Source organism: Mycobacterium sp. ACS1612 (genome assembly GCF_001667505.1).
Classification (GTDB): Bacteria; Actinomycetota; Actinomycetes; order Mycobacteriales; family Mycobacteriaceae; genus Mycobacterium.
Genome location: NZ_LZHZ01000055.1, coordinates 1 through 44039, shown reverse-complemented (window position 1 = coordinate 44039; position 44039 = coordinate 1). Strand labels below are relative to the sequence as shown.

Annotated in this window: 48 protein-coding genes; 32 read left to right on the top strand and 16 right to left on the bottom strand. The window is 65.2% G+C overall.

Annotated features, from left to right (window positions below; genetic code table 11):
- From A5724_RS22520 to A5724_RS22485, 8 genes are all read left to right on the top strand, one after another.
- On the top strand, positions 1-357 hold a 357-nt coding region (locus tag A5724_RS22520; RefSeq protein WP_156752411.1), incomplete at its 5' end, for an amidohydrolase family protein.
- A gap of 98 nt (positions 358-455) precedes the next feature.
- Positions 456-1634, top strand: a complete 1179-nt coding sequence (locus tag A5724_RS22515; RefSeq protein WP_067807416.1) for an acyl-CoA dehydrogenase family protein — start codon at positions 456-458, stop codon at positions 1632-1634.
- The gene (locus tag A5724_RS22510) at positions 1635-2393 is read left to right on the top strand and encodes an SDR family NAD(P)-dependent oxidoreductase (protein WP_067807413.1); all 759 of its coding nucleotides are present in this window, start codon (positions 1635-1637) and stop codon (positions 2391-2393) included.
- On the top strand, positions 2390-3613 hold the full coding sequence (locus A5724_RS22505) for a CaiB/BaiF CoA-transferase family protein (protein WP_255397290.1): 1224 nt from the start codon (positions 2390-2392) through the stop codon (positions 3611-3613). Before A5724_RS22510 ends, A5724_RS22505 begins: the two co-directional genes overlap by 4 nt.
- Positions 3614-3615: 2 nt before the next feature.
- Positions 3616-4392, top strand: a complete 777-nt coding sequence (locus tag A5724_RS22500) for an enoyl-CoA hydratase/isomerase family protein (protein ID WP_067807439.1) — start codon at positions 3616-3618, stop codon at positions 4390-4392.
- Between the two features lie 5 nt (positions 4393-4397).
- Positions 4398-5543 (top strand): thiolase family protein, encoded by a 1146-nt coding sequence (locus tag A5724_RS22495; protein ID WP_067807436.1) that lies wholly within the window; start codon positions 4398-4400, stop codon positions 5541-5543.
- 13 nt (positions 5544-5556) lie between these two features.
- Positions 5557-6705 carry an acyl-CoA dehydrogenase family protein gene (locus A5724_RS22490; RefSeq protein WP_067807408.1) on the top strand — a complete coding sequence of 383 codons (1149 nt, stop codon included), beginning with the start codon at positions 5557-5559 and terminating at the stop codon, positions 6703-6705.
- A 2-nt stretch (positions 6706-6707) separates the two neighbouring features.
- Positions 6708-7157 (top strand): nitroreductase/quinone reductase family protein, encoded by a 450-nt coding sequence (locus A5724_RS22485; RefSeq protein WP_067807405.1) that lies wholly within the window; start codon positions 6708-6710, stop codon positions 7155-7157.
- A 4-nt stretch (positions 7158-7161) separates the two neighbouring features.
- Here A5724_RS22485 and A5724_RS22480 read toward each other — a convergent pair whose 3' ends face one another.
- Positions 7162-8079 carry a LysR family transcriptional regulator gene (locus A5724_RS22480; RefSeq protein ID WP_067807402.1) on the bottom strand — a complete coding sequence of 306 codons (918 nt, stop codon included), beginning with the start codon at positions 8077-8079 and terminating at the stop codon, positions 7162-7164.
- Positions 8080-8155: 76 nt separating this feature from the next.
- On the opposite strand from A5724_RS22480, the gene A5724_RS22475 reads away from it, so the two are divergent.
- The 6 genes from A5724_RS22475 (at position 8156) to A5724_RS22450 (ending at position 12648) form a co-directional block, all read left to right on the top strand.
- Positions 8156-9424, top strand: a complete 1269-nt coding sequence (locus A5724_RS22475; RefSeq protein ID WP_067807399.1) for an aromatic ring-hydroxylating dioxygenase subunit alpha — start codon at positions 8156-8158, stop codon at positions 9422-9424.
- Positions 9421-9744 carry a hypothetical protein gene (locus A5724_RS22470; RefSeq protein WP_067807396.1) on the top strand — a complete coding sequence of 108 codons (324 nt, stop codon included), beginning with the start codon at positions 9421-9423 and terminating at the stop codon, positions 9742-9744. The genes A5724_RS22475 and A5724_RS22470 overlap by 4 nt, the downstream gene beginning before the upstream one ends.
- Positions 9745-9746: 2 nt before the next feature.
- Positions 9747-10577 (top strand): TauD/TfdA family dioxygenase, encoded by an 831-nt coding sequence (locus A5724_RS22465; protein WP_067807392.1) that lies wholly within the window; start codon positions 9747-9749, stop codon positions 10575-10577.
- On the top strand, positions 10574-11440 hold the full coding sequence (locus A5724_RS22460; RefSeq protein ID WP_067807388.1) for a TIGR03619 family F420-dependent LLM class oxidoreductase: 867 nt from the start codon (positions 10574-10576) through the stop codon (positions 11438-11440). Before A5724_RS22465 ends, A5724_RS22460 begins: the two co-directional genes overlap by 4 nt.
- Positions 11441-11545: 105 nt before the next feature.
- A complete protein-coding gene (locus A5724_RS22455; RefSeq protein ID WP_156752410.1) occupies positions 11546-12154 on the top strand; it encodes a TetR/AcrR family transcriptional regulator in 609 nt (202 codons plus the stop codon).
- A complete protein-coding gene (locus tag A5724_RS22450) occupies positions 12151-12648 on the top strand; it encodes a hypothetical protein (RefSeq protein WP_067807382.1) in 498 nt (165 codons plus the stop codon). Before A5724_RS22455 ends, A5724_RS22450 begins: the two co-directional genes overlap by 4 nt.
- Here A5724_RS22450 and A5724_RS22445 read toward each other — a convergent pair.
- The 6 genes from A5724_RS22445 to A5724_RS22420 are packed head-to-tail and all read right to left on the bottom strand — an operon-like array spanning position 12645 to position 17518.
- A complete protein-coding gene (locus tag A5724_RS22445) occupies positions 12645-13610 on the bottom strand; it encodes an NADPH:quinone oxidoreductase family protein (protein ID WP_067807379.1) in 966 nt (321 codons plus the stop codon). The two genes, A5724_RS22450 and A5724_RS22445, sit on opposite strands and share 4 nt — an antisense overlap.
- A complete protein-coding gene (locus A5724_RS22440) occupies positions 13607-14626 on the bottom strand; it encodes a phosphotransferase family protein (protein ID WP_067807376.1) in 1020 nt (339 codons plus the stop codon). The genes A5724_RS22445 and A5724_RS22440 overlap by 4 nt, the downstream gene beginning before the upstream one ends.
- Positions 14623-15924 carry an acyl-CoA dehydrogenase family protein gene (locus tag A5724_RS22435; RefSeq protein WP_067807372.1) on the bottom strand — a complete coding sequence of 434 codons (1302 nt, stop codon included), beginning with the start codon at positions 15922-15924 and terminating at the stop codon, positions 14623-14625. Before A5724_RS22435 ends, A5724_RS22440 begins: the two co-directional genes overlap by 4 nt.
- 18 nt (positions 15925-15942) lie before the next feature.
- Positions 15943-16596, bottom strand: a complete 654-nt coding sequence (locus tag A5724_RS22430; protein ID WP_197518756.1) for a TetR/AcrR family transcriptional regulator — start codon at positions 16594-16596, stop codon at positions 15943-15945.
- Positions 16597-16655: 59 nt separating this feature from the next.
- Positions 16656-17039, bottom strand: a complete 384-nt coding sequence (locus A5724_RS22425; protein ID WP_067807365.1) for a DUF4267 domain-containing protein — start codon at positions 17037-17039, stop codon at positions 16656-16658.
- Positions 17036-17518, bottom strand: coding sequence for a DUF1772 domain-containing protein (locus A5724_RS22420; RefSeq protein ID WP_067807362.1), 483 nt, complete (start codon positions 17516-17518; stop codon positions 17036-17038). The genes A5724_RS22425 and A5724_RS22420 overlap by 4 nt, the downstream gene beginning before the upstream one ends.
- Before the next feature lie 100 nt (positions 17519-17618).
- Between A5724_RS22420 and A5724_RS22415 the strand changes: the two genes are divergently transcribed.
- The 3 genes from A5724_RS22415 to A5724_RS22405 all read left to right on the top strand — a co-directional run bounded on the left by A5724_RS22415 (position 17619) and on the right by A5724_RS22405 (position 20334).
- Positions 17619-18191 carry a TetR/AcrR family transcriptional regulator gene (locus A5724_RS22415; protein ID WP_067807361.1) on the top strand — a complete coding sequence of 191 codons (573 nt, stop codon included), beginning with the start codon at positions 17619-17621 and terminating at the stop codon, positions 18189-18191.
- 82 nt (positions 18192-18273) lie between these two features.
- Entirely contained in the window at positions 18274-19110 is an 837-nt protein-coding gene (locus A5724_RS22410) for a mycofactocin-coupled SDR family oxidoreductase (RefSeq protein ID WP_067807358.1), read from the top strand.
- A gap of 21 nt (positions 19111-19131) precedes the next feature.
- A complete protein-coding gene (locus A5724_RS22405) occupies positions 19132-20334 on the top strand; it encodes a cytochrome P450 (protein ID WP_067807354.1) in 1203 nt (400 codons plus the stop codon).
- 60 nt (positions 20335-20394) lie between these two features.
- Here A5724_RS22405 and A5724_RS22400 read toward each other — a convergent pair whose 3' ends face one another.
- Complete coding sequence (locus A5724_RS22400) at positions 20395-21342, bottom strand: nuclear transport factor 2 family protein (RefSeq protein WP_067807351.1); 948 nt, start codon at positions 21340-21342, stop codon at positions 20395-20397.
- A gap of 138 nt (positions 21343-21480) precedes the next feature.
- Between A5724_RS22400 and A5724_RS22395 the strand changes: the two genes are divergently transcribed.
- Entirely contained in the window at positions 21481-22347 is an 867-nt protein-coding gene (locus A5724_RS22395; protein WP_082965203.1) for a helix-turn-helix domain-containing protein, read from the top strand.
- Between the two features lie 117 nt (positions 22348-22464).
- Complete coding sequence (locus tag A5724_RS22390) at positions 22465-23499, top strand: NAD-dependent epimerase/dehydratase family protein (protein ID WP_067807348.1); 1035 nt, start codon at positions 22465-22467, stop codon at positions 23497-23499.
- Here A5724_RS22390 and A5724_RS22385 read toward each other — a convergent pair.
- Positions 23477-23857 carry a helix-turn-helix domain-containing protein gene (locus A5724_RS22385; RefSeq protein ID WP_067807347.1) on the bottom strand — a complete coding sequence of 127 codons (381 nt, stop codon included), beginning with the start codon at positions 23855-23857 and terminating at the stop codon, positions 23477-23479. The two genes, A5724_RS22390 and A5724_RS22385, sit on opposite strands and share 23 nt — an antisense overlap.
- The gene (locus A5724_RS22380; RefSeq protein WP_082965202.1) at positions 23854-24441 is read right to left on the bottom strand and encodes a TetR/AcrR family transcriptional regulator; all 588 of its coding nucleotides are present in this window, start codon (positions 24439-24441) and stop codon (positions 23854-23856) included. Before A5724_RS22380 ends, A5724_RS22385 begins: the two co-directional genes overlap by 4 nt.
- A 160-nt stretch (positions 24442-24601) precedes the next feature.
- Between A5724_RS22380 and A5724_RS22375 the strand changes: the two genes are divergently transcribed.
- The 11 genes from A5724_RS22375 (at position 24602) to A5724_RS33880 (ending at position 34901) form a co-directional block, all read left to right on the top strand.
- Positions 24602-25261 carry a helix-turn-helix domain-containing protein gene (locus A5724_RS22375; RefSeq protein ID WP_067807344.1) on the top strand — a complete coding sequence of 220 codons (660 nt, stop codon included), beginning with the start codon at positions 24602-24604 and terminating at the stop codon, positions 25259-25261.
- A gap of 200 nt (positions 25262-25461) precedes the next feature.
- Positions 25462-25965 (top strand): nuclear transport factor 2 family protein, encoded by a 504-nt coding sequence (locus A5724_RS22370; RefSeq protein ID WP_156752409.1) that lies wholly within the window; start codon positions 25462-25464, stop codon positions 25963-25965.
- A gap of 2 nt (positions 25966-25967) precedes the next feature.
- Positions 25968-27068 carry an enolase C-terminal domain-like protein gene (locus A5724_RS22365; RefSeq protein WP_197518755.1) on the top strand — a complete coding sequence of 367 codons (1101 nt, stop codon included), beginning with the start codon at positions 25968-25970 and terminating at the stop codon, positions 27066-27068.
- Positions 27069-27101: 33 nt separating this feature from the next.
- Positions 27102-28697 carry a benzoylformate decarboxylase gene (gene mdlC, locus A5724_RS22360; protein ID WP_067807430.1) on the top strand — a complete coding sequence of 532 codons (1596 nt, stop codon included), beginning with the start codon at positions 27102-27104 and terminating at the stop codon, positions 28695-28697.
- Between the two features lie 22 nt (positions 28698-28719).
- Positions 28720-29733: a zinc-dependent alcohol dehydrogenase family protein gene (locus tag A5724_RS22355; RefSeq protein ID WP_067807427.1), complete on the top strand. Its 1014-nt coding sequence runs from the start codon at positions 28720-28722 to the stop codon at positions 29731-29733.
- Positions 29730-30794 (top strand): SMP-30/gluconolactonase/LRE family protein, encoded by a 1065-nt coding sequence (locus A5724_RS22350; protein ID WP_067807337.1) that lies wholly within the window; start codon positions 29730-29732, stop codon positions 30792-30794. The genes A5724_RS22355 and A5724_RS22350 overlap by 4 nt, the downstream gene beginning before the upstream one ends.
- Complete coding sequence (locus A5724_RS22345) at positions 30791-32023, top strand: LVIVD repeat-containing protein (protein WP_067807333.1); 1233 nt, start codon at positions 30791-30793, stop codon at positions 32021-32023. The genes A5724_RS22350 and A5724_RS22345 overlap by 4 nt, the downstream gene beginning before the upstream one ends.
- 19 nt (positions 32024-32042) lie before the next feature.
- Entirely contained in the window at positions 32043-33065 is a 1023-nt protein-coding gene (locus tag A5724_RS22340; RefSeq protein ID WP_067807330.1) for an NADPH:quinone reductase, read from the top strand.
- Complete coding sequence (locus A5724_RS22335) at positions 33062-33781, top strand: glycine betaine ABC transporter substrate-binding protein (protein ID WP_067807326.1); 720 nt, start codon at positions 33062-33064, stop codon at positions 33779-33781. Before A5724_RS22340 ends, A5724_RS22335 begins: the two co-directional genes overlap by 4 nt.
- 92 nt (positions 33782-33873) lie before the next feature.
- Positions 33874-34752, top strand: a complete 879-nt coding sequence (locus A5724_RS22330; protein WP_067807323.1) for an alpha/beta hydrolase — start codon at positions 33874-33876, stop codon at positions 34750-34752.
- 11 nt (positions 34753-34763) lie between these two features.
- A complete protein-coding gene (locus A5724_RS33880; protein ID WP_156752408.1) occupies positions 34764-34901 on the top strand; it encodes a hypothetical protein in 138 nt (45 codons plus the stop codon).
- Positions 34902-34956: 55 nt separating this feature from the next.
- On the opposite strand, the gene A5724_RS22325 is transcribed toward A5724_RS33880, so the two are convergent.
- The 3 genes from A5724_RS22325 to A5724_RS22315 form a co-directional block, all read right to left on the bottom strand.
- On the bottom strand, positions 34957-36468 hold the full coding sequence (locus A5724_RS22325; protein WP_067807320.1) for a carboxyl transferase domain-containing protein: 1512 nt from the start codon (positions 36466-36468) through the stop codon (positions 34957-34959).
- Positions 36465-37670, bottom strand: a complete 1206-nt coding sequence (locus tag A5724_RS22320; protein ID WP_067807317.1) for a CaiB/BaiF CoA-transferase family protein — start codon at positions 37668-37670, stop codon at positions 36465-36467. Before A5724_RS22320 ends, A5724_RS22325 begins: the two co-directional genes overlap by 4 nt.
- 181 nt (positions 37671-37851) lie before the next feature.
- Positions 37852-39213: an SLC13 family permease gene (locus tag A5724_RS22315; protein WP_067807315.1), complete on the bottom strand. Its 1362-nt coding sequence runs from the start codon at positions 39211-39213 to the stop codon at positions 37852-37854.
- 157 nt (positions 39214-39370) lie between these two features.
- Between A5724_RS22315 and A5724_RS22310 the strand changes: the two genes are divergently transcribed.
- On the top strand, positions 39371-40066 hold the full coding sequence (locus A5724_RS22310; protein WP_067807312.1) for a FadR/GntR family transcriptional regulator: 696 nt from the start codon (positions 39371-39373) through the stop codon (positions 40064-40066).
- A gap of 33 nt (positions 40067-40099) precedes the next feature.
- On the opposite strand, the gene A5724_RS22305 is transcribed toward A5724_RS22310, so the two are convergent.
- The 3 genes from A5724_RS22305 to A5724_RS22295 are packed head-to-tail and all read right to left on the bottom strand — an operon-like array spanning position 40100 to position 42725.
- Complete coding sequence (locus tag A5724_RS22305; protein WP_067807307.1) at positions 40100-41053, bottom strand: TIGR03564 family F420-dependent LLM class oxidoreductase; 954 nt, start codon at positions 41051-41053, stop codon at positions 40100-40102.
- 9 nt (positions 41054-41062) lie between these two features.
- Positions 41063-41806, bottom strand: a complete 744-nt coding sequence (locus A5724_RS22300) for a hypothetical protein (protein WP_067807302.1) — start codon at positions 41804-41806, stop codon at positions 41063-41065.
- A 1-nt stretch (position 41807) separates the two neighbouring features.
- Entirely contained in the window at positions 41808-42725 is a 918-nt protein-coding gene (locus tag A5724_RS22295) for an NAD(P)-dependent oxidoreductase (RefSeq protein ID WP_067807299.1), read from the bottom strand.
- Positions 42726-42769: 44 nt separating this feature from the next.
- Here A5724_RS22295 and A5724_RS22290 point away from each other — a divergent pair, with 44 nt between their 5' ends.
- Positions 42770-43945, top strand: coding sequence for an acyl-CoA dehydrogenase family protein (locus A5724_RS22290; RefSeq protein WP_067807424.1), 1176 nt, complete (start codon positions 42770-42772; stop codon positions 43943-43945).
- Positions 43946-44039: the final 94 nt, after the last annotated feature.

Sequence of the window (44039 nt, the reverse complement as noted above, 5' to 3'; positions counted from 1 at the left end):
CCGGTGGGCGTCAAGCTGCGCAACGAGATCGGCATCGACAACATCTGCTGGGAAGCCGACTACCCACACAGCGACTCGATGTGGCCGGGCGCGCCGGAACAGCTCCACGAGGTGCTGACTGACAACAACGTGCCCGACGACGAAGTCAACAAGATGACCTTCGAAAACGCCATGCGCTGGTATCACTGGGACCCGTTCACCCACATCAGCCGCGAACAAGCCACCGTCGGCGCACTCCGCAAAGCCGCCGAAGGCCACGACGTCTCCATCCGCGCCCTCTCCCACAAGGAGAAAACCGGCGCGTCGTTCGCCGATTTCGCGGCGAGCGCCAAAGAGTTGACCGGCAACAAGGACTGAGTCGTAGTTTCTAGTGTGAAGTGCGCCGGTGCGGTGGGACCGTTTCTCGCACCGGCGTACTGCCATGTGACCTGAGGAGAGCCACCGTGCCGGGCGGAATGAGTTTCGAGCTGACCGAGGATCAGGAACTGATCCGCAAGTCCGTCGCCGAATTGGCGGGCAAGTTCGACGATCACTACTGGATGGCCAAGGACCAGGCCCACGAATTCCCTCAGGAGTTCTACGACGCCATCGCCAAAGGCGGCTGGCTCGGCATGACCATCCCCGAGGAATACGGCGGCCACGGCCTCGGCATCACCGAGGCCACGCTGCTGCTCGAGGAGGTATCGCGGTCCGGGGCGGCGATGAACGGCGCGAGCGCCATCCATCTGTCGATTTTCGGAATGCAGCCGGTGGTCAAACACGGCTCCGAGGAACTGAAGAAGGCGACGCTGCCGCGGATCGTTAACGGCGATCTGCACGTGTGCTTCGGCGTCACCGAACCCGGTGCCGGCCTTGATACATCACGTATCACCACGTTCGCCAAGCGCGAAGGCGACCACTACCGGGTCAATGGCAGGAAGGTCTGGATCTCCAAGGCGCTGGAGTCGGAGAAGATCCTGCTGCTGACCCGCACCGAGTCGCTGAGCGACGTGGAAAAACGAGGCACCAAGAAGACCGACGGCATGACGTTGTTCCTGACCGACCTCGACCGCGACCATGTCGACATCCGCCCGATCAACAAGATGGGCCGCAACGCGGTGAGTTCCAACGAAGTGTTCATCGACGACCTGATGGTGCCGGTCGCGGACCGCGTCGGCGAGGAAGGCAAGGGCTTCAAGTACATCCTCGACGGGCTCAACCCCGAGCGGATGCTGATCGCCGCCGAAGCACTGGGCATCGGCAGGGTCGCGCTGGAGAAGGCCGTCAAGTACGGCAACGAACGCGTCGTATTCAACCGTCCCATCGGGATGAATCAGGGCCTGCAGTTCCCGCTCGCCGATTCGCTGGCCCGGCTGGACGCCGCCGAGTTGGTGTTGCGCAAGGCGACCTGGCTCTACGACAACGGCAAACCCTGTGGGCGCGAAGCGAACACGGCCAAGTACCTGTGCGCCGACGCCGGATTCGCCGCCGCCGACCGCGCCCTGCAGTTGCACGGCGGGATGGGCTATTCCGAGGAGTACAACGTGTCGCGATACTTCCGCGAATCGCGGCTGATGAAGATCGCGCCGGTCAGTCAGGAGATGATCCTGAACTTCCTCGGCGAACACGTACTTGGCATGCCCAGGAGCTACTGAATGACGAATTACTTCGACCTGACCGGCCGCTCGGCCCTGGTGACCGGGGCCGCGGGCGGCATCGGCTCAGCGGTGGCAACCGCGCTGGCCGACGCGGGCGCCGCCGTGCTCGTCACCGACCTCGACAAGGACGCGGCCGCCGCAGTGGCCGAACGCATTTCAGAAGCCGGCGGCAGGGCCGACTCTGCCGCGCTCGATGTGTCCGACCGCGACTCCGCCGACGCGGCGGCGGCGCAGGCGGCGGCACTGGCCGACGGTGCGCTGCACATCGTGATCAACAACGCAGGCGTCACCAAACCTGCGATGTTCGAGAAGACCACCGAAGAATCGTTCCGACTGCTGTTCGACATCCATGTGATGGGCGCCTTCAACGTCACGCAGGCGGCGCTGCCCTACATTCCGACCGACGGCACCGGCCGGATCGTCAACGTGACGTCGGCGGCCGGACTCACCGGCACACTCGGGCAGGTCAACTACTCAGCGGCCAAGGCCTCCATCATCGGCTTCACAAAATCGCTGGCCCGCGAACTGGCCACCAAGAGCATCAACGTCAATGCGCTCGCCCCGTTGGCCGCCACACCGATGACCGAAACCATCCGCACCAACGAGAAATTCGCGGCCAACATGATGAACCGCATTCCGATGAAGCGGTGGGCCGAGCCGTCGGAGATCGCGGGCGCATTCGTGTTCATGGCCTCCGATGCCGCGTCGTACATCACCGGGCAGGTGCTGCCCGTCGACGGCGGCATGGTGATGTGACGACGTCACCTGCACCGCTTGCCGGCGTCACCGTCGTGGCCATGGAACAGGCCGTTGCCGCGCCGATGTGCACCCGCGTCCTCGCCGACTTCGGGGCGCGCGTCATCAAAGTGGAGAACCCCGACGGCGGCGACTTCGCGCGCCACTACGACGACGTGGTCAACGGGCCGGGTGGTCTCGCCGCGCACTTCGTATGGTGCAACCGCGGTAAGGAATCGATCACGTTGAACACCAAATCGGCTGCAGGGCTTGACCTGTTGCACCGGTTGCTGGACCGCGCTGACGCCTTCGTGTCGAATCTTGCCCCCGGCGCCACCGCGAAGATGGGTATCTCCGCGGCCCACCTCGCCGAACGTCACCCCGACGTCATCCCCGTCGAGATCGACGGGTACGGGCCCGGCGGTCCCATCTCACACAAGCGCGCATACGACCTTCTCGTGCAGGCGGAATCGGGATCCTGCGCCATCACCGGGTATCCGGGTATGCCTGCCAAACCCGGGCCCGCGATGGCGGACTTCAGCACCGGCCTGTACGCCGCGATCTCCATCCTGGCGCTGCTGTTCGGCCGCACCAACCGGCCGCAAGGTGCGCCCGCGCCCGCCGTCGAACTCAGCCTGTTCGACGTGATGACCGACGTCATGGGCTACGCGCTGACCTACACCCAGCATTCCGGCATCGACCAGGAGCCACTGGGCGTCGGCTCACCCGCGGTGGCCCCCTATGGCGCGTTCGCCACCCGCGACGGCCACATCGTCGTGCTCGGCACCACCAACGACCGAGAATGGCAACGGGTGGCCAGGGAGATCATCGAGCGTCCCGACCTGGCCGACGATCCGCGGTTCGCCACCAACCCGGGCCGCTGCGCGCACCGCGAGATCCTCGACGAGGCCATCGGATCCTGGTGCAAACAGCACAATTTCGCGCAAATCCAGAAAATCGCCGACGCCGCAGGAATCGGCAACTCCCGCTACAACCTGCCGAGCGAGGTCGTGGCGCACCCACACCTGACCGCTCGGGACCGCTGGCGGACCGTTGCCACACCCAAGGGCGACATCCAGGCGTTGCGCCCACCGCCGGTGATCCGCGGCTTCGAACAACCCATGGGCGCAGTGCCGGGCCTCGGTGAGCACACCGATACCGTGCTGCACGAACTGGGGCTGACCGCCGACGACATCGACCGGCTGCGCGCCGATAAAGTGATCGGACCTGCGTATTCGTGAGCGTGCTGCTGATTTCCGATTCCGACGGCGTGCGGACGCTGACGCTGAACAGGCCCGAGCGCAAGAATGCGATCAATCCGCAGCTCTGGCACGAGCTCGCCGATGCGCTACGGGCCACCGCCCGTGACGATGTGCGCGCGCTGGTGATCACCGGCGCAGGCGGCGCGTTCTGCTCTGGCGCCGACATTTCCACGCCCGAAGACATCCACCCCAGACACAAACTGCGCAGACTCACCGACGTCGCGCTGGCACTGCACGAGCTGGCCATCCCGACCATCGCGAAGGTCGACGGGGTGGCGGTCGGTGCGGGCTGGAACCTCGCCCTCGGCTGTGATCTCGTGGTGGCGACGCCCGAATCGCGCTTCTGCCAAGTGTTCTCGAAACGCGGGCTGTCCGTCGACCTCGGCGGCTCCTGGTTGTTGCCGAAGCTGGTAGGCCTGCAGCAGGCCAAGCGTCTGGTCCTGCTGGCCGAGACCATCGACGCCGACGAGGCGCACTGGTTGGGGTTGGTCACCTGGGTGCGGGCCGCCGACGTGATAGACGGTTTCGTCGAGGACTTGGCGGGCCGACTTGCGGCGGGGCCACCGGTCGCGCTCGCACACAGCAAGGCGCTGCTCAACGACGGAGCGAACGCGACCTTGCGTGAGGCGGTGGCCAACGAGGCCCGGGCGCAACCGGGCAACTTCGCCACCGCAGACTCAGTCGAGGCCTACGCGGCGTTCGCCCAGAAGCGCGACGCGGTGTTCACTGGTCGGTGGGCCGTACCGAGATCGGAGTAGACAAGATGCGTGAAACGGTGATCGTGGAGGCGGTGCGCACGCCCGTCGGCAAACGCAATGGCGGGCTGTCGGATATGCACGCCGCCGACCTGTCGGCGATCGTGCTCAATGCGCTGGCCGAACGCGCGGGCATCGACCCGGAGATCGTCGACGACGTGGTGTGGGGTTGCGTCTCGCAGGTCGGCGACCAGTCGAGCAACATCGGCCGCTACTCGGTGCTGGCCGCCGGATGGCCGGAGAGCATTCCCGGCACCACCATCAACCGCGCATGCGGATCGAGCCAGCAGGCACTGGACTTCGCGGTGCACGCGGTGATGTCCGGCCAGCAGGACGTCGTGGTGGCAGGCGGAGTCGAGGTGATGAGCCGGGTGCCGCTGGGGGCGGCGCGCGCCACCGGCATGCCGTACGGGCCCAAAGTGCTTGCCCGCTACGGAGATTTCTCGTTCAACCAGGGCATCTCGGCGGAACTGATCGCGCAGAAGTGGGGCTTCTCCCGCACCCGTCTCGACGAGTACTCGGCGCGGTCCCACGAACTTGCGGCCAAGGCGCAGGACGAAGGCGCGTTCGAAACCCAAATGATGCCGGTGTTCACCGGCGGTGAACCCGTGGTGGCCGACGAGGGCATCCGCCGCGGCACCACCGTCGAAAAACTCGCCGGCCTCAAGCCGGCGTTCAAGGAGGACGGCGTCATCCACGCGGGCAACTCGTCGCAGATCTCGGACGGCGCGGCGGCGCTGCTGGTGATGACGGCCGAGAACGCCGTCACCATGGGTCTGACGCCGATCGTGCGCTACCGGGCGGGCGCCGTGACCGGGGCCGACCCGGTGCTGATGCTGACCGGGCCGATCCCGGCCACCGAGAAGGTGCTGCACAAGGCGGGCGTGAAGATCGACGAGGTCGGGGTGTTCGAGGTCAATGAGGCGTTCGCGCCAGTACCGTTGGCATGGCTGGCCGAGACCGGTGCCGACGAGGACAAGCTCAACCCCCTCGGCGGTGCCATTGCACTGGGCCATCCGCTGGGCGCATCGGGTGCGGTGCTGATGACCCGCATGATCAACCACATGCGCGACAACGGGATTCGCTTCGGGTTGCAGACCATGTGCGAGGGCGGTGGCACGGCCAATGCCACTTTGGTAGAACTCGTCGCTTAGAAAAGGAACCTGGATGCAACGCGATCTGTTCACCTCCGACCACGAGGCGTTTCGTGAACTCGCTCGCGACTTCGTCGAGAAGGAGGTGGTTCCGCACTACCCGGAGTGGGAGAAGGGCGGACGGATGCCACGCGACGTTTTCAAGCAGATGGGCTCGCTGGGCATGCTCGGGATGGCCATCGGAGAGGAATACGGCGGCGGCGGCGCACCCGACTACCGCTACAACGTCGTGCTGCAGGAAGAAGCGGCGCGGGCGTTGGTGACGCTGTCGACGGTGCGCACCCAACTCGAGGTCATCCTGCCGTACTTCCTGCACTACGCTAACGACGAGCAGCGCACGCGGTGGTTCCCGGGACTGGCCGCAGGCACTCTGCTCACCGCCATCGCGATGACCGAACCCGGCACCGGGTCAGACCTGGCGGGTATGCGCACCACCGCGGTGCGCGACGGCGATGACTGGATCATCAACGGCGCCAAGACATTCATCACCGGAGGCATGCAGGCCGATCTGGTGATCGTGGTGGCCCGCACCGCCACCGATCCGGGAAACCGGCGCAAGGGGCTCACGCTGTTCGTCGTCGAGGACGGCATGGCGGGGTTCACCCGAGGCCGTGAGCTGGAGAAGATGGGCTGCAAGGTCCAGGACACCGCGGAACTGTCGTTCGTCGACGTCCGGGTGCCCGCGGCCAACATGCTGGGCGAGGAGGGCGAGGCGTTCGGCTACCTCGGCCACAACCTGCCCCAGGAGCGGCTCACCGTCGCGGTCGGCTCGGTGGCACAGGCGCGGTCGGCGATCGCCGCGGCCATCGATTACACCAAAAACCGCAAGGCATTCGGCACACCCGTAGCGTCGTTCCAGAACACCAAGTTCGAGCTCGCCGCATGTTCGACGGAGGTGGAGGCGGGCCAGGCGATGTTGGACCGAGCGGTCGCCCTCCATGTCGAGGGCGAGTTGTCGGCCGCAGACGCCGCTCGGGTCAAACTGTTCTGCACCGAGATGCAGCAGCGGGTCATCGACCGGTGTTTACAGCTGTTCGGCGGATACGGTTACATGATGGAGTACCCCATCGCCCGGCTGTACACCGACGCGCGGGTGGCCCGCATCTATGCGGGCACGAGCGAAGTGATGAAAGTGATCATCGCGAAGTCGTTGGGACTCTGACCATGAGTGAGTTTTCTGACGAACACCGCGAAATGTATCTGCGCTCCGGTGGCGCGCAGGGGCACATCATGGACCTCACCGACCGGGGTGGCCACGCCTTCACGACCCACTGCTTGATCAAAGTGACGGGCCGCAAATCCGGTCAGACGCGGATAGTGCCATTGATTTACGGTGATTTCGGTGGTGAGGTCGTGATCGTCGCGTCGAAGGGCGGCGCTGACCAGCATCCCGAGTGGTACCTCAACCTTACCGCGGCCCCCGAGGTGGACTTCCAGATCGCCACCCAGGCTTTCCGCGCCACCTGGCGTGAGCCCGAAGGCGAAGAGCGGCACAAGGTCTGGGACTTCATGTGCCGCGCATTCCCGCCCTACCTGAATTATCAGAAGGCCACGGCGCGGCATATCCCGCTGGTCATGATGACGCCCACCGCTGCCATCGACGTGTTCCGGTAGTCCGTCAGGCGCGGGCGATGTTCTCGACGATGATCTCGCGGGCCGCCTCGTAGAACGCGCTGATCAACGTCGAGAACGACAGCTCGAACGGATAGATCATGTGCACGTCGAGCGGCTCGGGATGCCAGCCCGAAAGTACTGGAACAATTGTGCCGTCGCGTAATTCGTCGGTGCAGATGATCTGAGTCGGCATCGCACCGACGCCGAGATCGTGCAAGATGTACTGCTTGCAGACCTGAAAGTTGTTGGCCCGCGCCCTCACTTGCGGTGACAGTTGTTGACGGCGACGCCGGTTGGCCACGGTGACCTTGTGTGACCCGGCGAATCCGAACTCGATGAACGGCAATTCGTTCAACTGCGTTGGATCGGTGAGCGGTTCGGCCAGCGCGGCGGCGAAATCCGCCGATGCGCACAGAAACAGCTCTAGGCTGAACACCTTGCGAGCGATCAACGTCGAGTCCTGCAGTGGCCCGGTGCCGAACACGACGTCGAAGCCGTCCTTGACCGGATCGACCATGTTGTCCACCAATCGGATGTCCAACCGGGTGTGGGGATAGCGCTGCAGGAATGTCGCGCCGACTCTGGACGCATAGTCGATTCCCACGAACACGGGTATCGCGACTCGCAATTCGCCCTGCGGTTCCTGCCTACTGGCCTCCACGACGGCGCGCACGCCGTTCGCCTCGGTCAAGATCTTCACCGCGTGCGCATACACCTGCTCGCCGAGGTCGGTGACCGTCAGTTGGTGGGTGTTCTTGCGCAGCAGCTTGATACCCAGGTCGGACTCCAGTTTGGTCAGCCTGCGGCTGACCGTCGACTTAGGGATGCCCAGCAGCGCCGCCGCCTTGGACAGGCTGCGCGACTCCACCACCTTGCCGAACATCAGCAACGCGTCGACATCGAAGGGCAAGTTCTGCTCCATATGTTCCAAATATGCAACAGGGTGTTGCGGTTATGCGTCTATTTCGGCCAAATGCCCAGTTGTAGCGTCAGCCCACATGAGTCACAACAACCTGGTGACCAAACCCTCAACCGGCCATTGGACCGACGCCTACCCCGAACTCGGCAGGGGTCCGGTCTCGCTCGAAGACTGCGTCTCGCCCGAGTTCTACGAGAAGGAGCGCGAGCATGTCTTCAAAAAGACCTGGCTGTACGTGGGGCGGGTCGAGCGGGTGCCGAAGTCCGGTAGCTACTTCACCCGCGAACTGAGATGCCTGAACACCTCGGTCATCGTCGTGCGCGGAAAGGACGGCGTGATCCGCGCCTTCCACAACATCTGCCCGCACCGCGGCAACAAGATGCTGTGGGAGGACGACCCGTTTAAAGAGGTGTCCGGTCGAGCCCCGCTGCTCTACTGCCGCTTCCACGGTTGGCGCTACAAGCTGGACGGCTCACTGCATTCCGCCACCCGCACGGACTTGCTGCTCGACTTCGACGCAGACAGTTGCCGGGTACCCGCGATCCAATGTGAGGTGTGGGAGGGCTTCATCTTCATCAATCTCGACCCGCACAACACCGAACCGCTGCGCTCGTTCCTCGGCGAACTGGCGCACGGCATCGAGGGCTATCCGTTCGCGGGGCCGCACCAGGTGTACCGGTTCACAACCGAATTGCAGTGCAACTGGAAGATATTTGTTGACAGCTTCGCCGAGAGTTATCACGGGCCGTACCTGCACGCGTCATCCTTCGGCGCGCTGACCGCGGAGGCCAGGGAGGCGTTCGATCAACCGAACCCGTTCACCGACGCATTGGCCTACCAGATCAAGGGACCACATCGGATGTTCTCGTTCTCCGGAGAGCCGTCGCAGAAGACGCCGTACTCAAAGCCGATCGAGTGTGTCATGGAGGCCAGCGCCGCAGGCTCCTGGACCAAGCGCCCCGATCGGGGCCCGATGCCGCCGGGAATCAACCCGACGCGCTCGGAGAAGTACGGCTTCGACTCGTTCCAGTTCTTCCCGAACTTCGCGTTGATCTTCGGATCGTCGGGGTTCTCCACCCACACCCACTGGCCGACGGGACCGCATTCGCACATCTTCGAAGTGGAGATGTTCTATCAGCCGCCGAGGACGCACAAGGAGCGACTGGGCCAGGAACTGACCGTGACATTTCTCAACGACATCATCCTGGAAGACGCCAGCCCGTCGGAGGGATTGCAGGCGATGCTGAACAGCGGTGTATTGACCCACTTCACGATGAACGACGAAGAGATCCTGTTGCGACATCTGCACAAGACCGTGGCCGACTATGTGGGCGCGGGGGAGCGATGAGTGCGGTTCTGCCGCCGGAGTTTTCACAACTCGAACATCTGGTCGCAGAGTGGGCCATCGAGGACGGGCACGAACGCTACGTAAAGCGTGTGAACAGCTCGATGGAGCAGATCCAGGCTTTCTACAATGAGCTATTTCCGTTCGCCGAGGAAGCGGTCGCCTACCTCGACAAATTCGACTACGCCGAACCGCTGCCCGACGACGTTGCGAACCTCCGCAATCTGCTGTACTCGCTGATCACCGTGTCGCTGGCAGTCGAGTTGTGGAAGCAGCCGCGGGTAAAGCACTCCGCCAACACCCTTCTCACGAGAGTGAGCTGATTGTGGGACTCACCTCCACCCGACTCGACATCGTCGACCTCACCCCGCGAATCGGCAGCGAGATCAGGACCGATCTCGAAACGCTGCTCGTCGGAACCGGAGCCGACAACATTCGCGCCAGCCTGGAGCGGCGCGGGGTGGTGTTCTTCCGCGGCCTGCAGATCAGCGACGAGCAACAGGTCGCCATCGCCAAGACACTCGGGAACATCGTCGCGGACGAAGGCGAGAGCGGAATCTACAAGATCTCGCTCGACAAGAACGTCAACCAGCGCGCCGAATACCTGAAGGGTTCGATGTTCTGGCACTTCGACGGTTCACTACAGCCCTATCCGAACCTCGCGACGCTGTTGCGCGCGGTAAAGCTGTCGGACACCGGCGGAGATACCGAATTCTGCAATACCTATGCGGCTTACGACGATCTGCCGCAAGACGACAAGGACCTCATCGCCGATCTTCGCGTGGTGCACAGCGCCGAACGTTCGCAGTACTACGTTCGCCCGGAGATGAGCTACGAGGAGATCGCCTTCTGGCAGAAGTCACCGACCAAGGCGTGCCCTCTGGTGTGGACGCATCGGTCGGGGCGCAAGTCACTGTTGCTCGGCGCGACCGCCGACTACATCATCGGGATGCCGGTGGAACAGAGTCGGGCTCTTCTTGCCCGCCTCCGGGATTGGGCCACCCAACCGCAATACGTCTACCGGCACCAGTGGCAACCCGGCGACCTCCTCGTCTGGGACAACACCGGCACCATGCACCGGGTACTCGAGTATCCGGCAGACAGTGGCAGACTCATGCATCGCACGATCCTGGCCGGCGAGGAACCGCTGCAGTGAAACTCGGCATCACCACACCGGTCGTCACGAACGTCGGCGGCGCCGCCTTCGGCTGGGAACGGGACGCGTCCATCGATGACATCGGGCGGGTGGCCGAGGCAGCGGATCGGCTCGGGTATCACCACATGACCTGCAGTGAGCACATCGGTCTGCCGTCGTCGGAAACGGCGCGGCGAGGTGCGCGATACTGGGATCCGCTCGCCACGTTCGGCTACCTGGCGGCCCGCACGACGCGGATCCGATTCGCGACCATGACGCTTGTGCTCGGCTATCACCATCCGCTCACGATCGTAAAGCGTTACGGCACACTGGATCACGTCAGCAACGGACGACTGATCCTCGGCCTCGGCGTCGGGTCGCTGAAGGAGGAGTTCGACCTACTCGGCGCGCCGTTCGAGGACCGCGGCGCCCGCGCCGACGATGCGTTACGTGCGCTGCGGGCCGCGCTGTCCAGCAACGAGCCGAGCTATCACGGCGAGTTCTACTCGTTCAGCGGCCTCACCGTCGACCCGTGCGCACTGCAACCACACGTGCCGTTCTGGATCGGTGGCCGCACCAAGCGCTCGCTGCGGCGGGCGGTCACGCTCGCCGATGGGTGGTGCCCCTTCAACGTGTCGATCGACACCGCCGCCGATTGGCTGAAGGCCTTTGACATACCGGACGGTTTCGAGGTCGTCATGCCCGCGGACCATCCGCTTGATCCGGTCGGCGAACCGGGGCGGACGAAGGACACGCTGGAGGCATTGGCCGCCGGCGGCACCACGACTGCGTCCGCGCGCTTCGTCCATCACTCGCTGCAGCACTATCTCGAGCAACTCCATGCGCTGGCCGAGATGCCGGATTCCGCCCCTGCGGTCCGCTGACCAGCGGTGTAGCAAATATCTAAACCCAATTTCTGTGAGACGCTTGTCACAGCGGCGGAACCTACCTACTGTGTGTTCACTAGGTTGGTTGAACGAAGGAGTTCAGTGCCGGAGCCCAGGCCCTATGCCACGCTCTTCGCCAAAGGCGAGGACCGTCGGCAGCGCATCCTGTCAGTCGCCGAGCGACTGCTGGCACGCAACGGCTGGCGCAACACCTCACTGGCGCAGATCGCCAAGGAAGCCGGCGTCACGCCCGCGGGGCTGCTGCATCACTTCGAATCGAAGGAGCAACTGCTCAACGCGGTGCTCGACGCCCGTGACACCGACGACGAGATCCACGCGGACTACCGCTCGGGCGACCTGATTACCGAACTGTCCCGGGTCCCGGAACGGTTCGAGCGGGCGCCCGAACTCGTCGGCACCTTCACCGTGCTGCTAGTCGAGAACATCGCTCCCGATGCGCCGCTGCACGATCGGCTGCACAAGCGGTACCGCGATGCCGTCGACATCATCACCAGGATCATTGAACGCGGACAAAATGACGGTTCCTACCGCCCCGATCTCGACGCGGCCAGCAAGGCCGTGGAGATACTCGCCTTCATCAACGGAATGGAGACACTATGGTTGCTCGATCCTTCAGTCCCGCTGGCCGAGGTGTTCAAGGGGTACGCCGAGTCGCTGGGCCGCGAGCTGGCGCCGAGGAGCTCGACATGAGGTATCGGCTCGACGTCGTCGCCCCCACGGTGCTCGATGCGGTGGCGTTCGCAGGTGGCTGGATCTGCGACCGGGTGATGGCGGGATGGGATGTCACCGTCTTGATCAGCGCCGATGAGGACGCGCGGCCGCTCGAGATCCTCGGCGCCGAAGTGCGCAGTCTCGAAGCCGTGCTGGCGGCATGGGAAGACCGCCCGCATCCGCAGACGGTCGCGGTGGCCGCCGAACTGTTCGACAGCGACGCGCGTGTACATCAGCACGTGCTCAACGCGCTCGAGCAGGGTGGCACTGAGGTCACACTGTGGGGGGAGCGGCTGCCTGCCGAGCTGGACGACAGCGTCGACTCCGTCGAGCACCATTTGAGCGCTGCCGCAAGGGCTTTCAAGACCCAGGCACTGGCCGCGGCGGACGCAGATGCCACCGTCTCTCGCGCCGAGACGTTCCGCTGCGGAATGATGGCCTCGGTTGCCGCGGACCTGGTGCCCGCAAGCTAGGCGAGGTCGATCAGCACCTTGCCGATCGCACGGCCGGTCGCGACATGTTCGAGCGCTGCGACCGTTTCGGACAGCGGGTAGACCGCGCCGATGTGCGGGGTCACCTTGCCGCTGACGACATAATCGCGCAATTGCTGTTCGTTGCGGGCGAATTCGTCGGGCGGCACGTCCTGGAACTGAAACCCCACCACGCGTATCCCCTTCACGAGCACCAGGTTCAGCGGGATGCGGGGGATGACGCCCGACGCGAAACCGACTGTGACGAACCGCCCGCCGCGCTTCAGCGATCGCAACGCCGGCTCCGACAGGTCGCCGCCGACCGGGTCGATCACGATATCCGCGCCACCGGGCACCTCCTGCTTCAACGCGCTTCGTAGGTCCGCTGTCGTGTGATTGACGACCCGCGCGGCACCGTAACCCGCTGCCACGTCGAGCTTTTCGGCGGACGACGCGACAGCGGTGACCGACGCGCCCAGTTGTACGGCGAGTTGGACGGCCGCCAGGCCGACACCTCCGCCCGCACCCAGCACGATCACTTCGTCGCCCGCGTGCGCACAGGCCATTGACCGCAATGTGTGAAACGCCGTGCGGTAGGCGACGCCGAAGGCCGCCGCGGTGCGGTCGTCGATGCCGTCGGGTATCCGTGACAGTCCGGCGGCAGGCACCGCGACCTCCTCGGCGAACGCGCCGTAGAGTCCAGTGCCGGTGACACGGTCGCCGACCGTCAAACCCTCAGCACTGTCGCCGGTTTCGACGATCGTGCCCGCAAATTCGCTACCCGGGACGAACGGTGTCGGCACGGTGATCTGATACCGGTCGGCGATCAGCAGCACGTCCGGGAAGTTCACCGCCGCCGCGCCGACCCTCACCCGTACGTGCCCATGCGCAACGGTCGGTGCGGGAAGCTCTTCGATGCGGACCACCTCCGGCGGTCCATATGCCGGGCAGACTGCGGCCCTCACCGGTAGTCGCTGGACTCGGCCAGGTCGGCTGCCGAGCGCATCAGCGCTGTGATGACAGGGCCGTATGCGAGCAGCTTCTCGTTGTCGCCGGCCCGTTGGAAGCCCTGCTCCAGGACGATCGCCAGTTTCCACTTCGCCAGCACCAGGTAGTAGTCGAGGTCGTCGACCTGACGGCCCGACACCTTGGCATAGTGCTCCACAACGTCTGTGCGGGAGGGCATTCCGCGCATGTCGACGTAGCTCATCGCCGACGGCGCGTCGGTGTCTTCCGGCCAGCTCTGCACCATCCAGCCGAGGTCCAACTTCGGGTCGCCAACGGTGCCCATCTCCCAGTCGACGATCGCCGCCAGTTGCGCGGGTGCGCCGCGTTTGTACATGACGTTCGCGAACTGATAGTCGCCGTGCATCAAACCGGGAATGAAATCGATCGGCTTGTGTGCCCGCAGCCAATCGGTGGCGACGCCCAAACCCTCGATTTCACGGCCCTTGATCCGCTCGAAGAAGGCGATCCATCGGTCGACCTGGCGTTCGTGGAAACCGTCGGGACGGCCGAGATCGTGCAGGCCCTTGGCCTCCCAGTCGACCTTGGACAGCAATGCGATGCCTTCGGCCAACTGGTACGCCAACCCGGGGCGGGCACCCACATCGGTGTGGAACGGCTCAGGCCAGCGCGCGTGGGTGTCCATCGGAGACCAGCCGTCGACGAAGCCCATCAGGTAGAACGGCCTGCCGAGCACCGACGCGTCGTGGCACACGCCGACGGCTTCGGTGTGGGGGACATCGGTGCCGTCGAGCGCCTCGATGATCCGCCACTCCCGCAGGATGCCCTTGTCGCGGTCGGCCGGTGCGTCGGGGGGAGGCATTCGCAGCACACACGTGTGTTCGCCGCGCCGCAGTTCGTAGATCACGTTCTGCGTTCCGCCGGACAGGAATCGGGCCGTCAGGGGCTCGCCCTTGCCGGGCAGCGCCGCGTTGTCCATCCAATCGGCGAGGCGTGCGACGTCGATCTCGGTCACAGATTCCCCACCTCATTCTCCAGATAACTGGCGTACTTGGCCCTCGCGGCCTCGCGTTTGCGCGGCGTCCACTCGGTCGGCCAGGTGTCGTCGGTGGCCTGGTAGCCGCGCAGCACCTGCTTGGCGACGGTGGTCTTGTGCACCTCGGTCGGGCCGTCGGCAAGCCCCATCACCGCGGCGCCGGTGACCATCGCCATGAACGGCATCTCGTTGGTGACACCGAGCGCACCGTGCACTTGCATTGCCCGCCAAGCAATGTCATGCAGCACAGTCGGCATGACGACCTTCACCGCGGCGATGTCTTTGCGGACCTTCTTGTAGTCGTTGTACTTGTCGATTTCCCACGCCGTGTAGAGCACCATCAGCCGGAACTGCAGCAGTTGTGCGTACGAGTCGGCGATGTAGCCCTGAACGAACTGCTTATCCGACAGCCGACTGCCCTGAGTTTCGCGGCTAAGCGCCCGCTCGCACATCATGTCGAGCGCTTTGCGGGACAGTCCGATGGTGCGCATCGCGTGGTGGATGCGTCCGCCGCCCAAACGCGTTTGCGCAATCACGAACGCCTGCCCCTCGCCGCCCAGCAGGGCCTCGGCAGGCACGCGCACGTTGTCGTAGTGGATCAACGCATGTGAGCCCTCGTCCTCACTTTCGCCGTGCAGGCCGACGTTGCGGACGATGTTCACACCGGGGGTATCGGCGGGCACCAAAAACATCGACATGCCCTGATAGGGGCTGACGTCGAGGTTGGTCACCACCATCACGATCAGAAACGATGCGGTTTTGGCGTTGGAGGAGAAGAACTTCCAGCCGTTGATCACCCAGTCGTCGCCGTCGCGCACGGCACGAGTGGTGAACAGGGTCGGATCGGCGCCGGCATGCGGTTCCGTCATCGAATAGCAGGAGAACAGTTCACCCTCCAGCAGCGGACGCAGATACTTCTCCTTCTGCTGCTCGGTGCCGTAGTGCGCGATGATCTCCGCGTTGCCGGTGTCCGGCGCCTGGCAGCCGAACACGATGGGCGCCCACTGCGAGCGGCCGAGGATTTCGTTCAGCAAGGCGAGCTTGAGCTGGCCATAACCCTGCCCGCCGAGTTCGGGCCCGAGGTGTGTGGCCCACAGCCCTTTTCGGCGCACCTCCTCCTTCAGCGGGTCGATCACCTTGCGCCGGTTGTCGTCCAGCGGCGTGAACTGCAGGTGAGGAAACACGAGATCGAGTGGTTCGATCTCCTCGCGGACGAACTCGTCGGCCCAGTCCAGCACCTTCTGGTATTCGGGTTCGGTCTCGAAATCCCACGCCATGTCGGGTCTCCTCTTCCGCTAGGGGGACAGCTGGTTGTAGCCGGCGATCAACGCCGCGATGTCACGGCTGACGACCTCGGAGAACGAGCGCTTGCCGAACGTGCCTGCGGCCCAATGTCGGACGCCCTCACTGACGTGCATTCCGGCGAGGTGCGAGAGATGGCGTACGTCGACGTGTGCCGCCAGTTTGCCGTCTGCCTGTGCTCGTGCGAACAGTTCGCCGAACATGTCGACGTCGGCGTCGTCGAGGGGTTCACCGGCCAAAATGCGGTGCTCGTGGCGGTAGCCCTCGAGGATGGTTTCGATGATCAGGTCGCGCGGATTGCGGGCCATCGAGCGTTCGAGGCTGCGCAACGCCTCGCCGATGACGGCGTTCACTTCGTAGTCGGTCTGCAGTAGCGACCGGACGGTCTTCTGCGCGGCGCGCGTCGACAACAGGCCGACTTCGAAGAGCACATCTTCCTTGGCGGGGAAATAGAAGTAGAACAGCGCGCGCGAGACGCCCGCTGCGCGGCAGATGTCGGCAACGGTGGTGTTGGCGTAGCCGTTGGTGCGCCACAACGCCATCGCGGCCTGCACCAGCGAACGTTTTGTCTCACGGGATCTGGCTCGCTGGTACGACGCTCGCCGCTGACCACCGTCAGCGGCGATGCTGGCGCTATTCTTGGGCACTACCGCACTGTAACAGGCGTATTCGTCGGATGAAATAGTTGACGCCAGTCTAACTAGCGCTAGATGAGCAGCAGTGCTGCGGTGACGAGCATGACGACAGCGGTTGCGCCGTGCACGCCATAAGCGATGGAATTGGCGCCGCCGTTGCGGAGCACGATGATCGCGTCGGCGATCGGAATGATGGTCGCGGCCAGCAGTACCCATCCGAGGAGCTGCGTCTGGCCGGCGGCCATCAGGACGACCACGAACAGACCCGATGCGATATCACGGATGCCCTTGACGCTCAGGTAGGCGCCGACGGACGGCTGGCCGAGATCTGGCTGCACACCGTAGCCGGCGGCGGCGGCGCGGGGAGCGACGAGAAACCGTGCGCCGATGAAGATGATCGCCGCGGCGATGAGTCCGGCGAGAGCGTAAGCGGTGTAAGTCCGAAGCTCGATCATTGGGGGACCACCAGCACCAGGCACAGGGCGGCCACGGCCAGGCCTTGTAGCACCGCACGGGCGTCGATCACCCGATCCCACTTCGCCTGCAGTGCACGCCCGTCCGGTAACGGCTGCCCGGCGTCCGAAGCCGCGGTGAGACGTCGATTGATCGGTGCGCTCACCCGGGTGTAGAGCGCGAGCCAGACCAGGAGCAGGACCAGGGCTGTGCCCGCCGCGATCGCCTGCGCCCAATGTTCGGCGACTGCGGCCGACACCACGCTCGTCGCGGTGGCGACAATCCCGAGCACGCCCGCAACCGGCATCCGTCGGTCGCCGTATTGGTGCACGCGTCCCATCACTGCCACCAGAGCGCTGTCGTCGACCAGCGCCAAGGCCGGTCGCAGCGCAATCGCGCAGAACACGTCCGTGCCGTAGACCACCGCGGTGCCGAGCACCGCGATCACCGCGGCGGCACGGGTGATTAGGTCCAACTCCATGTCGGGGGTCCTTTCGAGCGGTAAGTGCTAGCAACGCTAACCCCCGGTGTGAATGCTGTCAATAGCAGCGCTAGCATTTCTAGCCGTGCTATCGTTGCGCATGGCTATCGAGGATCGTCGCGAGCGTGAGCGCGCCGCCCGCCGGGAATTGATCGTGAAAACGGCCCGCAAGCTGGCGGAGGCCGAGGGCTGGGAAGCCGTCACCACCCGTCGGCTGTCCGCCGAGATCGAGTACAGCCAGCCGGTGCTGTACAAACACTTCACCGGGATGGAGCAGATCGCCGATGCCGTCGCACTCGACGGATTCGGTGAGCTCGCCGAGGCGATGCATGATGCCCGAGACGGCGCCGTCGCTGCTGGCGACGCGCTGTCCGACGTCGCACACGCCTATCTCGACTTCGCTCGAAGCAATCCCGCGGTGTACGACGCGATGTTCACCCGCGCGACCGCGCTGCGTTTCGCCGCCGACGACACGCCGCCCCAGCTGACAGCCGCGTTGGCCGAGCTGCATCAGGCGGTCGGTGTCGTCGCCGACGAGAAGGATGCGGATTCGCTCACCGAGGTGTTGTGGGCGGCGCTGCACGGGCTGGTCACTCTCAGCCGCACCGAGCGACTACGTCCTGGGTATGAGGCCGAACGCATCCGACTGCTTGTCCACCACGTCATCGGCTGACCGACACGAATTTGTGCAAGTGCTCAGCATTGGCGTCGGTGTCAGGTGAAGATGAGGGGCGACATCATTCCAGGGAGGGTCAATGGCCGGTCGGGTAGCAGGCAAGGTCGCGTTCGTCACCGGCGCAGCACGTGGGCAGGGACGCAGCCATGCGGTGCGGTTGGCGCAGGAAGGCGCCGACATCATCGCGGTCGATATCTGTCAACCATTTCCTGATTCACCCGCGCCGGCTGCCACCCGGGAAGACCTCGCGGAAACCGCCGACATGGTCAAGGCGGTGGACCGCCGCATCGTCACCGCCGAGGTCGATGTCCGCGACTACGACGCGCTTAAGGCCGCCGTCGACGGCGGCGTCGAGCAATTCGGCGGCCTCGACATCATCGTCGCCAACGCGGGTATCGGCACGATCGGCACTCGGTTGGATCGGATGAAGGAAGACATCTGGCAGGAGATGATCGACGTCAACCTCGGCGGGGTGTGGAAATCGGTCAAAGCGGGCGTCCCGCACATGCTTGCGGGCGGTCGGGGTGGCTCGATCGTCTTGACAAGTTCGGTGGCGGGCCTGAAGGCCTACCCGCACACCGGGCACTACACCGCGGCCAAACACGGTGTGGTCGGCCTGATGCGGGCCTTCGCGGTCGAACTCGGCGCACAGTCCATCCGGGTCAACTCCGTGCATCCGACGCACGTGAACACGCCGCTGCTGCACAACGAGCAGACGTACCGGATGTTCCGGCCCGACCTGCAAAACCCAGGCCCTGACGATATGGCGCCGGTGTGTCAGACCTTCCACATGCTGCCCATCCCCTGGGTGACGGCCGAAGACATCAGCAACGCAGTGCTGTTCCTGGCGTCCGACGAAGCCCGCTATATCACCGGCGTCGCGCTTCCGGTCGACGCGGGCAGCTGCCTGAAGTAAACCCGAAAGGATCGAGACCGCATGACGATTGCGTCGGATACAGATGTCTACTACGACCCCTACGACATCGACATCGTCCACAATCCGTACCCGGTGTACGCCCGGCTGCGGGACGAGGCGCCGATCTACTACAACGAGCGCTACGACTTCTGGGCGATCTCGCGCCACGCCGACGTGGAGAAGGCGCTGGCCGACTGGGAGACCTTTTCCAACAGCCGCGGTGACATCCTCGAGTTGATCCAGTCGGATTTCGACATGCCCAAGGGTGTGATGATGATGGAGGACCCGCCGGTGCACACCATGCTGCGCGGGCTGATGTCCCGGGTGTTCACTCCGCGGCGGATGGCCGAGATCGAAGACCAGATCCGCCGGTATTGCGTCAATTGCCTTGACCCGCACATCGGTTCGGATGGCTTCGACATCATCGCCGAACTCGCCTCGATGATGCCGATGCGCGTGATCGGCATGCTGCTCGGCATTCCCGAGTCAGATCAGGTCACGGTCCGCGACGCCAACGACACGAACCTGCGCACCAAGCCGGGGGCGCCGATGAAGGTGGTCAACGCGGACAAGATCGCCGACGGCCGCATCTACGCCGACTACATCGACTGGCGTGCCAAGAATCCTTCCGACGACCTGATGACCGCGCTGCTCAACGTCGAGTTCGAAGACGAGCACGGCGTCACTCGCAAGCTGACCCACGACGAGGTGCTGCGCTACACGCAGGTGGTGGCCGGGGCGGGCAACGAGACGACCGGACGGCTGATCGGCTGGCTGGCCAAGGTGCTTGCCGAGCATCCCGACCAGCGCCGCGACATCGTGGCGGACCGTTCGCTGTTGAACCGCGCCGTCGACGAGACGCTGCGGTTCGAGCCGACGGGACCGCACGTAGCGCGCTGGATGGCAAGGGATTTCGAGTGCTACGGCACGACAGTGCCCGCGGACAGTGCGATGCTGCTTCTGTTCGGCGCCGCCAACCGTGATTCCCGCCGGTACACCGATGCCGAAGCGTTCAACATCCACCGCGACTACATATCGCATCTGACGTTCGGCAAGGGCGTGCACTACTGTCTCGGCGCCAACCTCGCCCGGCTGGAAGGCCGCGTCGCCCTCGACGAGTTGCTCAACCGGTGGCCGGAGTGGGATATCGACTACGACACAGCGGAACTCGCACCCACGTCGACCGTTCGAGGCTGGGAGAGGCTGCGGCTGATCCTGCCGTGAGTATCGCCGAAGTGTTGTCGCTCGGTACGTGGGCAAAACGACAAGTGCACTCCTCCTGAACTAACGTGGTCCGCCCTCGGATTTCGACTCCGCTTTGGTGCGGTCGGCGCGCTTGTGACCGGCCGCCTGCTGGGTCGCCGCGGTACGCGACTTCTTGCCGGTCGACGACGGTGCAGCGTCCTTCTCGATCGACGGCTTGCGGGATCGGAGGGACTTCTTGGTCGGCGCAGGGGTGCGAAGAGTGACGGTCTCCGCCGATGACGTCGTGGACGGCACGGTCGTCACGCCCGGAGGCTCGGTGGTCACCCCCGTCGATCCTGGCGGCACGGTGATCGGTTCGGCTTTCGCGGGCGGCCCACCGAAATTGCTTGCGATGGCGCCGACGAGTTGTTTGGCAGCGCTGACGGGGATGTCGAGGACGGCCGGGCCGGCATATGCGATCGCCGCGACGGGACCGCCGGCCTTGTACGCGTCGTTGAAGCCGGTCAAGAATTTCTGGAATGCGGGGAACTCCAGCGCGAAGCCTGTCCGCGTGAGCTTGGAGTACGTGATCCGCCACTGCCCGTCAACCTCCTCGTAGCGGTCGGTGTAGTGGCCGTACCCGTGGATCGTGACAAGGCCTGCGACCGAAAGCCGGTCCTGCATCGTCCATACGGCGCTGGCAGTCGTATCGGACGTGAGCTCGATCTGCGGGTCATAGCCCTGATGGCGGGTGTTGATCGCGCTCAGCGTCAGCGACGTGAACGCAATGAACGAGTCGCGGTTGGGGAAGTACGGACCGAACGAGCCCGTGGTATCGACCACGGCGTCGGGAGTGAACAGTTGGCGTAGCGCAAGCCAGTTCTTGGTGTCGACATCGTTGAAGTACGTCGCCTTGAGCGACTCCACCGCCGCTGCGTCGGGCGGTTGCGCGGCGTGTGTGGCGGGGGTGATCCCAGCGGCGAGTAAGACCGCCGTGCCCAACACGACCGTGGTGCGCAATACCGGCCGTTCCGCCCTGCGCATCATTCGTGTTCTCCTGCCTGGTCGGGTCATCTGTCGTATGTTACATAGTCAAATGCAACAGTTGAATATCCGAAATAAATATCCTTAGAGAATCGACCGGTATTCTTCGGATAGTCAACATCCGCCGCCTTGGAGTAGCACGTGACCGGTTCGTCGCCGCCCACCCGTCGGGTGGTCGAAATAGTTGAATTGCTGGTCGCACGTGCGGGCGTGCCGACCCGGCTCAGCGACATCGTCAAGGCACTGGATCTCAACCAGGCGACGGCGTACACGATCATGAAGGAGCTCGTCGACGCCGGGTGGGTCACGCGCGATCCTGCCAGCAAAGCGTTTTCGATCGGCACCACGCTCGCCGGCCTTGCCAGGCAGATCGATCAGTCACCGTCAGTCGCACACGCGGCGCAACTCGCTGCGCAAGCCGCCGTCGCCGAGACCGGATACGCCGCATCGGTGTCCGAGCGCGCGGGCAACCAACTCGTCATCACGGCCTTCATCGCCGCACCAGGCGCGCACGACGAGAAATGGCATGCCGCAGTCGGAGATCGGCTGCCGTTCGCTGCACCGTTCGGACCGGCCTATGCCGCTTGGGAATCCGACGACGAGCGGCTGGCGTGGATTCGCCGCAGCGGGGTGAACAATCGCGCGTTCCACCGTCGTCTCGACCAATTTCTGACCGATACAGCCCATCGGGGCTACAGCGTCGAGCGGATGAGCCCCGAGATGGTAGCGGCGATCCCCGTCATGAGCAGACTCCAGGCTGAAGCGCTTTCTGATTCGATGCGCGGTCATCTCGACCACATCCTGCTCGAAATGACTGGCACCTCGAGTGATCCGGCAGAAGCCGCCGGACGACATTACGTCGGCGCGATGAGCGTGCCGATCTTCAACGACGTTGGGCGCGTCACGCACAGCATCACGCTGCATCCGTTCACCGACCTGTCAGCACGCAAGATCGAACAGATTGGGCGTCGTCTTCGGCGGGCCGCCGAGTCGATCACTGCCGGATAATTAAGCGCCCTGCTGGTTTTCGGCACATTGACGTGGGACGAGTCGTTCGTTAAGTTCCAAATATTCGTGTCAGGTTGTTGATTATTCGACTGTGTGCGGGCCACCGCAAGGAGAACAGTGCAGCGCAGCGTCACACCGGGCCGTCCGAAGAAATTGGTCATCGGTGCCAGCGGTTTTCTCGGCTCGCATGTCACGCGTCAGCTGGTCGCCGCCGGCGAGGACGTACGGGTCATGCTGTGCCGGACCAGTTCCACCAAGGGCATCGAAGACTGCGACGTGCAACGTGTTCACGGTGATGTTTTCGACGTCGGCTGTTTGAAGAAGGCGATGTCGGATTGCGACGTCGTCTACTACTGCGTGGTCGACGCCCGGATGTGGCTGCGGGATCCCGCCCCGTTGTTCCGCACCAACGTCGACGGTCTGCGCTGTGTGCTCGACGTCGCAGCGGATGCCGGCTTGCGCAAGTTCGTCTTCACCAGCACCACAGGCACGTTGGCGATCAACGACAGCAGACCTGTCACCGAGGCCGACGCGCACAACTGGTCTGACGGCGGCGCGTATATCGCGTCCCGGGTGGCAGCCGAGAACTTGGTGCTGGCCTACGCCCGCGACCGCGGCCTGCCTGCAGTAGCGATGTGTGTCTCCACCACCTACGGCCCAGGCGACTGGGCGCCGACCCCACACGGATCGATCATCGCCGCGATCGCCGCGGGTCGCTTCCCGGTCTACCTCGACTATTCGGCCGAGGTGGTGGGGATCGAAGACGCCGCGCGCGCCATGCTGCTGGCCGCCGATCGTGGCCGCGACGGAGAGCGCTACATCATCTCCGATCGTTATCTGAGCGTCCGCGAGGTCAACGGCATCGCCGCAGAAGCAGTCGGGCGGAAACCGCCGCGTATCGGAATCCCACTGCCGGTGCTCAAGGTGGCAGCACGGGTCAACGACCTCGCGGCCCGAATGCTCGACCGCGATCTGCCCTTCGCCTACGCCGGAATCCGGATGGCGGAGTTGATGTCGCCGCTGGACCACCGCAAGGCCGAGCGCGAGCTGGGTTGGACGCCAAGGCCTGTCGAAGAATCGATCCGCGAGGCAGCTCAGTTCTTCGCGGCCCGGCGCCGCGGTGACCACTTCACCCTGCCCACCCGGGATTGAGCGTGGAGATGTGATCGAGGTTGTCCTCGGCCCAGGCGCGCAACATGCGCAGGGGTACAGCGGCGCTCGCGCCGAGTTCGGTCAGCTCGTATTCGACTCTGGGTGGCACATCGGCATATACCGTCCGACTGATCAGCGAAGCGGATTCGAGTTGTCGCAGCGTGCGCGTCAACATCTTCGAGCTGATGCCCGGCAGCTGATCCCGCAGCGCGGTGAAGCGCACGGGCCCGTTTTCCAGCAGACCGATCAACAGCGCCGACCACTTGTTGGCCAGCAGATCAAGCAGTATCCGGCATGGGCATAGTTCTCCGTACACGTCGTGGACGTCATGCTGGCCTGTGCGACAGGTTTGACTCATCGCCGTGCCGTTGCCTTCCTTGCTCGGGGGGGTTTGGAGCGAGGCGCTTCGGGCGCTCGGGTAAGCCCGGCGAGCAGCACCCGCACTGCCTTGGCCCGGCCCGCGTGATCGTCGGCGGCAACGGTCATGCGGATGAACATGGCGATGTCGTCGGCGGAGATACCGGGATGCAGGCCCCCGGCCTCGCGGAGGCGGATCGTGAACGGTTCGACAAGATCGGTGATCAGGCGTTGCGCGTGAGACCTGACGCGAGGGCTGGTCGCCGCCAGTCGGAGAAACGTCTCGGTCTCGGCATCCGTCAGATCGCAACTGTCGGTGAACACCGACTGGAAGGCCGTGAGCGGGTCGGAAATATCTTCCGAGGTGTCTGCGGCGCCGTCCGCGTCGGCGAACAAGTCGTCGAGGACCGCCACGACCAGATCGTCCTTGTCGGGGAAATGCCGGTACAGAGTGGTGGGTCCGACGCCCGCGCGGCGTGCGATTTCCTCGAGGCTCGCCGCGGGCCCCTGCTCGTGAAACGCCTCGCGTGCGGCCGTGACGATGCGCTGCCGGTTGCGTTGCACATCTCGGCGGGGGGTCCGCATGGTCGTCCTCCTCGATCCGGTAGCGCGACTGCCATATTAGCGAGCCACGCTCCCAGCGGACTCTCGACGGGCGCTCAGCGGGCCCATAGCTTGGTGCCGCACGATGAGCCATTCGTAATGGCCGAGGGATCGGTGTCCCTTGGGAAGGCACGGTGACCTCATGACCGCTACCGACCCGGATCGCCTCGGTGCCGAGGCAGCACCCCGCAGTGTCATCGAAGCCGCGTTCAGCCTGCTTGACCTCATAGCAGAGCTCCAACCGGTTCGGCTCGTGGATCTCAGCGCGGCCTCGGGGCTCCCGCATCCCACAGTGCACCGCCTACTTCGACAACTGGTCACTGTCGGGGCGGTCCGGCGGGAGAGATCGCGCTACGCCCTCGGCGCGAGCCTGCTGCGTCTCGGCGCGACGGTGACGCCCGCGGCCCGACTCCGTATCGCCTGCAGGCGCCCGATGGCTGAACTCGCCGCGATCACCGGCGCGGCGGTGAGCCTGTCCGCCGATCTGGGTGACGGTCCGATCTATCTCGATGCGCTCGCAGCGCGGTTGCCGGTGCGATTCCTCGCCAAAGCCGGGGGCGTCGTCCCCGCCGAAACCGCGCAGGGGCGCGCGCACCACACGTTCACCGTGCCGGTTGTCGATGCCGGCGAGGTCGCCGCGGACTACAGCTGTGTCGCGATGGGAATCCCGTACGGTTCGGCAACCGGTGTCGCGGTCGTGTCCACCTTGATTCCGTCGGGGCGTCCTTCGGACGTGATGCTGGCGGCGACCCGCCGAACGGCGGAACGCATAGCCAACGTCATGCTCACGAATCCGATGTGACGCGCCGCAAAGCCTTGACCTGCAATGGTTTCCGCCGGGTTACCAACGGTCCTTGCATGTCACCGGCCTTGGTTGGTTAGCCTCGCCGGGTTCACCCCGTCCATCGAGGAGCACCCGTGTCTGCAGCCAACCGCCGATTTTGTCCATTCATTGGACATTGGTTAGCGGACTCGGTGGGACGGTTCCTAGCTTCGGGCCCCATGAGTGAGGCCATGGAGGAGCTGTGGACGCGGCACACCCGGTACGAATTCGAATCGAAGGACGCCGATCTGGCGGTGTCGACGATGGTGCCTCATGCGCGGGTGATGCACCTACCGACGATGAGCGGGGCATCGGGGCGTGAGGCGTTGCGCGCCTACTACGCCGAGGTTTTCATTCCGGCCCAGCCACCGGACACCAACCTCGAACTCGTGCGGCGCTCGCTCGGCGACGACGTGCTCGTCGACGAATGCATCATGGAGTTCACCCACGACCGGGTGATGCCGCACCTTCTTCCCGGCGTCGCCCCGACCGGCTCGTCGCTGCAGATTCCCTTCGTCGTGGTGGTGACGTTCGAAGACTCGCTGATGCTCAGCGAAACCCTGTACTGGGATCAAGCCCAGGTGCTTCGGCAGGCCGGGTTGTCCGGTACCGAAAGAGATCTTCTGCCCCCGATAGCGGATATCACCGGCTATCTGCGCCAACTTCAGAGCGAAGGTGTCTGACCGTGGCTGACTCGCGAATGACACTGCAACGCAGTACGGTTCGAGCGGTCGTAGTACCGCTGCGGCATCCGATCATCGCCGCGATCGGGAGATTCGACCATTGGCCCTTGGTGCTTGTCGATGTGGAGTTGGCTGACGGAGTCATCGGCTCGAGCTACATCGCGCCGTATCGGGCCAAGTCTCTGCCGGTGGTCGTCGCCGAGCTACGCGATCTGCTCGACGGGCTCCATGGACGCGACATCGCACCCGGAGACGCCTTCGGCGAGGCGCTGACGTCGCTCAATGTCGTTGGCGTGGCCGGCGTCTCGACCATCGCGGTGTCCGCAATCGACATGGCGCTGTGGGATGCCCTGGCCAAGACCGCCGGTCTTCCGCTGGCCCAGCTTCTCGGCGGCTCGGTCGGTCCAGTGCGCGCATACAACAGCAACGGCCTCTGGCGCCATGAGGTCTCGACGCTAGCTACCGAGGCCAAGGCGTTGGTCGACGAGGGCGGGTTCACCGCGCTGAAGATGCGACTGGGCAACACGCACCTGCGCGACGACCTTGCGGCCATCGACGCGGTCCGACAGGGCATCGGGACCGATATCGACCTCATGGTGGACTTCAATCAGGCCCTCGGCCTCGGTGATGCGATTCGGCGTTGCCACGAACTCGACGAGCAGAACCTGTACTGGTTCGAGGAGCCCATCGCATACGACAACGTCCGTGGCTATTCACAACTCGCCCAGAAGGTTCGCACACCCCTGCAGGCAGGCGAAAACTACTACGGCGCACGTGATCTGCTGAACTTTTTGGACAGCGGCGGCGTTCACTACGCCATGGGTGACCTGATGCGGATCGGTGGCGTCACGGGTTGGATGCAGACGGCCGGAGTCGCGGCCGCGGCAGGCATCCAGTTCTCCAACCATCTGTATCCGGAATTCGCGGCGCACCTGCTTCGGGTCACGCCTACGGCGCACTGGCTGGAGTGGGTGGACTGGGCATGTCCGATCCTGGCCACCCCGCTGCAACCCGAGCGCGGCACGCTCACCGCTGTTGATCAGCCCGGCGCCGGGTTGGTGTGGGACGAGCGCGCCGTCAAGAAGTACACCGTCGAGAACTGACAACCCATTCCAGACCACAGCCGAGAGGTGACCATGCATACCGTACGTGAAGCTTTTTTCGAGATCGCGCGCCAACTGGGGCTCACGACCATGTTCGGCAACCCGGGTTCGACCGAAGAACCCTTCCTCAAAGATTTTCCAACCGATTTCCGCTATGTGCTGGCCCTGCAGGAGGCGCCCGCCGTGGCCATGGCCGACGCCTACGCGCAGCGCACCGGGCGTGCGGCGCTGGTGAACCTGCACACCGCAGCAGGAATGGGCAACGCGGTGGGAAACATCGAAAGCGCGTGGTACAACCGTGCGCCGCTGATCATCACCGCCGGTCAGCAGACCCGCGAAATGCTGCTGCTGGAACCGTATCTGACCAACGTCAAGCCCGAGGTCGTACCTCAGCCGTACATCAAGTGGGCCTATCAGCCGGCCCGCGCCGAAGACCTTCCCGCGGCCTTGATGCGTGCGTATGCCACAGCAGTGCTGCCGCCGGCCGGGCCAGTGTTCCTCTCGATCCCGATGGACGACGGCGACCAACCCTGCCCCCGACTTCCGCTGCTGCGCACAGTGAGTCGACGGCTGTCCGCCGACGTCGACGCGTTGGGGGACGTGATCGCTGCGCTCGAGTCGGCCCACTCACCGGTTCTGGTCATCGGCGGTGCCGTGGATCAGGTCGGCGGCTGGGACGACGCCGTGGCTTTGGCCGAGAAGCTGCGATGCGATGTGTGGGCGGCACCCGAGGAAGGCAGGCCGGGCTTCCCTGAGACACATCCGCAGTATCGAGGCACGCTTCCTCCCGCGATCGGTCCACTGGCGCGGACATTGTCGGGCCACGACGTGATCGTCGTCATCGGAGCGCCGGTGTTCCGCTACTACCCGTACGTGCCCGGTGAGTACCTGCCCGAAGGCGCCGTGCTCTTCCACATCACCGACGATCCGGCCGAGGCGGCGCGCGCACCGGTCGGCACAGCGATCCTCGCCGACCCTGGTCGGTCCTGTGCGGTGATCGCTGACGCTGTGCCGCAGGCGAATCGAGCCCTGCCGTCGGCGCGGCCTGCTCCGGTGCCCGCCCTTGTCGACGACCGCATCACCCCGGAGTGGCTGTACCACACGATTCAGACGGTCCGCCCGGCCGACAGTGTCATCGTCCAGGAGTCGCTTTCCACCCTGCGTCAGTTGCGCCAGCAGATCCCGACCGATCAGCCGAAGTCGTTCTTCTCCATGTCCAGCGGCGTACTGGGCTACGGACTGCCCGCCGCGGTCGGCGTTGCCCTTGCCGAGCGCGACGAAGGCACCAACAGGAAGGTGATCTGCATCGTCGGTGACGGGGCGGCCAACTACGTGATCCAGAGCATCTGGACCGCCACGCAACACGATCTGCCCATCCTGTTCATCGTCGTGCGCAACGGCGCCTACAACATTCTGAAATCCTTCGCGCACCTTCTCGAAACTCCGCGGGTGCCGGGCCTCAACCTACCGGACCTCGACTTTCAGGGGTTGGCCCAGGGTTATGGGTGCACCAGTGAACGGGTCACCTCGGCCGACGCCCTGCACGAAGTGATCAAGCGGGGAATCGACGCTGATCGCCCTCACCTGGTCGAGGTGGCGGTCGATGCGACGGTCCCACCGCTGATCTAGCCACACGACCGTGATGATGCCCATGCGCGCAGCAGTTCTCACCGAATTCGGTGCACCACTTCAGATCCTCGAGCTAGAGGTGCCGCCGCCCGGGCCGGGACAGGTGCTGGTCCGGGTGATGGCAAGCGGAGTCAACCCGCTCGACACGAAGATACGGCGCGGACAGGCGGCGCACGCACAGACGGTGCCGCCCGCAGTGCTCGGAATCGACATGGCCGGTGTGGTGGAATCGGTGGGTGACGGTGTCGATGCTTTCCGGCCTGGGGACGAAGTCTTCGGGATGGCCGGCGGCGTCGGTGGCATCCAGGGCTCGCTGGCCGAGTTCGCCGCCGTCGACTGCCGTTTGCTCGCGCCGAAACCGCGCACACTTTCCATGAAAGAGGCGGCCGCGCTGCCGTTGGCGTTCATCACCGCCAGGGAGGCGCTCGTCGGGCACGCGCACATCCGTGATGGCGCCTCGGTGCTCGTGCACGGTGGGGCGGGCGGTGTCGGTCACGTCGCCATCCAGCTCGCCCGCTACCGGGGTGCGAATGTCTTCGCCACCGGCGGTGCGGCGAGTCAGGAGATCATCACCGCGGCGGGTGCGACAGCGATCGACTACACCACGACGACGGTGGCCGAGTACGTCGAGAAGCATTCGGCAGGTGACGGTTTCGATGTGGTGTTCGACACCGTCGGCGGGTCCACGCTGGACGACTCGTTCGCCGCCGTCAAGCCCTACACCGGTCATGTGGTGAGTGCGCTCGGCTGGGGCACGCACAGCCTGGCACCGCTGTCATTCCGCGCGGCCACGTACTCGGGTGTGTTCACGCTGCTGCCGCTGCTGAGCGGACAGCACAGGGACAGGCACGGGCGCGCCCTTCGATTGGCGGCCGAGATGGCCGACTCCGGTCGGTTGGTGCCCCGACTGGACGGCGCGACGTACACGTTCGAGAACCTCGACGAGGCCTACGCCGCCGTCGAAAACCACACCGCCACCGGGAAAGTCGTTGTCCAGATCGCGTCCGGCGATACAACAGGAAAGAAGCACTCATGAATTCACCGAAGCCGCTCGGCAGCGACGTCCAACCCGAATACGAAGTGGTGGCCGAGATCACCGACCTGATGCCGACAGGTGTCACGGTCAGCGACGACGGACGCGTGTTCGTCTCATTCCCGCGCTGGGGCGACGAGGTCCCGTACACCGTCGCCGAGATCGTCGACGGCACGGCCGCCGCATATCCGAACATCGAGGTGAACAGGTGGGCAGGGGCGGCACCGCGGGATCGGCTCATCTCGGTGCAGAGCGTGATCGTCGACCCGGACGGCTACCTGTGGCTGCTGGACACCGGCGCACCGTCGTTCGCACCGTACGTGGCCGGGGGCGGACCCAAGCTGGTCCGGGTCGATCTGAACCGCAACGAGATCGACCGTGTGCTTCCGATCGATGACGCGGCGATGACGCCGACGACGTATCTGAACGACGTCCGGTTCGACTTCAGCCGCGGCAGGTACGCCTACATCACCGACTCGCAGCCCACCGGTGCCCTCATCGTCGTCGACCTCGACACCGGGCAGTCCTGGGACCGCCTCCGCGGCCGCCGGACCACCCAGGCGGAGGACCAGTTTCGGGCCGTGGTCGAAGGTTTGGTGCGCGGTCAGTACCGCGTTGGCGCCGACGGCATCGCGATCAGCGCCGACGGTGCCCGGCTGTTCTACTGCCCGCTGTCCTCACGCCGGCTCTACAGCGTCGACACCGCCGCGCTGCGCGACCGCGACATGCCCGACGACCTTGTCGCGCAGACAGTCCTCGACCACGGTGACAAATGCGCGTCCGATGGCCTCGAATCAGACGCTGCCGGAAACCTTTACGCCACCGCCTACGAGCACGGCGCAGTGTTGCGCAGCAGCGCGGCGGGCGAGTGGACCACGGTGCTGCAGGCAAGAGAGCTGTTGTGGCCCGACACCTTGGCCATCGCCGCCGACGGGCAGTTGTACGTCAGCGTCAACCAGTTGCCGCGTCTGCCTCTGTTCAATCACGGAGCCGACGACCGGATACCTCCCTACCTGATCATCCGGGTCGACATCGGCGCGCAACCGATCCGGCTCAAGCCGTGAGCGGCACCGAACCCGAGTTGGCCGATGAGTTCACCGCGATAGCGCACAGTGATCAAGGCGGCAGGCCCGATGCGATGCAGTTGCAGTATTGGAACGAGCACGTCTACGTCGGGCACCTGTTCAGCGGTGGCTTCAGCGCGATCGACGTCAGCGATCTGCGTGCGCCGAAACCCGTTGTCTTCGAGCCCGCGCCGCCCAACACGTGGAACATCCACCTGCAGGCAGCAGACGATCTGCTTCTTGTCATCCACGCCAAGGACTTGTGGAAGCAATTCGACACAGAGGCCAACTATTACAGCGGCTCGCTGGGCGCCCGGCTCGGCGGAAGCGAGCAGAACTGGTCGGCGGGGGTGGCGGTCTACGACATCGCGGCGCCGTCGGCTCCACGCCGCATCGGCTTCCTGCCGATCGACGGCGTCGGCGCGCACCGGTTGTGGTACAGCGGCGGACGCTATGCGTACGCATCGGTGCTGCCAACCGGATTCAGCGACTACATCTTCGCGGTGATCGATCTGGCCGACCCCACACAGCCGGTCATCGTCGGAAACCACTGGCTGCCAGGCATGAACACAGCCGCAGGCGAGAAACCGACGTGGGACACCACTCGATGGCGGTACGCGTTGCACCACGCGATCAGCGCGGGCGACACCGCGTACTCGTCGTGGCGCGACGGTGGGCTGGCGCTGCTGGACATCAGCGACCGAGCCAACCCGCGGTCAATCGTGCACCGCAACTGGTCGCCGCCGTTCGGCGGGGGTACCCATACTTCGTTGCCACTTCCGGAACGTGACCTGCTCATCGTCGCCGACGAAGCCACCGCCGACGAGCTGGCCGACGGCCTGAAACACGTCTGGGTCTTCGACATCCGGGAGCCGTCGAACCCGATCAGCATCTCGACGTTTCCGACTCCGGCCGAACGGCCCTACGCGTGTAAGGGGCGCCATTTCGGCCCGCACAATCTGCACGAGAACCGGCCGGGCAGCTTCGTGTCCGACACCATCATCTTCGCGACGTACCAGAACGCGGGCCTGCGCGCTTTCAACATCAGCAATCCGTTCGCTCCCCGCCAGATCGGGGCATTCGTGCCCGGGCCGCCGGATCGTCTCATCGACCCGAGGCCAGGCGGCCGGCAAGTCATCCAGACGGCCGACGTCTACGTGCGCAGCGACGGGATCGCGTTCACCACCGACTACAACCGTGGACTCGACATCGTCGAATTTCACGGCTGATCAACAGAACAGGAACCCGATGAAGTCAATCGTCTACACGCGCACCGGAGATCCGTCGGTGCTGACACTCGTGGAGCGGCCTGTGCCCCTGGTAGGCGCAGGCGAGGTCAGGGTGAAAATGGTTGTCTCCGGCGTCAACCCGACCGACTGGAAGGCACGACAAGCTCCCAACGGGACCGTCGCCGCCGGCGGGCAGGTGCCCAACCAGGACGGTGCCGGCGTCGTCGACGCGGTCGGCGAGAGCGTGGCAGGGCTGAAAAGCGGTGACAGGGTGTGGGTTTGGGATGCTGCCTGGCAGAGAGCCGACGGCACCGCGCAGGAATATGTGTCCCTCCCGGCCGACCAGGTGGTTCTACTACCCGACAATGCCAGCTTCGACGTCGGCGCGTCGATGGGCATCCCGGCGCTGACCGCCCATCGCGCGCTCACCGCGCACCGGGGAGCACCGACGCAGTTGCAACCGGGCGCATTGAGCGGGTTGACCGTTCTGGTGGCGGGCGGGGCAGGCGCCGTCGGTCATGCCGCGATTCAACTCGCGGCGTGGGCCGGTGCGGCCGTGGTGACCACGGTCAGCAGTGACGAGAAGGCCCAGTTGTGTCGGGCCGCGGGAGCACACCAGATCATCAACTACCGTCGCCAGGACGTCACCAGCGAACTGCTTCGCCACCATCCCGAAGGCGCCGACATCATCGTCGAGGTGAATCTGCGCGCCAACGTCGCCGACGACTTGGCGGTGATTGCCAACGGCGGCGTCATCACCGTCTACGCCTCTGACGAGCAGGATGCGGTTTCCGTCCCGACCAGGGCCGCCATGACCAAAAACGCCCGCCTGCAGTACATGCTGACCTACCTCACCGAACACGACGAGAAGATGGCCTCGGTGCGGGCGGTGAACGCAGCGATCGCCGACGGCGCCATGGAGGTGGGCGAACAGGCGGGGTTGCCGTTGCACCGCTTCCCGCTGGAACGCACCGCCGACGCGCACCGCGCGTCCGAATCCGGCGTGGTCGGCAAGGTTCTCATCGACGTGGCGACGGTATGACAAGCCGCATCCGCGTCGGTCACATCGACTTGAGCTTTCACGATGCCGCCGCGCGGGAAGTCGAGCGGATCCTCATCGGCCACGGACACGACATCGAACGCTCGGCGGCGCCGCACGAGGAGATGTTCCTGCGCATGAGCGACGGCGAGGTCGACGTGCTCGTGTCGGCGTGGCTGCCGAGTAGCCATGGCGCCTACCTCGCTCCGTTCGCCGACCAGGTGCGCAACGTCGCCGTCTTGTACGAGCCGTACTGCCTCTGGGGCGTGCCCGACTACGTTCCCGAGGACGCCGTTCGAGGGGTCGCCGACCTGTTGGCAGAACCGGCGTTGACCCGGATGGAGCGACTGATACAGGGCATCAATCCGGGCGCCGGCATCAGCCGCTTCTCTGCGGACATCATCGACCAGTACGGTCTCGGTACAGCAGGATACGAATTCCGTACGGGCACAGAAGAACAGTGCTTCGGCCGGTTCGTCGACGCCGTCGCGCAACAGCGGTGGGTGGTGATACCGCTCTGGCAGCCGCAATGGCTGCACCATCGCTACCGGATACGCGAACTCGACGAGCCCAAGGGGCTGCTCGGCGGCACCGACGAGGCCACCTTGATCGTCCGTAGGGACGCCGAGGCGCGGATCGGCGATGGCGCCCTTTCTGAACTGGCCACGCTGCATCTGGGCAACGCACGGGTCAGCGAATTGGACGACCTGCTTCAGTAGGTGCCGCAGATCACCACCTGAAATGGTGGTCGTACCCCCATTTTGCCGATATGGTTTGAAGTGGCGGTGCAACTACCGTTTCTGGAGGTGTGATGAACACACGGCGAGTGACGTTCGATTCGTCGGGCGGCGTCCTCATAGGGAACATGTACCTGCCCACCGATCTGAGCGGCGCGCGGCGACCGGCAGTCGTCGTGGCAGGGGCGTGGGCGACGGTCAAGGAACAGATGGCCGCCGGCTACGCCCGCGAGATGGCCGACCGCGGCCTGATCGCGCTGACGTTCGACTTCCGCAGTTGGGGTGAGAGCGGTGGGCAGCCGAGATCGATGGAGGACCCGCACGCGAAGAGCGCCGACATCGTCGCTGCGGCGGAGTTCCTCGCAGCCCATCCCGCTGTCGATCCCGACGCGATCGCCGGGTTGGGGATCTGTGCAGGCAGTAGCTACATGGTGGCCGCGGCGACCCGGACGCCGCTGCTCGTGTCGCTGGCCTTGATCGCTCCCGCGTTGCCGACGCGCAACGACGTCAGTGAAAACCTCGGCGGCGAACAGGGGATGGCAGCGCTCATCCACGCCGCGGATGAGGCACTCGCGGAGTACCAGCGCAGCGGCCGGCAGGCGCTGGTACCGGCCGTCCCGCTGGATCAGGCCGATCCCGCACCTGGCGAGGACTACTACACCAACCCCGAGCGCGGCTTGATTCCGCAGTGGGACAACACCTTCAACCTGGCGTCGTGGGCGAGTTGGATCCCCTTCGACGTCCATGCTCTGGCCCCCGCGTTGACTCAACCGCTGCTCGTGGTGCACAGCGAAGATGCGGTCAACCCCGGCAGCGTTCGCCGATTCGTGAACGCGGTGTCCGGTCCCGTCGACCAGCTATGGCTCGACGGAGCAACCCAATTCGATTTCTACGACCAGCCGGGACCGATGACGGCGGCATCCGACGCCGCGGTGGTTCACTTCAAGCGTTAGGTAAACCCGCCATGGAACTGCTCGACCTACTCGAGACGTCTGAAGTCGTCACCATCGGCACAGCGACTGCAAACGGCAAGGTCATCACGACACCGGTCGGTGTCGTCGTCGTTGGCGACGCCGCGGTGCGCTGCGCTCGTTCATCCTGAGACCCCTGCTGTGGCGGACCAAGCAGCACCTCGTGAGGATCACTCCGGTGTCGGACTATCCGACCGCGGCCAACACGGAATCGGGCTGACCGATCCGATCGAACCGGTCGACACGGTCGGCAAGCCTGCGCGCGGCGTCGACGTTGCGGAGCGTAGCCAGTTCGTCGCGCAGCACCGCCCCGACGCGCAGGCAGAACTGTTCGGGCTCCGCTGCGGCCGTTGGATATTCGGGGATAACCCGGTCGACGACGCCGTGCGCCAGTAGATCCGCGGATCGGATCCCTTGGCTGACCGCCATGTGCGGCGCGTGGTCGGTGTCGTGAAACAGGATCGCGCTGGCCCCCTCGGGCGGGAGCGGCGAAAGCCATCCGTGCTGCGCGGTGAGCATCCGGTCGGCGGGCACGAGCGCGAGTGCTCCGCCGCCGGTGCCCTGGCCGAGAAGTAATGAAACGGTCGGCACTTCGAGTGTCACCATGTCGGCGATGCACCGCGCGATCTCGCCGGCAAGGCCACCCTCTTCTGCCTCGCGGGACAGTGCGGCGCCCGCCGTGTCGATCACGGTGACCAGCGGCAGGTTCAGCTCCGCGGCCAATCGCATACCGCGTCGCGCCTGCCGCAGCGCCGCAGGACCCAGCGGTGCCTCAGGAGTCTGGCCGTGCCGGTCCTGACCCAGCAGGACGCATGTGTGGTCGCCGAATCGGGCGAGCGCGAGCAGCAGTCCCGGTTCGTTCTCGCCCTGCCCGGTTCCGTTGAGCATCAGGACATCGGAGCACGCGTGGTCGAGCAGTTCACGAACGCCGGGCCGCTCGCCGTGGCGGGAAGCCAACACCGACTCCCACGCGGGCACGTCCGACGAAGCCGGATGCACGGGCGTGCGCTGGATCATCTGGTGCGGCGCCGGCGTGATGAGCGTCAAGGCGCGGTCCACGATTCCGGCGAGGTCGTCCACGGACACCACGGCGTCGACAACGCCGCGCGCACAGAGGTTTTCCGACGTCTGCACGCCTGCGGGAAACGGCTCACCGAACAGCGCCTCGTACACCCGCGGGCCCAGAAAGCCGATCAACGCGCCCGGCTCGGCGAGGGTCACATGCCCGAGCGAGCCCCATGACGCGAACACCCCGCCCGTCGTCGGGTGCCGGAGGTAGACAAGATACGGCAGACCGGCTGCCTTGTGGTCTGTCACGGCCGCCGTGATCCGGACCATCTGCATGAACGCGGTCGTGCCCTCCTGCATGCGGGTGCCGCCTGACGTCGGCAGTGCGAGCAGGGGAAGGCCCTCGGCGGTGGCGCGGCGGATTGCCATGGTGAGTCGATGGCCAGCGGCCACGCCGATCGAGCCGCCGAGAAATCCGAACTCGCACACCAGCATCGCGACACGGTGGCCACGTACGGTCGCAGTGCCGGTGACGACCGCTTCGTCCAAGCCGGTTGCCGCCCGCGCACGCGCCAATTCGTCGGCGTACTCACCGTTCGCGGGCACGTCGGGCAGTGCGTCATCCCAGGACGTCCACGAACCGTCGTCGGTGACCGCGGCGACGATCTGCCGCGCGCTGTGCCGCGTCATCGGTGCTCCGCCGGCAGGGTCGCTGCAATGAGGTCGTTGTCGGCGCCGAGCACCGGGGGAGCGGTGTGGTGCCTGCGTGTCAGTTCGGTTCCGTCGGCCTCGAAAAACCGCAGCGGCGGGCCAGGCAACGTGATGTTACCCAACGTGGCGTGGTCGACGTCGATCAGCAGGCCCTGCGACTTGGTTTGTTCCCACTCGTAGACCTCGCGGATCGAGCGAATGCGCCCGGCGGGCACGCCGATTCGATCGAGCTTGGCGAGCAACTCGTCGGTGGTGTAGTAGCCGAACCGCGCCTGCACCATCTCGTTGACCTGCTTGCGGTTCGCTACTCGCTGCGGGTTCGACGCCATCTCTGGGGCATCTGGATCGAAGCCGAAGCCCGCGCAGAAACGTTTCCAGAGGCCTTCGCTTCCGACTGCGATCTGCACTGCGCCGTCGGCGGTTTCGAACAGGCCGTAGGGGCAGATCGAGGGGTGGTGGTTGCCGGTCGCTTCGCCGACCTCGCCCGTCACCGTCCACTTCGTGCCCTGGAATGCGTGCACCCCGACCACCGCGGCGAGCAGAGAGGCGCGCACCACCTGACCGCGGCCGGTCCGTTCGCGTTCGTGCAGTGCTGCCAGCACACCGAATGCGCCGTACATGCCGGCCAACAAGTCGGCGATCGGTACCCCGACTCGTTGCATATCCGTTGGGGCGGCGCCGGTTACCGACATCAAGCCTGCCTCACCCTGGGCGATCTGGTCATAACCTGAGCGATCCGCTTCTGGGCCGTCATGGCCGAAGCCGCTGATGGACAGCACGACCAACCGCGGATTGAGTTCTGCCAGCTGCTGCTGTGAAAAGCCAAGGCGGTCGAGCACTCCGGGCCGGAAGTTCTCCATGAGCACATCGGCACGGCTGATCAGCGTCGTCAATGCGCGCTTGTCGATGTCATCCTTGAGGTCGAGCGTGACCGACTTCTTGTTCCGGTTCGCGCTGAGGAAGTAGGTGGACTCCCGGTCGCCGTCCGCCGGATCGACGAAGGGCGGGCCCCAGCCGCGGGTGTCGTCGCCGCCGTGCGGGTTCTCCACCTTGATCACCTCGGCGCCGAGATCGCCGAGCATCATCGCCGCATGCGGCCCGGCCAGGGCACGAGTCAGATCGACCACCACCAGTCCGGCGAGGGGGCCGGCGGTTCCGTTCGAAGGAAGTGTCGATGTCATGGGGGACCACCTTCGGCCTAGTGACTAAGTGAGCTAGTGGACTAGCCAATTCAGAAAACCACGCGCTGACCTGGGAGTCAAGGTTTTCGGCAGGCCGGTTCTGTGACCTGGATCTCACCAAAACAGAGGCGGCGGCCTACTGGTCGCAGTAAGCCGCCGCCGTCGGAAATCCGCTGGGAATCTACAGCCAGCCGGGCAGCACCAGCGCGGCCCATGCCAGCAATGGCCCGATCAGCACGACGAGCATGCTGTATTTGAGGATCTGCTTGTAGAACTTGTCGCGGTCGACATCCTGCGCGTTGGCCAGTACCAAGGCACCGTTGGTCGAGAACGGGCTGACGTCGACGATGGTCGATGAAATCGCCAGCGCGACAACGACTCCGATGGCGCTGACCTCGCCGGCCAACAGCAGCGGCACAGCCAGCGGGATGGTGGCGCCGAGGATGGCCGTCGACGAGGCGAAGGCCGACACGATGCCGCCGACGTAGCACAGCAGCAGCGCCACCAGCAGAGGCATACCGAGTTTGGCGACACCGTTGCCGACCCACTCGACGCTGCCTGCTTCCTGCAGCACGCCGACGAAGGTCAACACGCCGCCGATCAAAAGCACGGTGGACCAACTGATTTGCGACACCGCTCCCTTCTGGGCCTTGGGGGAGGCCAGCGCCAGGACGGCGGCGACGGTCATCGACACGAAGCCGATGTCGAGATCGAGGACGAGCGAGAACAATGCGAGCGCGCCGAGTCCGATCAGCGTGAGCACCTGGTCGTAGGTGATCGACTTGGTCGGCAGCGGTTTGACAGCCACGCGGGGTTCGGTCTCGGTCACCACGAGGGTCGCCGTGCCGCCGGTTCCGTTGCCGGTTGGGGGTGTGGTGGCGCCGACGCCGCCGGTGACGCCGTCGATCGAGTCGTCGTGGTCGTCGTGCACGGTCCGTCCCATCAGCTTGCGGCCGCCGAGGAAGACGAACAGCAGCACACCGATCGCCGCGTTGAACAGTAGGCTGCCGAGGAACAGCGCCACTGGGCTGTTCATCAACTGGGCCTTGGCCACGATGTTGTTGACGGTGACGCCGTAGACGCTGATCGGCGAGAAACCGCCGGCCTGCGCGCCGTGAATGACCATCATGCCCATCAGCAGCGCGTTGATCCGGTATTGCTTGGCGAACCCGAGCGCGATCGGAGCGATGATCGCGACCGCGGCGGGGCCGAGGGCGCCCAGCGCGGTGAGCACGCCGGTGATCCCGAACATCACCCAGGGGATGAACGCGACCCGCCCTCGTACCAGGCGTACGGCGCCTCTGACCATCAAGTCGACCGTCCCGTTGTTCTGCGCGATCGCGAACAGGTACGTGACGCCGACGAGCGTCAGAAAGAGTTCGCTGGGAAATCCCGCGATGATGTCGTCGGTCTTCATTCCGACGGCGAGCGTTCCCACCAGGAACGCGGCGACGAATCCCAGCGTGCCCATGTTGATCGGCAGCAGTGTGGCCGCGACGAACATCGCGATGAGAGCCAGGATCGGTATGAGTTCGAGCGGCATCGGCGTCTCCGGGTTTCCGTAGGTCTAATGACCTAGTGGAGTATTGGCCTAGCCAGTAAAGCAGTGACCGTCATCACTGTCAATACGCATTGTGACCCGCTACACCCGGGAACCGCACTTCGAATGAGTATGGTTGGAGCAGAGAGTAGGTGAGTCAGTGGTTGAGCAACTTAGACCTGTCACACGTCCCCGACTGTATGAAGTGATCGTCGAGCAACTGTGCGCGTACATCGCTGACAACGAGATGACACCGGGTGATCGGTTGCCCGCCGAGCGGGACTTGGCCGCCAAGCTGGGGGTCAGTCGCGCCTCGTTGAGCCAGGCGCTGGTCGCCCTCGAAGTGCAGGGTGTGCTGTCGGTGCGGCACGGCGACGGGGCGATCCTGGTGCGCCGCCCGACCGAGGAGCGCGCCGTCAAGGCCTTGCGGGAACACGCCGACCGGATACCCGACATCATCGAAGCCCGCGAAGCGCTCGAGGTGAAGTTGGCCGGACTCGCCGCCGCCCGTCGAAGCGATGCCGAGATGGCAGCCATCGACGCCGCGATCGCGAAAATGGAGGAGGAGGTTCAGACGGGGGACCGCGGTGTCGTGGGCGACGAGATGTTCCACGAGGCCATCACCACCGCGGCGCATTCCTCACTCCTGGCCAAGCTGATGCACGAGATCTCGGGCCTGATAAGGGAAACGCGCATCGAATCGCTTTCGCAGGAAGACCGTCCGCGGGCGTCGCTGGAGGGCCACCGGCGCATCGCCGACGCGGTGCGTAAACAGGACGCGCAGGCGGCATCGAAGGCGATGGCCGATCACATCCGGATGGTGTCCGACGTAGCCCTGCTGCGCCAAGCCGACTGAGATTCAGCCGACCTCCAGCTCGCATGCGAAGCATCAATCAAAGGCGAGTGATGCGAGGAAGTCCTGGGTGCGTCGCCGTGATCGGGTGCGCGCCGTTGCATCACCGCCGAGTGGGACCACGCGCGCAGCGAGGTCGGTGACACCGGCGTCGCGGTAGCGTCGCAGGCGCGCGAGCACGGCGGTTTCGTCGCCCGCCGCCATGGTGTCGCCCACGTCGTCCGCGTCACCGTATTCGAGCAGGCGGACGTAATTCGGGGAGAAGTCGGCGTGGCCGAGCACCTCACTGGCGTATGCGCGGGCGTCGTCGACCTCGCCGGACGAGCAGAGTGCGACGGGAACTCCTGCGACAACGCGGGTTTCGATCTTGCCGGCGGCTGTCGCCGCTTCGAAGATTCGCGGCGCGACGTAATCGCCGATCGCCCGTTCGTCGGCCATCCACAAGATGGTGCCGCCCGTCCGTTCACCTGCGATCCGAAGCATGGTCGGGCCGAGCGCGGCTAAAAGAACCGGCATCGCGAATGAATCCGTCACGTCGATCGGGCTGTGCACGTGGAAGTTGTCGTTGTCCACCGCCACAATGCCCGGGCCCGCGAACGCGGCCGCCAGCACGTCGAGGCAGTCACGCACCAACCGCGCCGGCCGGTCATACGGCAATCCGAGTTGATCCGCGATGATCCAGTGGTGCGACGGGCCCAGGCCCAGGCGGAACCGGCCGGAGCAGGCGATCTGTGTCGTCAGCGCCTGCTGCGCCAGGATCAACGGATGGCGGGTCTGGATCGGAACGACCGCGGTGCCGATCTCGATACGCTCGGTGGCCTGACCGAGGAGCGCCACCGTGGTCAGCGCGTCGAGATAACCCGGCACCTGTGGGAACCAGAACGAAGCGAATCCCTGTGTTTCGGCCGTTTTGACGTCGTCGATCAGTCCGGCCACCCGGTCCGCGCGCGCCCGCTCCTTGTCGGAGCCGACCATCAAGCCGATCCGCATGCCGACCTCCTAGGGCACATAGCGGTCCCAGTCGTACGGCACGACCGGGTGGAATGGGGCGGCGAACAGCGGTTCGACGTTGGTGTTTTTCCATCGCTTTTCGAGCACCGGTCGCAACCGCTCGGCGGTGGCAACCGGGTCGTCGTCGAGGAAGCAATAGAAAATTGTCTGGCCCGCAGGGGCATTCGCCAACCTGGCGTCGACGGCTTGCGACGCAGCAGACCACACCCCAGCGACACCGTCAACGCCGGTCAGCCCCGCGGGTGTCGTCGCGTTCGTCTCCAACAGTAGATAGACGCCGCGTATCGGCCACCACGGCAGCACGTCGGCGCCGATCTTGATCCGGGCAGCTGAGACCTTGGATTGCACTTCATAGATGCCGCGTTCGACCGGCGGCAGCAGCGGCAATTTGCGCCCGGCGCCGATCAGCGCCTCGGCGAGGTCGAGGAAGCCGGTCATGCCGCGCTGATCGGTGAAGAAATACGTCATCACGTGATCGATGTCGTCGTACGGTTGCCGGCTCACTGCACGCGCGGAGCGGCAGGCGGGCGTCGACACCAACCGCAAAGAGGCGCGGACGGCGGACAACCGGTGCTGTTCTGGGCGGTGATCGAGGGTATGCCAGCGCAAGTACTCGGCGTCGGCGCCGTCGGGATGCCGCGTGGCCATCGAGACGAACAGAGTGGTGACATCCCCTGTGCCCGTGGCGAGGACATCGGTGAGTTCGTCCGACGGCGTGCCGGGTAGCTGCAAGTCAGTCGCCTTTCAGGCTGAGTTCGGGGTGGCGGGACTCGATCATGCGCCGGAAGCCGTCGCGCCAATGCACTTTGGTGCGGCCGAGCACGTCGTGCATATGGGTCACGTCAGGCCATAGCGGTGTGTGCGCGTCGGGGGTATACATGAAAACCGGCTGCACGCCGACGAGCTCACCCATGTAGGTGCAGTAGTCCTCGACGCTGACGGTTTCACTGCCAGCCCAGTTCACCACGATCGGCGGCGTGTCGGCGACCTCCATGGCGCGGATGCCGAGCTCGACGTAGTCGTCCTCGTAGATCGGGTTGTAGTTGTTGGGCTTGTCCGGGTAGAGCCGAATCGGCTTGCGGGCCAACATCATTTCCAGTCGGTCGGCAGGAGCGCCGCCCTCCGGCCCGTATGTGGAACAGATCCGGATGATGGTGAGCGGGATCCGGTGCTGTTTTGCGACCCAGGTGCAGACGGCTTCGGCGGCGACCTTGGAGAAGCTGTAATTCGCGCGCAGTGGCGCTCCCGGCGGATCGGACTCGCGCAACGGACGCTGTCCCTGATAGCCGTACACGGATCCGGTGGAACAGAACACGAAGCCTTTGGCGGCGCGGCAGTGGTAGAGCAGATCGCCGGATTTCTGCGCGTTGGTGTCCACACATGCCGTCCACTCACCCGCACCGACGTCGACTGCCGCGTGGAACACGTACGCGAAATCGTCGGGCAGCGACGAGAAACCGCCCGCGCTGAAATCCAGCGCCACCGGCTTGACGCCGACCGCGGCGAGCCGTTGCCGATCTGCTGGATCCCGCATCCTTGCGGCGCCCCAGACCTCATTGCGCCGCGCGAGCGCACGCGCGATCGGGAAGGCGATTTTCCCCGTCGCACCGGTGATGAGAATCTTCTCCGCCTCGAGCATCCGTTCAGTCATAGCGCACCGACGCGTAAATGTTAAGTACTTGATATGTTGGCGTGGTGCAACTGACGTTCGACGCCGAGGTCGAAGCGTTCCGGGCGGATTTCGGCAGATTCCTCGACGAGTACCTTCCGACCGAGGCTCAGGCCGCCGAACGGTCGCGCTCGACTGCGCATGTGCCGGCGTGGGCGCGCGACTGGCAACGACTGCAGTTCGACCACGGCTGGTTGTTACCGGGCAACCCGCCGGAGTTCGGCGGCCGAAACGCCGGTGTGCTGCAGCAGTTCGTCCATCGCGAGGAACTTGCCCGTCGGCGCATCTACCACTGCTTCAACCCGCAGGGCGTCGGGATCATCGCGGCCTCGCTGCTGTCGTTCGGAACCGATGAGCAGAAACAGAAGTGGGCCGTGCCGATCCTGCGGGCGGAGATGACGGCGGCGCTTGGCATGAGTGAACCTGCGGCGGGCTCCGATCTGGCCGGCCTGAGCACCAGGGCGGTGCTGGCCGGCGACCACTTCGTGGTCAACGGTCAGAAGGTCTGGACGTCGGGCGCCCACGACGCCGATGTGCTGCTGACGTTCGTGCGCACCGATCCGGATGCGCCGAAACACAAGGGAATCAGCGCGCTGCTGGTTCCCACCGATACACCGGGGGTGGAGCGCAGGCCGTTCGCCGCCGTATTCGACCCCGACAGCCTCGACTTCAACGAGGTGTTCTTCACCGAGGTGCGCGTTCCTGGACAGAACCTCGTCGGCCCACTGGGCGGCGGATGGAAGGTCGCCAACGGATCGCTCGGCCATGAGCGCACGATGATGTGGATGGCGTTCGCGAACCGGATGGGGCAGTTACTCGAGGACTATCGGCCGGTGGATGCGCTCGACCGCGACCGGTACGCGACGATCGCGATGGACTATCAAGCGCTACGACTGCTCGGGTCGGTGGCGCTTGGCCAGGCGGCGCGCGGCGAGCGCGACATCCCCGGCATCTCGGTGCTGAAACTGCTCGGGTCGGAGGCCGAACAGAACGCGTTTCGGCACGCGCTGGATGCCGCCGGCGTCGACGGTCTGCTCAGTCCCTCGCTCACCGCGCCGTACAACCCTTACAGCCCAGACCTTTTCACCGGGAGCTGGTTCACCCGCTACGTCAGCACCTATGCGGGCACGATCTCCGGCGGCACGTCAGAGATCCAGCGCAACATCATCGCGCAGCGTGTGCTGGGGTTGCCTGCGCGCTGATCTTGTCGCCGGGTAATTGTCTTGAGTCAAGAAGTTGGCAGGTTCGTGCTGTCGAGGTAGGCCTGCTTGGGGGTGCGGTCTTCCAGTGCTTGGT

Bases quoted from the DNA above. Each gene is read 5' to 3' on its own strand.
- A5724_RS22515 (WP_067807416.1), top strand. From the start codon at position 456: ATGAGTTTCGAGCTGACCGAGGATCAGGAACTGATCCGCAAGTCCGTC.
- A5724_RS22510 (WP_067807413.1), top strand. From the start codon at position 1,635: ATGACGAATTACTTCGACCTGACCGGCCGCTCGGCCCTGGTGACCGGG.
- A5724_RS22495 (WP_067807436.1), top strand. From the start codon at position 4,398: ATGCGTGAAACGGTGATCGTGGAGGCGGTGCGCACGCCCGTCGGCAAA.
- A5724_RS22490 (WP_067807408.1), top strand. From the start codon at position 5,557: ATGCAACGCGATCTGTTCACCTCCGACCACGAGGCGTTTCGTGAACTC.
- A5724_RS22485 (WP_067807405.1), top strand. From the start codon at position 6,708: ATGAGTGAGTTTTCTGACGAACACCGCGAAATGTATCTGCGCTCCGGT.
- A5724_RS22480 (WP_067807402.1), bottom strand. From the start codon at position 8,079: ATGGAGCAGAACTTGCCCTTCGATGTCGACGCGTTGCTGATGTTCGGC.
- A5724_RS22475 (WP_067807399.1), top strand. From the start codon at position 8,156: ATGAGTCACAACAACCTGGTGACCAAACCCTCAACCGGCCATTGGACC.
- A5724_RS22470 (WP_067807396.1), top strand. From the start codon at position 9,421: ATGAGTGCGGTTCTGCCGCCGGAGTTTTCACAACTCGAACATCTGGTC.
- A5724_RS22450 (WP_067807382.1), top strand. From the start codon at position 12,151: ATGAGGTATCGGCTCGACGTCGTCGCCCCCACGGTGCTCGATGCGGTG.
- A5724_RS22435 (WP_067807372.1), bottom strand. From the start codon at position 15,924: ATGGCGTGGGATTTCGAGACCGAACCCGAATACCAGAAGGTGCTGGAC.
- A5724_RS22425 (WP_067807365.1), bottom strand. From the start codon at position 17,039: ATGATCGAGCTTCGGACTTACACCGCTTACGCTCTCGCCGGACTCATC.
- A5724_RS22420 (WP_067807362.1), bottom strand. From the start codon at position 17,518: ATGGAGTTGGACCTAATCACCCGTGCCGCCGCGGTGATCGCGGTGCTC.
- A5724_RS22415 (WP_067807361.1), top strand. From the start codon at position 17,619: ATGGCTATCGAGGATCGTCGCGAGCGTGAGCGCGCCGCCCGCCGGGAA.
- A5724_RS22410 (WP_067807358.1), top strand. From the start codon at position 18,274: ATGGCCGGTCGGGTAGCAGGCAAGGTCGCGTTCGTCACCGGCGCAGCA.
- A5724_RS22405 (WP_067807354.1), top strand. From the start codon at position 19,132: ATGACGATTGCGTCGGATACAGATGTCTACTACGACCCCTACGACATC.
- A5724_RS22400 (WP_067807351.1), bottom strand. From the start codon at position 21,342: ATGATGCGCAGGGCGGAACGGCCGGTATTGCGCACCACGGTCGTGTTG.
- A5724_RS22385 (WP_067807347.1), bottom strand. From the start codon at position 23,857: ATGAGTCAAACCTGTCGCACAGGCCAGCATGACGTCCACGACGTGTAC.
- A5724_RS22380 (WP_082965202.1), bottom strand. From the start codon at position 24,441: ATGCGGACCCCCCGCCGAGATGTGCAACGCAACCGGCAGCGCATCGTC.
- A5724_RS22375 (WP_067807344.1), top strand. From the start codon at position 24,602: ATGACCGCTACCGACCCGGATCGCCTCGGTGCCGAGGCAGCACCCCGC.
- A5724_RS22370 (WP_156752409.1), top strand. From the start codon at position 25,462: ATGAGTGAGGCCATGGAGGAGCTGTGGACGCGGCACACCCGGTACGAA.
- mdlC (WP_067807430.1), top strand. From the start codon at position 27,102: ATGCATACCGTACGTGAAGCTTTTTTCGAGATCGCGCGCCAACTGGGG.
- A5724_RS22355 (WP_067807427.1), top strand. From the start codon at position 28,720: ATGCGCGCAGCAGTTCTCACCGAATTCGGTGCACCACTTCAGATCCTC.
- A5724_RS22350 (WP_067807337.1), top strand. From the start codon at position 29,730: ATGAATTCACCGAAGCCGCTCGGCAGCGACGTCCAACCCGAATACGAA.
- A5724_RS22340 (WP_067807330.1), top strand. From the start codon at position 32,043: ATGAAGTCAATCGTCTACACGCGCACCGGAGATCCGTCGGTGCTGACA.
- A5724_RS22335 (WP_067807326.1), top strand. From the start codon at position 33,062: ATGACAAGCCGCATCCGCGTCGGTCACATCGACTTGAGCTTTCACGAT.
- A5724_RS22330 (WP_067807323.1), top strand. From the start codon at position 33,874: ATGAACACACGGCGAGTGACGTTCGATTCGTCGGGCGGCGTCCTCATA.
- A5724_RS33880 (WP_156752408.1), top strand. From the start codon at position 34,764: ATGGAACTGCTCGACCTACTCGAGACGTCTGAAGTCGTCACCATCGGC.
- A5724_RS22325 (WP_067807320.1), bottom strand. From the start codon at position 36,468: ATGACGCGGCACAGCGCGCGGCAGATCGTCGCCGCGGTCACCGACGAC.
- A5724_RS22320 (WP_067807317.1), bottom strand. From the start codon at position 37,670: ATGACATCGACACTTCCTTCGAACGGAACCGCCGGCCCCCTCGCCGGA.
- A5724_RS22315 (WP_067807315.1), bottom strand. From the start codon at position 39,213: ATGCCGCTCGAACTCATACCGATCCTGGCTCTCATCGCGATGTTCGTC.
- A5724_RS22305 (WP_067807307.1), bottom strand. From the start codon at position 41,053: ATGCGGATCGGCTTGATGGTCGGCTCCGACAAGGAGCGGGCGCGCGCG.
- A5724_RS22295 (WP_067807299.1), bottom strand. From the start codon at position 42,725: ATGACTGAACGGATGCTCGAGGCGGAGAAGATTCTCATCACCGGTGCG.